We start from the raw sequence: 44,147 nt of genomic DNA, 5'->3' as shown, positions 1-44,147 counted from the left end.
ATTCACTATGCCACTACAACCTCTTTTGCTAAGCCTTATATGAGCCAATCAGAGCAAGCCATCTATTTGAGTTTTAATCCGAGTTTAGCGGGATTTGGCTGTAAAGGCAGGAAAGAGGAGTACCGCGAAACTTTTGGGGAGAGTGATGTTCCAAAATGTGGTAATACATTTGTGTTTGATGCCAAAACCTTAAAACTGGTCGATCGCGGTGACTTTACTCCGATTAGCTACGATTGTAATGTTTGGGGCGGAAAGTATGGAGATGGTTTTTATTGCCTCGGTGGTGAGGGAGGTGGGAAGGTATACCATTCCGGAAGGCCATCTGAAAAAATGGGTAACTTCCGAGCCACAGTTGATTTGTTAGCTTTCAACGGTGGTGATATGTGGTTCGTCCCGGCGCATGGTCGAAATATTACCCGCGTGTTACACCAGCCGACCGAGAACAGCCCTACAACAGAGATGATATACACATATAGGGCGCTGAGAAATGGTGAGCGTGTCAAACAATCAGCTTTCGGTTTGGGTTTTAGTCGTTATGTGATTGAGCATAAAAATAGGGATAAGTGGAGCGAGTCACTCTACCCTCTACCAAGTTACGTTGACATCGAAAAAGCAAGAACCGTTCTAGAGGAGCGTAATCATGGCTAGGGCTAAGATTGAACAGCACTCCCTCTATTTAATGGGGCAATTGGTCGGGCCAGGTGGAGAAGCTATTACTGGTAATGGGCTTTATCCATTACCCGGCTTTACGCTGGCCTTACCAGAGCTAACAGTTGGTCAAACTGCGGATGGTAGCAGTAGCAAGAATGAGTCACCAATATACTTCAGTGATTCATCAGGTCGGTTACAAGGTTGGAATACCGAAGTTAAATCAGTTAAAGAGCTCGATAGGAATAAGCTTGCTTCTACGCCACTATTGATTTCTAGCACGACAGATAAGCTAAAACCCGTCTATCTTCCACCTTACTTAATTCCCGCTGCGGTAATGTCAGAAGACACAACTTGGTCGGAACGATTGGCTAAATTAGCTAAAGAAGTGGCAAGCTCACAAGAAAAAGAGATCCGCTTGTCCTCTTTAGAAAAATGGCAAATCAAAGAGGATTTAAACAAGGATGTAGCCGAGAGGCGATTTTTAGCACCCGAATTAGCTGAGTTCTTTATCCATAAAGCTGAGACGGCAGAAGAGGAGCTGTGTCAAAAAAAAGGCGCGTATAAACGTCTGTATGAACAAATTTATAGCGGAAACTATAAACATAATTTTTATTATCTGCGCATTCCTCAAGTTTGGACCATCAATTTATTCTTCTCGGCTGACTATTTTGAGGGGGCAGAAGTTACTTTGTCTGGACAACCAGAAAACTTAACCGTCAAAGGGGATGCTGAGGATATTGGCAATAAAATCACTAGCCGAGTAAGGCCGGTAACATACTTTGATATTGCTAATCAGGCTAGTGACTCTGACGTTGCAAAGGAAGTAATCCAATATGTAGCCACATTTTGGATTACGGGCGGCCATCTGGATGAGGATGAACAAATCAAGCAATTAGTCCGCTTTGATATAGATTTAGAAGGAATAAAGCGGTACTGGGAGGCAAAAGATGTATCGTCGGACAGTCAAATGGCTCAGGTTGCAAAGTTAAATATCCCGAACAATTGTTACTCATTATCTGAGCAAGTCTTACACCTGCCTATTTATTCAATTGCAGGGCGCAGCATCATCCTTTCTGGTGACCCTATTTCTGTTGAAGAGTCACTGTTTCAACATGCGCCAGACACGTTTAAAGGTTGGTTAGACTGGAGTAAAAACCTCCCCTATACAAGCGAAAACAAACCTGCTATTGGTGTGCAACCGTCGATTAATATTCTCAATTCCATTGGTAACTATAAAGCTGTTATCGAGGCTTCAGCGTCTGGCGTGATGGACCCATTCAGTATGACGACGGTCCATAAAGCGTTCAGCGCAGGGTTGAATGAAGGTCAAGCCGGAGTGTTGTCGGATGCGTTAAAATTCGCAGTCGGTATTGATGCAAAAGCTAAGAGCTTCTTAGATTTTGCGCAAAACCTCAAGCCACCTGCACAAGGTACACTTACGCCTATTTCTGACTTAGCAAGCGCTCTTAACTGGTCAAACCATCTTGGGAGCCCATTACCTAGCATTTATACGATTCCACCGGCGTTACAGCATTTCTGGCATAAGGTTGACGATAAGATTTTAACCCCTTTAAAGCCAGCCGCTCGAGCTATTGAATATGTACTTGATAAGCCTTTTGGCTTTGCAGAGCTTGTTTCTAGTGGCCTTGAAATTCCGAAAGGTATTGAGAATTCCGAGTCGGCGTTTAACGCCTATATTGATAAATCAAAGGAATATGGTCAGAAAACACAATCGGTGATATCAACACTTTTATTAAGTGATGAAAAAGATCGTCAGGCACTGCTTGAGTCTGAAGCGGAGCATAAAAAAGCGCTCCTTGAAGCGTTCTCTGATGAAAGTGTAAGTCATAAAGTGCTGTTAAATGGTAGTCCGCTGTTAGAAAAAAAACAGGCAAAAGAGGGTGAGGCAAGCTATCTCACGCTGTTTTTTGAATTTGATAGCGCAAATGATGAACTAACCAATTCCGATAAGAAGCTCGTTTCTAAAGTGGCTGAATATCTGCGTAATACAGAATCAGAAATGTTGCTGAACATAGAAGGATATACGTGTGATATTGGCTCGATGGAATACAACACTAAACTCTCAAAAAAACGTGCTGCGGCGCTTAAATCTTCTATTTTAGAAGATCTTGGCACTGATGCTATTAAGTGGGAGCATCGAATATCTGCCCTGGGTAAAGGCGTTTATGCCGATAATGATACGAGTAACAGGCGCTTAAGTCGTCGAGCGGAGATGAAGTTCTACCTCAACTCTGCTTTTGAATATCCTGCTTGTAGAAGTTGGCTGCTAGCTCTGGAGAAAAATCGACAGAAAGCGGTTTTAGCAGAGATGAAAGTCCATGAGGAAATTTGGAAATTTTCCGGCCAAGCCTTTGATATTGCATTAGGCTTTGCTGCGCCAATGCTTGGTCCAGGAGCTGCTTTAGCATATGGGTTGTATTGGTCAGGCGAAACCTTGGTTTCTACTTTGGATGGTGCAGCCAAAATTCTTAATAAAGAAGTAGAAGAATACAAAGAGAAGCAGAAACGTTTTTCTGAATTTGATGTGGTAGGACAGGCGTTACTGTATCGCGGTTTACCTGCGTTCGATGAACTGAGTGTTGTTGGCAAGGCATATATAAAACGCGCTATAGCGCTCAATGGGCTGCTGCGATTGCTTCTACTTGAATCTCAAATAAAAGAAGAGAACAAAACAACGAATTACGTTTCGGAATATTACGCGGTTAATCACTTGACGTCAGGGCAAAGAGATCTTGATATTGAAGGCTATATAAAGACCTATCTTTTAAGTGATGATTGGGATTTGGGGGGGACTTGGCTTCCTTCTTTCCACCTTGATGAAGCTTGGCTAGAAACAAAGAATATTTACCGTAGTGCTTCGGAAAGTGTGCTGAGTTTTGCTGCAATGACGAGTTACGTAACATACCGAGCGAAGCAATCTCAGGTTGGGGTAAAAGCGCTTGAACAATCGCAGGTATATCAAAAATTCTGTCCTATACATACTGTTGCGGACCCTAGTTTAACTAAGCTTAGATCTCTGTTAAAAGCGCCCGATTTATCTAAGCTCGATGACTCTATGTTTGCTGGGCATATGGTTTCTGTAAAAGTCAATGATGAATGGCTCCCACTCGAAGACAGGGTTAATAGCGGTGAAGCCATTACGCCGACTATGCCAATTAGAGTACTTATTATTCTTGATATGAAGGATGAAACGCTGACCAAGTTCAAAGAAGAAGGTTTGCTTACTCTTGTGCCTGTGGGTGTTAGACCTGTGCGGCAAAATAGGTTCTTTGACGATTTTGGGTCTTACACTACTGAATATGTTCGTGAAATTGCACCGGAATCACTAGTTGAAACTGAGAGGGCGTATTTAACAGAGAAACAAATGTTAGAGACAGATACCACACTATACGGTGTTGTTGTAAGTCCTACTTATTACTTTGGATGCAACATCATGAGTGGCATCAAACCTATTGCTGATGACTACGGTAGCAAAGAATGGAAGTCGGTGTTTGGTCAGGTAGATGAACAGCACTCAGCGGCTTATGTGATGCGTTACCTTCTAGAAGTCGGTGTACCAAATGTCAGTAAAACAGAATCAAAGTTAACGTATAAGAGGGAGCTCGTACTTAAAACTCAAGACGGTAAGGAGATTACCTCTAGTACGGATAAGGCATCCATATTTAATTTAACTATGTCGCAAGAGCATGAATTCTTATATGAGAAAACGTTCTTAGCAAGAGCGGGCAAAAAAGCGGTCGAATATCCGGAGCTATTCTCAGATGCTAAGGCAAATTTGTACATTTATGACGCTAGCGTGAAGAGCCTCATTCCCGGAAGTAAGCACGACGATATAATGGAGGCGATCGGTTGGACCAAGAAGCAGCCATCCTATGATACTTCTGAAAACGCAACGAAGCTGTTGCTCATCGTCAGTACAAAATCTGTTGAAAATGTAGAACAAATACTTGAGCGAGGAGGGTTTGACCGTCAGCGCTTACCCGTGGACATTCGTTTGAAAGCAAACGATGCAAGAGGTCTCTATAATTTTGAACATCAAGATGTAGATTTGTATCCATTAGGAAAGGTAGAAGTGAACCTCGAGAAGAAAGAGGTGTCATTCAAACCTAAATCAATACCGCAAAGCCTGAGTGAGGTATCGGATCATCTTTCTAGCAACCTAAGTAAACTTGTAAACGACTTGGTGGTTAAGGAAGGTGTTTTATCACCAGACTTTGTCGACACTGATCTATACGCAGTCGAGATATCATTAAAATACATTAATGCAACCGGGAAAGAGATGACAGGCTTACGCCCGTTTATTACTAGAGGAAACGATGCCCCATACATCATGCTCGATATTGATGGGAAAGCTGGACTTTCTTTAAACGCTTCATCACAAAGGCTCCCTGTTCGAGCTATAGATACAACGGCGCCAACTTTGTTCAACTCGCGAGAAATCCATTACAACCAGAGTTGGTATGAGATGAGTGAGAAAGAGTTTAAAGCTATTTCTGAATATACTGCAGGAACGACTGACGATGCTGATTCCAACTTAGCAAGTTTAAATCGTAGTAAGATGTCCCATAAGGCTACCCCTTTGAGTGTTTGGATGAATGCGGAACCAATCATGAAAGATTACTCAGTAGCTAAGGAGCTTCCACTATCTGCACAACGAGAGCAAATACTCAAAAAGTGGTTGTTTGATGGAAAATAAAAAAAACCGCCTTCGGGCGGTTTTTCTTTTCTTATCAATGGAAGCTGAATTTCTCGCTTCTCGCTTAACCCGCTGCAGAAATATCGTATTTCTTCATTTTGTGGTTAAGTGTGCTCATTGGCAGCGCCAATTGCTCGGCGGCTTTCTTAGTGTGCCAATTACAGGCATTTAAGCAATCGATGATCACTGTGCGTTCGTATTGGCTGACAACGTCCTTTAGGCCGATTGCCGCGTCTTCTAAATCCGCTTGTGCTGGCTCGTGGGCAGGTTGCTCTGGGGTAGGTGTTGCTGCTTTTACTTCAACACTTGGCGTGTCTTCTGGGATTTGTTCACCAAACTCAATGTGAGTGATGGTTTCAAAATCAGACAGCAGTACTGAGCGCTCGATGATGTTTTTCAGCTCACGTACGTTACCCGGATAAGAGTATGCAAGAAGCTGTTTACGCACGTTGGCACTTAACCCCGGCGCTTGAGGTAAGCCTAGGGTCTTGGTCGTGTGCTGCACGAAATGTTCTGCGAGAGGAATAATGTCTGACTCACGTTCTCTCAAGGGAGGCAGCGTAATCGGGAATACATTCAAGCGATAGAACAAGTCAGCACGGAACCCGCCGTCTTTGATCTGCTTCATAAGATTGCAGTGGGTGGCTGCGATAACGCGAACGTCTACCTCAATCTCTTTGCTGGCACCGATAGGACGAACCTTACGCTCTTGCAGTACTCGAAGTAGCTTAGCTTGAAGTAGCATTGGCATATCACCAATCTCGTCTAGGAATAGCGTGCCACCGTTGGCTGCTTCAAACAGGCCCACTTTATCTTTGTCTGCGCCAGTGAATGAGCCTTTCTTATGCCCAAAAAGCTCCGATTCCAATAACTGCTCTGGAATAGCCGCACAGTTTTGAACGATCAAAGGCTGGTCTGCTCGGTTAGAGTTCTCGTGAATGTATTTCGCGATCACTTCTTTACCTGCACCAGTTTCACCACGCAACAGAACGTCGACAGGAAGAGATAGCACCTTATCAAGACGATTCAAGACATTGAGCATTTCTTCGCTCTCTGCAATCGGGCCTTGGTAGGTTTTCTTGGTACGCTTTTTAAGCTGAGTGTTCTCACGGAGCAGTGCTTGGTTATCGGCACTCAGGCTTTTGATCACTTGCCCATATTGCTCTAACCACACCGCTTGGCGAATATTGCTTGCGGCCATACGACAGAACTCAGTGAGTGCGGCTTCGTTGTCGATAACGCTTAAATCGAGCAACACTAACAGGCCGATGGTTTTACTATCGTTGTCGATAAGTGGCCAAGCCAATAAGTTTTCGCTCTTTAGTCCAAGTATCTGCTCGCTTTGATAAATGCTTTCACAGTCGTAACCGTTGTACTTATACAGCTCGTTGATCAACACCACTTCACCATTGCGAATCGCAAAGTTAAATGGGTCGTTCTCACTGGCAGAATCTATCTGCAATGCTTCCCAAGGGTGTGACAGAATCGTTTTATCGTTATGGTGAGCGGTACTTGGGATCAACGCTTGACCAGTCTGGTCTAAAACGTAAATGATGCCATGCTTTGCGAGTGTCATTTGTCTCGCAGCGGTCAACACGGCATCTAACGTTTGGGTCAGCTGGCTGCGATCAGCCAAAGATTGGCTGATCGCAAGTAGGGCGTTGCTAAGTTCGCTATGGTTAGCTGAACGCATAGGTTAGTGTTCCTTGCTCATCGACAGAAACTGCGATTTGCGTATGTGAATCATCCTTGTCATGCACCAATAGCTGTGTCGATAGCTGCGGCAGTAACTGACGGTTGATGACCGCGTCAATGTTACGTGCGCCTGTTTCAGCAAGGCGACAGTTACCCAGTACGAATTCAACCAAGCTTTCTTCGTAGCTCAGAGACAATTTGTGATGGCTCTGTAGACGCTGAGAGACTTTGTTCAGCTTATGGTGAATGATTTCTGTCATTGCTTCATCAGATAGCGGAACAAACGGAAGCACAGACATACGTGCCAACAGCGCCGGTTTGAAGTGTTGGTTCAAAGTAGGGCGGATAGCTTCTGCGATGATGTTTGCATCGATGTCTTTTGATTGATGAACCAAAGATTCAATCTCGTGCGTCGCAAGGTTGCTGGTCATGATGATCAGCGTATTCTTGAAGTCGATGGTGCGGCCTTCGCCGTCGTTCAGCGTACCTTTGTCGAACACTTGGTAGAACAGGTTCAACACTTCTGGGTCGGCTTTTTCCACTTCATCTAGCAATACAACAGAATATGGGCGTTGACGTACCGCTTCTGTCAGCATGCCGCCTTCACCGTAACCTACGTAACCCGGAGGTGAACCAATTAGGCGAGATACCGTGTGCTTCTCTTGGAACTCAGACATGTTGATGGTCGTCATAAAGCGCTCGCCACCAAACATTTGATCAGCGATCGCACGAGCCGTTTCAGTTTTACCCACGCCACTTGGGCCAACCAGCAGGAATACGCCTGTTGGTGCGTCTGGGTTACCTAGGCCAGCTTTCGCCGTTTGAATGCCTTCAGACAGTGCATCGATAGCGTATTCTTGGCCTTTGATGCTTTGTGTTAGGCTTTCTTTCAGTTTTAGCGTGGTCTCTGCTTCGTCTTGAAGCATCTTACCCATTGGAATACCGGTCCAGTCTGAGATTACGTGGCTAACTTCATCTGGGCCAACTTCAAAGTGAACCAATGGATTGCCATTACGGATTGCGTCTAACTGTTCTTGGCAGGCTGAGATTGCAATGCGCACCGCTTCTTCATCCATTTCTGCGTATGGAGAAACGTCTTGCTCCTGTTCTGCATCGTCTTCTGCATCATGCTCTTCTACATTAAGCTCTTCTTCATTTGCTTCGCCAAAGACCAGTTCATGCAAGCGAGAGCGTAGAGCAATCATCTCTTGGATCTGCTCTTTTTCTTTGTGCCATTGGGCCTCTTGCTCTGCCAGCTCTTCTTTCGTTGTTTCCATTGCCAGTTTTAGGTCTGGAATGTTAGCAAGGCTGTGCTTGTCGCCAGTTTGCTGCAGGGCATCACGCTCAAGTGCTTCAAGTTCGCGCTGTTGAGCTGCAAGTGCTTGCTGCAGAGTCTCAACAGAAGCAGGAATGGCATTAAGGCTGATGTTCACTCGTGCACACGCTGTATCTAGTACATCGATCGCTTTATCCGGCAGTTGACGGCCAGAGATGTAACGAGCAGAAAGCGCTGCAGCTGCGGTGATCGCGTCATCACGTACGTATACATTGTGTGACTTCTCGTAAGCTGGGCGCAGACCACGAATGATCAATGCCGCTTGCTCTGGAGAAGGCTCATCAAGTTTTACCAGCTGGAAGCGACGTGCAAGCGCTGGATCTTTCTCGAAGTACTTTTTGTATTCCGACCAGGTTGTTGCAGCAATTGTTTTCACTTCGCCACGTGCTAGGGCAGGTTTTAACAAGTTGGCTGCATCACTGCCGCCCGCTTGGTTACCACCACCAACAAGGGTGTGAGCTTCATCGATGAATAGGATGATTGGCGTTGGCGAGTTTTTCACTTCATCCAATACCGCGTTTAGGCGTTTTTCGAATTCACCTTTTACGCTTGCACCTGCCTGTAGAAGACCCATGTCTAGACCGTAAAGCTCAACACCTTTAAGGTTGTCTGGTACGTCGCCTTGTACGATTTTTAGCGCCAAGCCTTCTACGACTGCGGTTTTACCAACGCCCGGCTCACCGACAGCGATAGGGTTGTTTTTACGGCGACGAGCAAGAATGTCCACGATTTGGCGGATTTCTTGGTCACGACAGAAAACAGGATCGATTTCGCCTTTGCGTGCTTTACCAGTGAAGTCTGTCGTGAACTTGCTCAATGCCGAGCCATCTTCGCGTGCTTGTGTTTTTTCGGAAGTCGCGACTTGCGCCTCAATAGAGTGGCTTGTTAGCTCTGCAAAGTTACGCTTAAGGCTGTCAGGGTTGACCGCTTCAAGGATAGAGGCGTAACCATGTTGGCCGTAACGTAGAGGGTTGCTAACAAGAGTAAGGAGTAGGGCGCCAGAGCGGATTTGTGTTTCGGATAGATCTAAAGAAGAAACCAGCCAGCTTTCTTGTAACCATTCGATTAATAAAGCAGAAAAAACAGGTTTGCTGCCATTTCCTTTGGCGTTGGTATCGAGTGTGGATCGAACCGATTGTCTTAATAAGTTCTCAGAACAATCAAAATGACTTAATAAGACGTCAAAATCACTATTTGGCCTTTCTAAAAGACTCAGTAAATAATGCTCAATTTGAACTTCGTTTGCTTTTTCAGAGACTGCAAGTGCAGCCGCGTCTTCTAATGCGACTTTTGCAATCGGGTGTAGACGCTGAATTAATGAAGAAAGGTTTATATTTATCATAGCCATTTTATTCTTTAGAGGAAAAGAGGTAGCCGCTATTATACTAAAAGTGATAACGCTCTTTTTTTATCAAGATATTTTGACTATCGTTTGTTGGTGATTTTAATGACAATATTAGTGTGAATATTTATCTTGGATAACGCTTCTTTGTTATTTTGAATTAATTAATGGTTAATCTAACTAAATGGCCAGTGTTAATAACTTTATTCTCCCTTTGATATATGGTTATTTTCACTTTTTATCAGCGAAACAATTTATTATTATCTGTTTCCAACTTTTTGGTTTTTTATCCAATAAATTGTACTTAATAAATTGATAAATAAAGCTGGTTTTAAGCTAAGTGTTTGTATTGTAAGGTTTATAAAAGTTGGCACGGAGTTTGATTATACCAAGTAGTCGCGGTGATAAGCGATTTGGTGATTAAACAAATACAGATTTAAAAAAGGAAATAACGATGCCAACTCCAGCATATATGTCTATCAAAGGTGAAACTCAAGGTCACATCACTAAAGATACTTACTCTGCAGATTCTGTAGGTAACACATGGCAAGAAGCTCACGTTGATGAGTTCCTAGTTCAAGAACTAGACCACGTACTAACAGTACCACGTGATCCACAAAGTGGTCAGCCTACTGGTCAACGTGTTCACCGTCCACTTGTTGTAACTAAAGTTCAAGACCGTTGTTCTCCACTACTATTCAACGCACTAGTATCTGGCGAAAAACTTCCTGAGTGTGTGATCCGTTTCTACCGTACTTCAGTTCAAGGTAAGCAAGAGCACTACTACTCAATCAAACTGATTGATGCACTACTAGTAGATATCCAAACTCGCATGAACCACTGTCAAGACGCTGCAACAGCAGACCGCGTGACAGAAGAAGTTCTTAAGCTGACTTACCGTGCAATCGAAGTAACTCACGAAAACTGTGGTACAGCTGGTAACGACGACTGGCGTGCTCCACGCGAAGCATAATTGCTTTTTGCGTAAAGATTCAGGGCCAACAATTGTTGGCCCTAATTCGATTATTTGTATCAGGTAAAAGATATGGTGAATGACGTAGAATTTAAATTTGAAGTGCCAGGGTGTGGGCACGACTTTCGAGTAGAAAGCTTTCAAGTGAATGAAGAGCTTTCGAAACCTTTTCACATCAGTCTCTCATTACTTTCACTTGATCCAGATATCTCTTTTGATGCGTTAATTCGCAAAGCGGGAACGCTGACTCTTTATGGACAAGGGGTAGGGGCTGCGCGCGTTTTTAATGGTGTGGTAAACGAAGTTCGTTACCTTGGAACGGGTCGTCGCTTTTCTCGCTACCAGTTAGTTCTTGTGCCTCAAGCTTGGTTCTTATCTCAGCGTCAAGACTGTCGTATATTCCAACAAAAATCAGCGCAAGACATTATCACCGAAGTACTTGATGATGGGGGCGTGACGGATTACCGCTTTGAAGTCTCTGGGACGTATCCGCCAAAAGAGTATGTACTGCAATATCGTGAATCTGACCTTCAGTTTGTTCAGCGAATGATGGCTGAGCACGGTATGTGGTATTACTTTGACCATACCGAAGCCAATCACACCATGGTGATTGTAGATAGCAACGACGCGATTGCGCCACTGGTGAGTTCTCCACTTAACGCTTCTTACATCGGTCCGATTGTTTTCCATGCTGACGGTGGCGGTGTTGCTGATCGTGAACATATCTCAGATCTTGAGCTTGTAAACCGTGTGAGAACTGGCCAAGTTACTTACACCGATTACAACTACGAACAGCCTAAAATCCCTCAAGAGATGACCCACGCGGGCGATCTTGACCAAGATTTAAAGCAGTTTGATTACCCTGGCCGTTATGTTGACCCTGCAATGGGGCAGGTGAGAACAACAGAGTGGATGTCTGAGCACATCGTCGACAATCAACAAGTCGAAGCAAGCAGTGATGTGATGCGTCTGGCGTCCGGCTACAGCTTCAGCATTAGCGATCACCCTCGTTCTGAAATCAACCGTGATTACATCATGTTATCGGTCATGCACACTGGCCAAGATCCGCAAGTGCATGAAGACGAAACAAACGGTATGCCAACCACGTATTACAACCAGTTTTCTTGTATCTCACGTGATGTGGTGTTCAAAGCGCCTAAGCTTGCGCCTCCGGTTGTCGATGGTCCACAAACGGCGGTAGTTGTCGGCCCTGCAGGTGAAGAGATTTACACCGATAAACTTGGGCGAATCAAAGTTCAGTTCCACTGGGATCGCTACGGCGATAACGATGAACACGCAAGCTGCTGGATCCGTGTAAGCCAATCTATGGCTGCTCCAACATGGGGCGCTGTTTACTTACCACGTATTGGTCATGAAGTTGTTGTCACCTTTCTTGAGGGCGACCCAGATCGTCCATTAGTGACTGGCGCGGTTTATAACGGTCTTCACTTCCCTCCGTACTCGTTACCGGAGAACAAAACTCGTACTACGTTCCGTACCCAAACGCACAAAGGCACTGGCTACAACGAACTGAGTTTTGAAGACGAAGCGAACCAAGAAGAAGTCTACATTCACGCTCAGAAAGACATGTCGACGAAGGTACTCAACAACCGTTACCGCGATATCGGTCAAGACGAGTTCCTAAAAGTTGCGCGTCATCAAACCAACGAAGTCCATGGTGATCACAAAGAAACCATTGATGGCCACAAGACAACCCAAGTAAACAGCACCTTTACTGAAACCGTAGAGCAAGACGTCACTGTTACTTACAACGCCAACGAAACTCAGTATGTGAAGAACAATTCTGATTTAGAGATTGGTGATAACCGCACAACCAAGATCGGCAAAAACGATGACTTGGATGTGGGCGAGAACAGCAACTTAACGGTTGGTGCGTCGAAAAGCTCAGACATTGGTGCAGATGATAACCAAACGGTGGGTGGCAACTTAACCGTATCAGTAAAAGGCAATACCTCTTACAAAGCCGATGGTGCAACGCAGATCATCAGTGGTGACAAGATTGTGCTGAAAACTGGTGGGTCTTCCTTAGTGATGAACAGTGACGGTTCAATCAAGCTTTCAGGATCTTCAATCACCATTGAAGGCAGCGATAAAGTCGTCGTGAAGGGTGGTAACGTAGCGATTAACTAATGATGGAAAAACAACCTCTTATTACAGAAACCATCACGAAACAGCAAGCCGAAACACCGGCTTGCTTTTCGCGTTTTGGAACCATAGTCGCCATTAACGAATCAACAGGCAGTGTTCGCGTTGATTTTGATGGTAATCCATTTAACCAACCGCTAACGGCAAGGTTAGGACGAGGCTTTCGCCGTTCTGAACTGCAAATGGCTATCGATAATTCATTAAGTTGTCGAATCGAATTCTTGAACGACGATTTAAGCTTGCCTCTCGTGACGGACATTTTCTTCTCGATTCTCGATGATTCTGATGAGTTTGTATTGCGAGCTAAGAAGATGGTCATAGAGACGGAGCAAGAACTGATCTTCAAAAGTGGTGAAACTGAAACTCGTTACAGCGGGCGTGATGGCCGCATTACGACTAAAGCGAAGTACGTCACTTCTCAAGCAGAAAAAGCACAAAAAATTCAAGGCGGAACGATCGCGATTAACTAGTTACCTCGTGTTAACTAACTGATATTGCGTTATCGCACGCTAACAATGGATAAGTAGATGCGACAAAGAATCGGTGTCGAGCACCTAAAGACACCCATAACCAATCAAGAAGTCGAAGGCGCGTTAGCAAGAGCTGAGCGTGCTGTGAACGACCTTTCCCAATTGCCGCCAACTTGGCTGAGCTTTTGTAATGAAAAGCTGTCTATTGCTTCTGAGAGCATCGGCTTTTTAATCAAGCAGCGTGTACAACTTCATAAACGAGGTTATCCGAGTCGTGATCTGGATTACCTCAAACTGATTGAGCGCCAAATAGAAGAGCTTAAACAAGTGTATCTGTCGTTTTATCGATTAGCTCCGGGGTTAATTCATCAGCTAAGAAGCCAAGAGCCAGAAATCTACGCTTGGCTGATGCTACAGAAAGAACTTGGCTCTGAGCTCGATAATCTCTTATGTGGATTGAGCTTACTCGAAGAATTAGACGCACACACCGCCAAGGTCATTGTCACGCAATCTCCAGTTGAACACATGGATAGCGTGATGTCGGAGCTCATTGAGGGCAAAGCGAAATCCAGTCCGTTTTACTTTGAATGCTTACGTCTGCGCCAAGCTTTGAGTGTTGCGCTGATTAAACGTTGGCACAAAGCCGAAATCATACGTCCTAATATCACGCTACCGCTTTTAGCGTTGCAGGATGTGGAAGAGGGCATTGAGTGGATCAACGACCATGCAAATGGTGAGCAGTATCTGTTTGAACGTTTGATCACCAAGCGTGACAGAGGCACTTGGTTCCGACAGTACTTTGGTATTGAGCAGAGTGGTTTACCTTCGGCTCAAGTGTTGACCTTCGCGAAGCTACTAGAGCTAAAAGAGTTTGAAGCGTTCGATATCTCTTCTTCATTAGCCCCCGTTGATTTTGCTCTGAGTGGCGATTGGAAATTAGTCCCAGAAATCATTGAGCACTTGGAAACTCTGGAATATGATGACGGTGAAACTTGGATTCAAGCTTTGTATGTTGTGTACGGGAAGCTTCTACCACTAATGCCACAAGACGTTGGTGTTGAGTATGAATGGGAAGAAGTTATCGACTTACTTAATGAGTGGTTAGAAGACGAAAAGCACATGCAAAATCTGCCAAGCCGATTGGGATACGCATTGAGCTTCGAATCCACGTTAGCGGCAATGCAAGATGCCAACGTTGACGTGCTGTTCCGAGATTGGCTATGGCGACAAATCTGTATTCAATCCCGAGCCTACGTACCCTGGGATATGGCGATGCCAATTCATCAGCAAGATTGGAACTTCAATAATTTAAAGGCCGCACCTTCTGCGAGCGAACGATTCAATTTAAGGAATAGCAATGCAATTATGGGATATTGAAGCGCACCCTGAGCTATCACTTAAAGGTCGTTTTCAACGTGACGAAAACGGCGATGAAGTTTGGGTTGTTGTCGCTAAACGCATATGGCAATTCGATGGCGTGGTTTGGCATGAATTAGGTGAAAGCGAAATCTTCGATGATCCCCAATATTTGGGCGAAGAGGGTTTCTCTGCGATGAAGGTCGACCACGAATTCGCTTATACCAAAGACAACACGGATGTACTTGTTTACGGTAAAGCGCGCAGCTACGCGAAAAAGCCCGTGACATACCAAGAATGCCGCGTGTTGATTGATGGCCACATTGATAAAACCCTCGCGATACATGGTGATCGGGTTTGGGTAGAGCATGGCGGTAGTATCACACTTAGCAAGCCTGTACCTTTCATTGAAAAGGACATTGATTACACCTGCGCGATAGGTGGCGACTTGCGTAACCGAATTGGTGGTGGTGTTGCGGACTCCAACAAAGAGCTGCTTGAACAGCAAGTGCCTTCGATTTTCTATCCTAGAGAAGAGTGGAGCTCTACGTCGAAAAATATTCGAGTCGCGGGCTTTGGGCCTGTTCCTCCATTCTTCGAATCTCGCCAAAAATTGGCGGGTACGTTTGATGAAAATTGGATTGAGAACCGCAAGCCAATGTTACCGCTGGATTTTGACAGACGTTTCTTCCAAAGCGCACCGGCAGATCAACAATGCAAAGGCTTTCTTCATGGTGGTGAACGCTTGATGATGAGTGGCTTTTGTCACGATGACACGCTCTCATTCCGCATACCGAAAGAGAAATACCGTGCCATTGCCACGTTCAAAGACGGCGCCTATCAAGTTGATATGGCGATGTATACCTTATTTGTGGATGCTGAAAAGAAAACCATATCAATCAGTTATACGGCTGCATTTCCTTGTCAGGGAAAAGAGCATTTGTTGGTGTCTACGTCTATCACTAAGTTGGAAGAGGTGAGCGAGCATGCATAATTCTACAGGTCGTTACGTGCTGGGGATGGAAGTGATGACGCCCACAGGCATGAACTTGGATATCGCTACTAATGTAGCAAATGCTGACTTAGCGAGGTTCGACCAAGTCGTTGGTGAGGACGGAATTGAGCGTTTCACATTCGCGAAAATTGAATATACCAAAGAAAGCGATTTGTTCGAAAAAACCTGTGAGTTAACGGTGAACTTATTGGATTCGCTCTTGGCCCAGCTGCCTCGTTCTTTGAAGCCGATTCCATTACTTATTGCTGTGCCTACGACAATTTCATTAGTGAAGATGCAAGAATGGCTTGGTGAAAGTGACTATTCTGACTTTCTTTCTGTGGTCGAAGCAGTTCACGCAAGCGGTCCTAGCTTCGTGCTACAAGCCATGAAGTCCTTGGATAAATACGACGCCATGATGTGCATTAGCGTCGATTCTATGGTCAACAGGATGCAAGAACTTATCGACGATAGCATGGTCATGAGTACTAATAATCCATGGGGGGTTATTCCAAGTGAAGGGGGCTCGGGCCTCATTCTTTGTCGAAGAAATACCTTAGAAACACTCAAGCTTAAGCCTTTAGCACAACTTGGTTATATCGATACTGAACTGAACACGACAGACCGTAGAGGCATGTACCGCCTTGTACAGCGCGCGAGTAAAAAGCTTAATGCTTTCGGTGAGGTGTATTCTGACATGACGAACCTGCGCGCGCACAGCGAAGATTACGGTTTCGCGCTGGGTGCCAAAGCAGAGCGCTTTACTCATCCCGAACTGCCTATGCTTATCAATGAGTTATGGGGAACAATGGGCAGTTGTTCTTCACTAGCGCTCTTGGCATTTACAGTTAAAAATCATCATTTTAACCAACCTTCATCGTTACTGATGTTTGATTTTAATGGTGACAAAGGGCTACTCCAATTACTCGCATGCTAGTATGAATCAGCACGTTAATATTAATGAAAACGCTCTCATAATAATGACTTTGTTTTTAATACGAGAAAACAGCATGACTGATGTAGTGAAAGCGTAAGTCAAAGAGTCTAATAACTTAGTAATAATAACTAAAGTAATAGACTTACTGTTCGTTTTAAATACCAGCCTTGAAACAAGGATGTTTCAACCAATATTATTTCGGCCTAATAATATTTGTTCGATAAAAGAGTGCAAAGTGTCTGATAAGCAGGGAGCGGCCAAAGGATATATTGATCAATTGGTTGTCAAAGCCATTGAGAAAAAGAAACATAACGAGCAAAGGTTGGCGCAGAAAAATAAGCCAAAGCTTGAGTACGTACTTTTTTCACAATTTGATGTACTAGACACCTTGCCGTCGAAAAATGGTAGAACAACCGTTTACCATCTCGCCAAAAAAGGCCAACCTGATAAGCAAATCTGCTGTAAAGTCGTCAATGAGGACGCGCCAGATATTGCCAGCAAAATGTTGGTCAATGAGGCAAGCAGATTAGAGCTTTCTCAACATCCAAGCGTTGCGGATTTCATTAAAATCGGTAACGAATTTGAACGTCCATACTTAATGTACGAGTGGATCCAAGGTGAATCACTGGCAGAAAAGATGGAGCGTCATTCCTCTAAAGGCTTCCGTCACGATCACATTGCTTGGTTAGTTTACCAACTCGCTGGTGCGCTTGAATTTATGCACACTCGAGGTATTTGTCATCTTGATATCAAACCATCGAATGTCCTGGTTAGCGAAGGCGATTACGTCAAGCTGATTGACTTTGGTGCAGCGCGCTATATCGGTGAGGCTGAATCTCACGCCGAAGCGAGTTTAAGTTACGCGTCGCCACTTTATCTAGAGACTGGCACGACCGAACCACAAGACGATGTTTATTCACTTGCACTACTGACGGGCCATTTATTTATTGGTTCTATTTTTGGTGATGCTTGGCACAAGCAACTAAAAGATCGTAAGCGTCCAGCACTGATTCCAAATCATATTTGGAAGCTGCTCAAGCAAGTAATTAATAATCCAAGAGGGCATGGCTATACCGCTATTTCTTTTGCTCAGCAACTTGCCCGCATTGATACTCAATCTATCGATTCTCAATCGAATGCGCCTATTTTTAGTAGTCTGCGTAATGCTGATTTATTACTGACGCATTGTAAGCCTCAAGACAAAGGCGGTTACGGTCGTTTTAAAGTGCTTGAAGCAAGCTTGGTATTAAGTGTGATGGCAGTGACAGGCCACTATCTGTACGAGCAAAATCAACCAGAGTGGAAAACAATCGTAAAATCGGAACCAACGATTTCACAAGCGGGTACGCCGCTGGTTAGCACTATTAAGCCTGCACAAACGGCTTCTTTCTTGGCTCAACCTCCTTGGGCAATTGAACAGGCGCTCAATGATATGGAAAAAGACGTGATGTCAACGGCGCCATATCGGGAAGCATTCCAAGTTCAGCAAATGAAGCTGTCTAAGCTGTACAAAAAGAACCAAGGTGAATTGACGGCTTATCAAGCCTTGGCCGATGACTTGCCAAAAACGTTGGTCGATCTACGTAAAGAGCTAGTCACATTGCGCGAGAAACTTGTCGATGATGGCGCGCTATTCCCTTATGCCGATAAAACGCTGACTAAAGTGATGGCGGGTTTGAATGTGGCGTCGGTCGACTCGATGAAAATTTCTGCCATCGCAGGAAGTAAAGAAGAGCAAATTGCCAGCTTGATCCTTGATGGTGAAGTGCAGCTTGCTGACAAAGAAATGAAAGCCGCTTGGTTACTAAACCAATCTGAGGCGTATTTCTACAGCCAAGTGTTGCCAAACAAGGTCATGAAGAACATCAATGACTCTATTGAGCTGCATGCAAAGGATCATTACTACACCAAAGCCATCGAAGAGGCGAAAGCGGCGAAGGCGTACTTTGGTAATACTCCAGAACTAACCAAAAAAGTCAAAGATCTGATTGTCGCTCGTAGCGAATACATCCTATTTAGCACGGTCACTGAGCAATCCGTCTTTGATAAACAGAAACTGCACGATTCCCTTACCGATCTTGAGCGAAATGCACCTAAGAAGTTTGGTGAAATCACCGACTTGCTTGAGAGCATGGCAACGGACTCCATCGATAAAAGCCATCAACTTTCTCGTCCTGCACGCGGTGCCATAGCGGTTGAACGAGCGTTAAGAGACTACCAAGCAGAGGGGAGAGGCTAATGTCAGTGATTGATATCGAACGTTTGCTTACGCCAATTTCTGATACTGCTCCAGTAGGTGAAGACGCGCGCTACGAGTTTTGCTACGAAATGATGGAATCCGAAGTGAAGAAGTTCGGCTCATTATTTGGTGAAACGGTAGATTGGACGGTCGTTAAAACGCACGCAACAGAAGTCTTAGAGCAGCACAGTAAAGATTTAAAAGCGATCTGTTACTTGATTCGAGCACTAACGGAAGAGTTTGGCCTACAAGGTTTCGAACAAGGCTTAAAGCTGCTTAGTCATGCGTTAAGTCAGTTTGGTGGTGAGCTTTACCCTTCGCGTAAGCGTGGTAGAGATGGCGCGGTCGAATGGCTTAACCATCAGTTTAAACTGGTAAGCAGTAAGTTAGCGGAAAGCCCGCAGTCTTGGGCGTTGGTTTCAAGTTGTATTTCTACTATCGAAGAAGTGCAGCGTCAGTACGACGACGTTTATCAAGATTCAGAAGCAGACTTTTTTGAGATCCGCACTCAGCTCAATATGTTATCTCAGCAAGCTGCTGTCGATGGCCAGAGCGATGACGGTTCTGCAAGTGAAGTTCAACCTGAACAAGCGCCTTCTGTACCGGTAAGCACGACTCAAACTGAGCAAACGAATACTGCTGTTGATTCGCCAAAGCCTGAAGAGGCTCAAAGCGCACCAGTTAAGCCTCTGTCGCCAGCTCCGAAGCCAGCTCCAGTCAAGAAGGCCGTCACACAAGAAGTCGACGTTGATACGGACTTCTCATCACCGACGGCATCGAAACGTACGCTTAAGAAAGTCGCAGAAGTGATGATTCACGCTAACCCTAGTGACCCTTTGGCATACCGAATTTATCGTCATCTGACTTGGGATGACATTGATGGTCTTCCTGATCATCAAAACAACGAAACGCCATTGAGCTTGGCGGTGTCTTCGGATCAACAGGCGGACTATCGTGACAAAGCTAATCAAGAAAGCGACATCGACACGATCAAACGCTTGGAACGTACATTAACCGACGCACCATTCTGGCTGACGGGGCATCACTTCGTGTTCTCGATGCTCAATAACTTGGGCTTTGATGATGCGGCAATCGCTGTAAAGCAAGAAGTGAAACGTTTTGTTGATTCATTAGAGGGCATTGAACACCTCTCATTTAAGAATTCTATACCATTTGCAGATGAAGCAACCTTGAGCTGGTTATCGACTCAAGATGCAACTTCTTCAACTTCTCAACCTGTAGTGCAAACAGTTGTGATCTCTGAAGAAGATTCGCTGCCGATGGAGGATATCACTCTAGAAAACCTAGGGGAATATGCCGCAGAACTTGCCCGCAAACTCGAGCTGGATAGCTCGGGACGTGGACAGTTTATGCTGTATTTACAATTGATAGCAGCTTACCAGTCTGTTGGATTATACCCATTGTGTCTGCCTTATCTTGAGAAGGGTTGGGAAGTACAAAAAGCGTTTAATCTCGCGAGCTGGGAACCCCACTTATCGTCACAGTTAGAAGACCTGATTCGAAAAACACTCCATCAGTTATTCAGAAGTAAGGATCTTTTGCCTGAGAAGTATGAAGAGTGGCAAGCAATTTATGACTAATTAAAGAGTTAAATAAGGAACTAATTATGTCACGTGACGGCTCGGTGGCTCCTAAAGAGCGAATTAATATCCGTTATGTTCCAGCAACTGGTGATACGCAAGACGACGTAGAACTGCCGCTGAGCATGATGGTGGTTGGTGACTTTACTGCACGTGCAGATGAGACGCCTATCGAAGAACGTACTCCAATCAATATCGACAAAGACAACTTTAACGAAGTGCTAGAAGGCATGTCTCCAAACGTTAAAGTGAACGTTGAAAACCGTCTTTCTGACGAAGAAGGCGGCCAAATCGGTGTTGATCTAACGTTCCAAAACATGAAGGACTTCTCTCCTGAAGCGATCGCGAAAAGCGTACCTGAGCTAAACAGCTTGCTTGAGCTTCGCGAAGCGTTGGTTGCACTGAAAGGCCCTCTAGGTAACGTTCCTGCGTTCCGTAAGAAGATCGCATCGGTTCTTCAAGACGAAGAAGCGAGAAAGAAACTGTTGGATGAACTAAGCATTGGCAACGACCAAGAAGCGAAAGAAGAGTAAGGGATATCATGTCTGCAGAAGCACAAGCTCCAGAACAAGAAGCAGCCTTAGTTGAATCAGGCTCACTTCTGGATAGCATTCTTAACGAAACTCGTTTAAAGCCAAGTGATGAAGGTTTTGACGTTGCAAAACGCGGCGTAGAGGCGTTCATCAGTGAGCTACTAAGCAGCTCGAACACAGAGAAAGTAGACCAATCTTTGGTTGACCTAATGATCTCTGAAATCGATCAAAAACTGTCTAAGCAAGTTGATGCGATTCTTCACAACGAAGAGGTTCAAGCGATTGAGTCAACGTGGCGTGGTCTTAAGTACCTTGTTGATCACACTGACTTCCGTGAGAACATTCAAATTGAACTGATTTCTGCGAAGAAAGATGAAGTACTTGATGACTTCGAAGACGCTCCAGAAGTGGTGAAGTCTGGTCTTTACAAACAGATCTACACACGTGAATACGGTCAATTTGGTGGTAAACCAGTTGGTGCTGTTATCTGTGATTTCGCGATGTCAGCGTCTTCTCCAGATATTAAGTTGATGGAATACATGGCGAACGTGGGTGCAATGTCTCACGCACCTTTCATCACGTCTGCTTCGGCTAAGTTCTTTGGTCTAGATAGCTACGAAGAGCTACCAAACCTGAAAGACCTTAAGTCAGTATTCGAAGGCCCACAATATACTAAGTGGCGCGGTCTACGTGAACACGAAGATGCACGTTACCTAGGTCTATGTACGTCTCGCTTTATGCTACGTACGCCTTACTCAGTAGAAGATAACCCAATTAAGGCGTTTGACTACGATGAGCAAGTAACAGATGGCCATGATAACTACCTATGGGGTAACTCAGCGTACGCAATGGCTTCTAAGATCAGTGAGTCATTTGCTAAGTACCGTTGGTGTCCAAACATCATTGGTCCTCAAAGTGGTGGTGCAGTTCAAGACCTGCCGGTTTACAACTTTGAAGCAATGGGTCAAATTGAAACTAAGATCCCAACTGAGATCCTTGTTTCTGACCGTCGTGAGTACGAACTAGCAGAAGAGGGCTTTATTGCTCTAACCATGCGTAAAGGTTCTGACAACGCGGCATTCTTCTCTGCTAACTCTGTTCAAAAACCAAAAGTGTTTGCGAACACGCCAGAAGGCAAACAAGCAGAGATGAACTACAAGCTAGGTACTCAGCTTCCTTACATGTTCATCATCAACCGTCTGGCACACTACATTAAAGTGCTACAGCGTGAGCAAATCGGTTCTTGGAAAGAGCGTTCTGACCTAGAAATCGAACTGAACAAGTGGATCCGTCAATACGTTTCTGACCAGGAAAACCCGCCAGCGGAAGTTCGTGGTCGTCGTCCACTGCGTGCTGCTAAGGTTGAGGTATCAGACGTAGAAGGCGACCCAGGCTGGTACAAAGTATCAATGTCTGTTCGTCCTCACTTCAAGTACATGGGCGCAAGCTTCGACTTGTCTCTAGTGGGTAAACTAGACCAGTAACCCATTACTGAAACCATCAAGCAGCCAGTGAAGACTGGCTGCTTTTTTCGTAGGACCAAACATGGAAAAAGGTTATCGTCTTTTAGAGCGAATTGAGCTGGGTGAGCCAAAAAATTGCTACGAGAAAGTGGTGTCTCATAAGCATTTGATCGAATCCATACACTCTCACCTCGCTGACTTGCTGAATACCCACTCTGGTAATGCAATGATCGACAATGAATATGGCCTGCCAGATTTTAACGACGTGCTTTCCAATAACACGAACCTCGTTCGTCACATTCAACAAAACATCACATCAACCATAGAACGCTTTGAACCGCGGCTGCTGAATGTCGAGGTTCATTACCGTGAAGACCACCATAACCCATTACAACTCGGCTTTGGTATTCGCGGCGAAGTTTCCCATAACGGCGGTAAAGTCCCAATGTCGATCGATGTCTACATGGGAACCGACGGCCAATTTAACGTTTAGTAGGTGCCACTTGAGTAACAGTAAATACTTTCAAGATGAACTCACGTATTTGCGCGAGTCGGGTAGTGAGTTTGCCAAATATCATCCGAAGTTAACTCACTTTCTCTCTGAAGGAACCTTCGACCCAGACGTCGAGCGACTGCTGGAAGGTTTCGCTTTTCTGACTGGGCGTATTCGAGAGAAGATCGACGACGAACTGCCAGAACTGACGCAATCTCTGATGACTTTGCTGTGGCCGCATTACATGCGTTCAATTCCGTCTTTGTGCATCAGTGAGCTAAAACCGCATACCGGAAGTGTTACTGAGAAAACGGTGGTAAAACGTGGTGCAGAAATGGCCAGTGAGCAAGTCGAGGGCACGCAATGCCTTTTCCGCACTTGCTACGATGTGGACCTATACCCAATCACGATAACCAATATTGAACAAACCAACAGCCGCACCAGTTCAGCGATTGATGTAACCTTGTCGACGGAGCATGGTCTAGAGCTGTCTCGAATTGGTTTAGATACGTTGCGTTTGCACTTGCATGGTGAGATTCATATTACCCGCACGGTTTTCCTCTGGCTGTTCCGTTACTTGGATTACGTGGAGCTGGATGTCGGTGGCGGCTACAAACATCGCTTGGGGCCAGAATATGTTAAGCCGGTAGGGCATGAAGAAGACGAAGCACTGCTGCCTTATAGCAAAAACTCATTTGCAGGTTACCGCTTGCTGCAAGAGTTTTTCTCTTTGCCAGACAAGTTCATGTTCTTCGACATTAAAGGCTTAGAGTGGTTAAAAGGCATTCCTCAGCGCAGTACGGTGAAAGTGAAATTCTACTTTAAGCGCGCATTGCCTTCAGAAGTGGTACTTAAAGATAAACACTTAAGGCTACATTGCACGCCTGCTGTGAACTTATTTGAAAAAGATGGCGATCCAATTCGTTTGGAGCACCGTCGAAACGAATACAAAGTGCGCCCTCAAAGCAATACTCAAGAACACTATGAAGTGTACGGAATTGAGCAGGTGGAGAGTTGGAGCAAAGACGAGCGTCGCCGTAAACCATTAATCGAATTCGAATCGTTTGAGCACCAAATTAACCAGCGTGATAAGCGAGAGTTCTACAAATCAAAAGTCGGCGAGCGAGTAAGCGGAAGAGGGTTAGAGCGCTATATCTCGTTCCATACGCATAATGGTGATATTGCGGATTTAGGCACAGAAACCGTACTGATGAAACTGCAATGCAGCAACGCCGATCTGGCTGAGCGCCTTTCAGTGGGCGACATTACTTACGCGACCCACAAATCGCCGACGTATGCGACATTTAAAAACATCACCAAGCCGACACAATCGGTCAGCCCACAGGTGAACGGCGAGCTTCAGTGGCAGCTGATCGCCAATATGTCACTTAACTATTTGTCACTGGCGAACATTGATGTGTTGAAAGTGCTGCTCTCGACATACGACTTCCACTCTCGTGTCGACAGACAAGCTCACCGCGCGTCGATTCACCGACTCGATGGTATTGTTTCGTCTGAGATGAAACCGATTGACCGCGTGTTCCGTGGCGTATCTGTACGTGGTAACCAATTTAAGCTGGTGACCAATTCGAAGTTCTTCGTAAATGAAGGCGATATGTTCCTGATGGCAACCGTACTCAATGAATTCATCCGTTTGTATTCGAGTGTGAACTCCTTTACTGAATTGGAGGTGTTTGATGAAGCGACAGGTGAAGTGTACAACTGGGCAAGCCTGATTGGGCAGCAGACGATTCTATGATTACAACACTTACTGACAAGTCGTATGAGTTCAGCTTCTATCAAGCGGTATTGTTGCTTGAGAAGCACTACCAGCTAGAGCCAAATTCTAACTTTGTCGCGGTTGGTGAGAACAAGTACTTCCACCAAGAGCGCATAGAGTTTAGTGTCTCGCCGAGTCTGGCTTTTCCAAAGAGTGATATGGAATTTATCACTCACATGGAAAGAAATGGGCAACAGTATTCGCGCGTCGAGACGAACTTTTTAGGTTTACATGGCTCAAGTTCGCCATTGCCAGCGTCTTATACCGAGAAGCTTGCTGGACGTGATCCAGATGATAACCCGGTAAAAGACTTCTTTGACTTCTTCCACAATCGTTACACTAGCTTGCTGTACCGTGTTTGGAAGAAATACCGTTATCACGTGCAGTACCAAAGCGGTGCAAGTGACGCGTTCTCAGGGCGGATCCTGCATTTGGCAGGTCTGTCTGACGTCATGCAAGATTGCGATGTCGCGGAGTTAGACCGAGCAAAGATCCTCTCTTATGTTAACCAGCTGTCTACCCGTACACGCTCTCCTAAGCTGATTTCCGGTATTGTTTCCCATTACTTCTCGCTACCGAGTGTACGAATCGAAGAGTGGGTGTATCGACGAGTAGACATTGCAGAAAGCCAACGCAACAAGCTTAACCGTGCCAACTGTGTATTAGGGCAGACCTTACATTTGGGGCAAAGTATTGCGGATTTGAACGGCAAGTTTAACTTGTGCATCGACAACATTGATTTTGAGACGTTTAGGCAATTTTCCTACGATGGCGAGCTGCACAAGACGCTGGTGGGATTGATGCGTTTTATTCTACGTGACCCGATGTCTTGGGACCTTAAGCTAACGGTGAATCTCGATTCCATCCCAGAGAACCAGCTGGGTAATGGGGAAGGGAATCAGCTGGGTCAAACCTTTTGGCTTGGTAGCCCAGGTGAGAAAGATGCCAAGATACGTGTGATTGGTAGCATCTAGCTTTGGCTGCCAAGAGTACAAAAATTGAGATACAAAAAAGCCGCGATTGACTCGCGGCTTTTTAGTCTGAAAAGAATGTTCGGCGGGAACCTAAAAAAACTTATCGACTGATTGGTTGGTGGAGTACCACCGTTGTGTCGAGTTTCTGAATTCCGCTAAAAGATTCAATTTCATTACATAGGTGGTGAATAGACTGTAGGTCAGGTGCTTCGATGAGAGCAATAATGTCGAAGCTACCCCCCACAACGCTGGTCAGTCGTACCTCTGGAATCTCTTTAAGGGCGTTCGTTACTTCATTTTTCTTGCCCTTTTCACAAGAGATCAGCAGATAGCTGGCAGCTTTGCGACCCTCATTTTCAACACGGATCTGAGCAGTGTAGCCCTTGATGATCCCTGTCTTTTCCAACCTATTAATTCTTTCTGCAACAGCAGTACGAGACAAACCGATATTTCGTGATAGATTCGCAATCGACTCTCGTCCGTTAGATAACAGACTGGATAGTATTTTGCGGTCTAACTTGTCTAAGCCTTGTAAAGTCATGTTCGAAATCATGTGTTCTGCCTATTCTGGTTTTTATATTGTTATTAAATCGACTCAGGGAGTGTAAAGTTATACAGCTCAGCAAGAGTGAATGGGTTTTTCTGTGTCAAAGGAGTGATACGAAGGCTTAAGTCCCTCCCAGACACTTTTATGTCACTGACGAAGCTACCGTTATGAGTGTTTGTCAGGGTCGAATCACCTAGCAATCTGTATATCGCCCACTGACCACTCTTATTAAGAACGTGCTGCTTGCCCTCGTCTGTCACATCTTGGATCGTGATACTAATGTTGAAGTCACCGTTCTGCGGCGGCCACTCCATCTCACGAATTCGGCTCGGACCATGATAGTAGTTGATATCCGTGTCTGAAATTTTCAGAGTGGCTCGGATAGCACTGGAATCAAGGTCTAATACTTTCGCGCTGAACGGGATATAAACTCGGTTTGTGCTCTTGTTGATCAACGTATCGCGGATAACGTTGTAATTGCGCAATTGCACCAATAGGGCAGGCGAAAGAGGCATTGTCTCGCCATCCACCTGCTTTGGTGTCCACAAGTTTGTATCGTAGAACGGTGCGAAGTTCTTCTGAATAAACGTATCTAACAAACCACCTGATGCGAACAACAGCTCGAAGTCTTCAATTGAAATCTCTTCTGTCGCGTTCAGATCAAATGGGTATTTACCAAGCCCTAGCTCTTTAAACTTGGTGTAAATCTCGCTGTACCATTGGGTTTGAATGCCTTTTGCTGACTCAGCAATCATCACTGACCAGCTTTGCTGTACCACATCAAGTAACCAGCTACGCACTGGCTCTGGAGACTTCTGCGCGATCTGCTTCAGTTTGATAAGCGGATCCGCTTCTGTACTGTTCATGCGGTGTTGCGCTGCTGCAAGTGCGGCCATTTGTGGATCTGGCGCATCAGCGATGTCTTTCATGTAAGTACGAACACGGCTTAATGCTGCAATGGTTTCATCCCATGGAGTAGGGGAGTTAGGTGTCTCACTGACTTGAAGTTGGTTTAACAAGTGGAAGGCTTGCTCAACACGCTTCATCAGTAAGTAATCTGGCTGTACGGCTTCTTCTACTGCTTCTGAGGCCGCATCTGCAACTTCCGCTAGCTTAGGGTTTACATTGGCAATTAATGCATTCTTTTCACCAACCGGAGAAAACTGGGTGTTCGCGTACACTTGTTTTAATACAGTGGTCATTGGAGAAGACGGACCGGAAATCAGGTCGATTGCATTCGTTAAGTCGCCCACATTGCTGTAGTGCTGTACTTTCAGTTCACTCAGTGCATTACGCCAGTAGTTGATGTAGTCATCGGTGTATTTCTTACGTACCTGCGTCTTAAACGCATCCTGCTCTTGTTTCGTAGGGATCACGTGATTAGACAAGCCAAGAACCCAGTTGTCACTAATAACTTGCTGTGACATCAGGTCCACACGAGGGCGATAGAAAGTACTAAAGCCAGTGGACGTGTAGACTTTGTCAATCACTAAGCGGTTGTCGTCTAGCGGCTCGTTAAACACGTTGTTGAACTCAAAGCCAACGGCGCGTTGAAGATCTAGCGTGCCAAGGTCGATAGCATCGGCTTGATTCAAAATACCCGCATAAACAAGGTCGACGTTAGAGTTCGCCAGTAATGAACGGCGAGTGGCACGAACAATGTCCATATTGATATCAACAGGCGCAAACTGAGTACGGAAATAAGCGTCTAAATAGCGCATTGCCTGGTTTACTACATCCGGCTTATCGCTCAAATCATTAAGGGTTTGCAAGGTCTGGCGACGTAGGAACTGAATGTCACGCTTTGAGCGATCGTTCAGCATCAAGTAGCCTTTTAGCAATGGCAGTGTCGCGGCAACGTCATGTTGGTTGTGCGTCAACTCTAGACGGTAGCCTCTCTCAACAACGGGCATAAGCTGTTGTGCCACTTCTTTAAGCAGTGCTTCGTAAGCCAGGCGTGTGCTTTGGTCCAGGCGGCTAATGTTCAGCGGAAGTACTTCTTCATCTAGAGCTCGAGAGCCTTCTAACCATGCACTGTACGAAGGTTGAATAGCGCGAGTGGCGTTTACGAGAAGCTGATTGAAGCTTGCTTCTTGTTCAACCTGACCGTTGTCATCAATACCAAGCAATTGGTTAATCACACGCAAGTTACTGTCTAGTGTGGTAACAAAGAAGTAGGTACCGCCAGCTAACAAGATAACAGACGCTAACATGGCCAAATGACTTTGACGTTGGATTAAGCGTAAATACGTTTTGTTTTCACCCGCAAAGTCGCTCTCAGGCAAAATCTGAGAGTCAATCAGGAAGCGAGAGAAGTAAGGCGTTTCTGTCAGCTGTGTGTGCTCTGAAGCAATGATCGGCAAATTAAAGTAATTGCTGCAGCTTTTTGCTAACAGGTTGTACTTACGACCACCTTGTAAGCTAGAGCAGAAGAAGATCTCACGAATGTCGAGCGAGTAAGCACCGCTGTTCGCATCGCAAAGACGCTCAAGGACGTAACTGATTTCTGCTTGGCAAAGCTCGAACTGTTTCGGGAAGGACAGAATAGCTTGTTTTTCATCGATGTCCGTCGAATTTGCAGAAGCGTCCAGAGCATTGCTTTCCAGTACTTTCACCAGATTACGATAACCATCTCGGTAGTACTCAGTGATGACGCCTTTCGCTTCTTTAAGAGGAATAGAAAGGAATTCCACACGAGTTTTCAGAGAACTGAAATGTACGTACTCCTTGAAACCGTCCAACTTATCAAGCTTAGACATCATCAAATAAACCGGTAGTGCCGATGATGTTTTTTCGCTAATAGAGCTTAGGCGCTGCAATAGTGCGGTAATGGTGTAATCTTTTTGCTCTGGTTCTGAGACGATCATGAACTCAAAGTCAGTAAAAAATAAACAGCCAGAAAACGGTTTTCTTGGACGGTGACGAATAACTTCATCAACAAACGTGTTCCACAATGAAGCATCGCTACTGGATACTTCTTGGAATACGAGGCGTTGGTCTGGTTTTACATAAACCGCACCGTCAGATTCATACCATTCAAAGAAATCGTTTTTTGCAGTGCGAGAACGATCCATTGGTTTAATTGCGCTTGAATTAAACAAAAATTGACGTCGGCCAGACCCTTTATTACCAATCATTAGATAGATTGGTTTCTTCCCTGAATGAGAAAGAAGAGGGCGGATAACCATAGAAAGGGCTTCTTCCTCGGTTTCCAAACGTTGAGCTTTCGAGTTGTTCTTTTTCTTAAACCATAGTGACAACTGGAATATAAGATAAAACGCAGAAATGACGCCAAGGCCAATCCATAGATATAGCTTATCTGCATCTTCAAGTAAGAATAAATACACTGCTGCAAATATCGCGGCTAATAGCAAAGCCACTATGGTAGAAACCACGATCGGGTTTCTTAGTATTTTTTGTTTGAACATAAGCCTATAATTTCTGTACTTGTATTGTTATTTATTGTCGTTTGTTGCAGCTTGCAACTGGTTAATCTTATATAGGTAGGTGTTCAGTAAAAGGAGGGAGCGTTCAATTTCCTTTTGCTGCGCATTCTTTTCTGCGTACTCAATCCGCCCAAGAAGTGGGAACAGCGAATTGCTGTATTCATACGCTTTCTTCGAGTCCTTGTCGGTGTTCTGTTTCGCTACGTTGGCAAATACCGTCCTAGCATAGGCAAAGCGTTTGTATATGACATCGAATTCATTTTCGAAACGAGAACGTTGGTCTAAAAAATTCTCTCGAAGTTGCTGAGCAGATGATGAATCCGGGTAGATCTCCGTCAATTCACTAGTAAGCTCATCAATGGTATTCACTTCGCTGACTTTCACGGGGTCGATTGCCCAATCGGTCATTAATGTATCAAGGCGTTCGACCGTCGCAGAACGTAAAGCGATGCGGTGTTCTTTGTTCTCAACGCTCAATGAATCGACGATTGTTGCTAGCTGTGTTAGTGACGAGTGTTCAATGTCATCTTTCAGAGTCTGGTATTTGTGCTGCTTGTAAACAAAGTGGGAAGCAAATGCGACGACAAGCAATCCAATAACAGAAAATACAACCGCGCGGCTGGACTTAGGCGCTTCTTTTACTTGCGGCTGAGGCGTCGGCTTGGTTTCTGTTTTAGGTGGCGGCGCAATATTGACTTGGATGCCAGCCGGATTCGTTGGTGTTTCTGGCTTCGCTTGTTTGACTTCTAATGCTTTGGCTTCCTTTGCTTTTGTTTCTTTAATCTCTTCAATCCATTGGTTCAATATACGACGAATGCGACCGAATGATGGCGCTTTAATCCCATAATGTAGGCGCAGTTCTTCTTCGATGCGTAAACACAGTTGATGCGCCGCTTCAATAAGCGGGAGCTCTTCTGGTAAGGCTCGATGCTTTTTAATTCGCTTCTCAGTGTATTCGACCATCCACTCGATGGCACTGATACGTGCATTGGCCTTCGCGTGCTCTGGGTAGGCGGTGTACCAATACACAACACATAAGTCGAGCAGTGAGTTCAAGCCTTCAACCAAGCCTTTCAAGCCATCGTTGTGCGTAGCCGCCACGGTAAAGTAGCAACTACAACGAAAATCTTTCCCCTGAGTACTAAGAATTTTCTTAGAAAGTGTTTGAATCGTTTTCCATGATACTCGACCAGTCACTTTATTCAGGTTATTTATTTGGCGCTTAATTTCGTCAAAATCATCTAAGCCATTAGGGTTTGAGCCGCTTGGATTACTTTCATCGATCGGCCTTCTAGCGAAGTCGCTGAAAAACATATTTTCCAATTCCAACTGATTATATGAAAGGTAGTCAGCCGACTTTTTAATTATAAAGACGGGACTATCATCTTTTTTTTGATGGATTTTATAGGCAAAAGAAAGAAATAGAATAATAAATAATATCTAAATCAATATAATTTGACTTAGTGTGACATTCGTTCACAAAATTGAAGGTTTATGCTGATTTTTTTGGCATTACACAAAGTGATGTGTATTCCAATAATTGAGACAAAGTTGCTTGTTAATACATTTTTAATATTTATGTCAGTTATGATTTCATCTAATAGTTTGAAGTGAGTTCAGATTATTAAAATTAAGATTACCTTGATTAGTTCCCACTTGAATAGTTTTTGTTAATGAAAGTTTGCAGTTTGTTTTCATGATGCGAATGTATGCGTTTCTAATTAAGTTGAGTCTAATTTAGGAGGTGTGATTAATTTTCTGTTTTTTTGATGGAATAGAGTCAACCGTTTAAATGAATATAACGCTAGTTAAATTGCTTTTATTTGTAGGTGAATTGCCTTATTTGATGGCGCTATTTTTTACCATATTGAAAAAGAAAAGAGACTTGATATCTTTCGCCCCTGAATATTATTACAAGGTTTTCCAAGAGGGACGAAATGCTAAAACCAAGTCAAGTTGGGCTAATCTCAGCCATGTGCCTATTTTCTACTTTTGCGGTTGCTAAAGGGGAACGATACGGCGGCTCAGTCAATATGCTAACGATTGAAAGTATTGACTATGACGAAGGTTCTAGTGGTGACGTAGATACCTTGCGATACGGACTTGTACACACTCGCCCTATTGATGAGAACAACAATCGCTGGCGCTGGTGGCTTGGCTTGAACTACCTTGCAGAAGATGTTGATGCACCTTCAAATGGCGTTTATCAAGAAGTGACTAACTACGAGTTCCGTGTCGTTCCTCAATACGCATTGAGCTCTTGGAGCATCTTTACTCCTTACATCGGTGCTGGTTTGTCATTAGGTTACTCTCAATACTCCAACCGCTGGAAGGTAGACCCAGACGGCTTTCGTTACGAAGCGATTGAAGATATCGACCAGTTTGAACTTGGTGCGGTAGTCACGCTTGGTACTGCAATCAAACTTGGCAGTAATCCAGATGCACATATCCAAATCATCCCACAAGCTTCCTACATTCTTCCTGTAGTAAATGATGGAATTGGTGGGTTAGAGCTGTCTGTTTCTCTATTATTTTAAGGTTTAGCAATGCAAACACATCAGCTAGTCCTATTCATTTCAAAGTGCCCGGAGGAATATACGGGCGCGAAGCATGTTGAAATGCCAGAAGGTGGTGGTTCAGTCGGTCGAGCACCGAGCTGTACACTACCTTTAACTGATCATAACCGTTTCATCTCTGGCACACATTGTCTGATCAGCGTATACGGAGACACTTACTACATCAGCGATGTGTCGACCAACGGCACAATGGTGAATGGCAACAAAATACTTAAGAACCAACCTGTGTCCATTGTTGATGGCGATGTGATTTCTCTGGGTCAATACGAAATTGGTGTCTCGCTAGAGCATGTCACAGCAGCGCAAGATATTGCTTCTGACATTGCGCCAGAACGTGTATCGAATGATCCACTCGTCAATCTCGGTGAGGCGGTTGTAGAAGAGGAAGAAAAAGTCGGTGCATTAGAAGACTTGTTCATGGAGACCAAGCAAGATGATGTCAATACTGACGATCCTATTGCTCATCTAAAGTTTTCGATGCAGCGTGAAGACGACCATCTTATCCGCGATGTCGAAAAGCCAGAGCCTGCAAAGGCTAAGCCAGTCGAAAACACGCGACAAGTCGTTGATGACAGCTTCAGCATCCATTCTGAATTCGATATTCCAAACTTAATCCCGGAAGATTGGTTGGGAGGCACTGCCACGAGTAAAGCATCTGTCGAACCCGTGGCAGAACAAACTAAGCAAGCGGCGTTCATTCCAGAAGATTTTGCGCAAACGGAAGCCGTTCCACCTCAAACTAGTAGGGTGGAACCAGAGGTTACCCAGCCTCAACAGCCTCAATATCAAGCACCACTTGATCACGTGACATCAAATGTTGCTCAAAGAGCAGAGCCTGTTGGTCAGAAATGGGAAGAGGTAACGCAAGCTTTTATTCCATCAGCACAACCTACTCAGCCAGAAACGAAAGCGACAGAGAACCAAGTCGGCTTTGTAAGCAATGATTCACTAGGAGCCGAGAGCGCTACGCATTCTTCCGATATCGGTAAGGCATTTTATGAAGGTTTGGGTATTAGCAACCCAGATCTGATCAGCAACGAAGCTCTGTTGTTTAAACAGATGGGTACATGTCTTCGTTTATGTATCGATAACCTGCAAAAAGACCTGCATGAAGTTGAGTCACTCAAAGGTGAACAGGGTTTAAGTGAAGCGGATTCAAACTTAGCGGAGCTGATGCTGACGCTAAATAGCCAGAACTTGCTGTCTCCGAATGAATTGGTGGAGCAAATGTTGGATGAGCTCAACGATCATCAAATTATTTTTAGCAAGGCTCTCAATGAGTTGCTGATTGAACAATCAGAGACGAATGACCCTGTCACGTTTGCAAACGACGTTGCAAGTAAATCCATGTTCACCACCAAATCAAAGCTATGGGGTGAGTATCTTGAGTTTTACGCCAATAACCGTCGCCAAATGAATGAGACATCATTGAAAGGCTTGATCAAGAAAAACTACACCAAAGCGATTAAGGGAAGTCATGCGTAGTATAGCTATATTACTCGGATGCGCTTTGCTATCCGGTTGTTCCATGTGGGGGCAATTTAAAGAATCAACAGGCATTACGCCAGAAACGTCCTCAATCGAATTAGTGATTGAGGCGTCTTCGGTTTTGAATGTTCGTGAAGGTGGGCAATCCTCTCCGGTTATTTTGCGAGTTCATGAGCTGACATCACCCGTGTTGTTTCGCAGCTTAGACTTCTTCGCTTTGTTTGAGAACGATAAAGCATCACTGGGTGATGAATACCTCAAACGTTATGAATACCAAATGCAGCCTGGTGAAAAGATCCACGAATTCTTGGAGCTTGATCCAGCAACCCGTGCGGTTGGATTCTCAGTCGCGTTTCGCGATATCGACGGCTCTTCTTGGCGTAAAGTCGAAGTGATTGAAGAGAAGAGCGAGTACTACATAAAACTCAAGTTAGAAGGCAGTGAGTTAATTTCTGACAACACTCGCGGCATTGAACAAGTTTACTTTTAAGGAATAAAAGCATGTCTTTATACAATCCAGTTGTTTGGCAAGATGGAATGTTCATGAAGCCGCAGCACTTTCAGCAACTCGATCGTTCGCAAAGTAAACTGTCGAGCATGTTGAGCGCAAATGCATCACCTTTGCATTGGGGCATCAAGCGTTTAGAGATTAACTCGCAACTGCTGGCGTTGGGCAAAATTGGTATCACTCGTGCTGAAGGTATTCTTCAAGACAGAACGCCATTCGAGTTGCCGCTGCTGGCTGAACTTCCAGAAGTGAAAGACGTTGATCCTTCGATTGCTGACAAGGTGGTTTACCTTTGTTGTCCGCTACCTTCTGAGCGCTCTGAGCTATTCGGCACTAAGAAAGACGGCGCACGTTACACGATGGAATCTCAAGAGGCGGTTGACGCTTGTTATGATTCGGAAGACATGGCGAACATCGTAGTGGGTAAGCTCAACTTCTGTTTGATGTATGATCATGAAGATAAGAGTGCTTACACATCGATTCCAATTCTAAAGATCTCAGAAGTAAAGCCAGACGGCAGTGTTATCTTGGATGAAAGCTTTATTCCGACTTGCATCGATATTCACGCTTCAACCGTTCTGAACAAGTTCGCCACCGAATTCGCATCTATGCTGAAACACCGTGCAGAATCTATCGTTCAGCGCTTAGGCGTGGTTGACCAGCAAGGCGTATCTTCAGTTTCTGATTTCATGCTGCTACAAGCCCTAAACCGATACGAGCCGCTATTCTGGCACTTTGCAAGCGCTGAAGGGGTTCATCCTGAGTCGTTTTATCGCATTCTTCTTCAGGCGGAAGGTGAGCTTTCGACTTTGTGTTCAGCGTCTCGTCGTCCAGTCGAGTTCACCAAATACAACCATGGCGACCTAACCAGCTGTCTATCGCGTACATTGGATAGTGCGAAGATGACACTAAGTGTGATGTCTGAGCAACGTGCAATCCCACTGACGTTGAGAGACCAAAACTATGGTATTAGAACGGCAGCGATTCCAGACAGCAAGATCATCGATACCACAACCTTTATTCTTGCGGTTAAAGCTGATGTTACTTTGGATGTTCTACATACTCAGTTTGTTAGCCAAACGAAGATCGGTTCTATCGATAACATTCGTGACTTGATTAACCTTCAACTGCCGGGCATCGAGATTAAACCAATGCCAGTCGTACCTCGTGCATTGCCTTACCACGCAGGTTACACCTACTTCGAACTGGATAAGACAGGCGAAGAGTGGGCGGCACTGAAAAACACGGCTGCGATTGCGGTTCACGTAGCGGGTGACTTTGCTAACTTGTCGTTGCAACTATGGGCTGTTCGTCTATGAGTTATGCAGAAACTGACGTCACCGTAGTCTTATTCCAACCAGAGCCTGGCAAACCGATGGAGGTGATGCCAGCGCCTGACTTATCTCGTAACATCGCGGTACAAGACTTAAACATTGAAAACATGGGCATCAACCCGTTGGTCGACCAGTTTTCATGGTTGATCGCCAGCTTGTCTTGTATGTCTTCGATTCCTTGGCTTGATGACCCAATGCCGTTTCGTGAACAAGTGGCTCGCGAGATAAGAAAAGGTGAACGTAAGCTCAATGAAATGGAATTGGATCGCGCATCCATTTTGGTCATCCGATACTGTTTGTGTGCTGCGATTGATGAATCGGTTTGTCGACAAGAGTGGGGCGCTAATAGCCATTGGAGCCAGAACAGTTTACTGTCAGAGTTCCACAATGAAACATCTGGCGGTGATAAGTTCTTCGTCATTCTCGAGCGTTTAAAAGCAGACCCGCGCAAATACCGTCACGTCATCGAGTTTCTCTATTTGCTGCTTCAACTTGGCTTTCAGGGAAAGTACGGCCGTGAAGAGCGCGGTAACGAAAAGCTCGCAGAAATCGGCAATACCATTTATCGCTTAGTGCGTGACGAACGTTTGGCGGAGCAAGAGAAAGTCTCTCTGGTTAACCTTAAGGCCAAATACCTTAAAAAACCGTTAAAAAGGGTGATTTCACCCAAGCTGATTTTAGGCGTCAGTGCGATTACCTTCGCAATCATGTATGCCGCGACTTACATCGTAATAGATTTAAAGTTTCAGCAATTGCTTGAAGTGTATCGATAAACAGAAGATCTCGAAATGAGATCTTCTGCCAGTTTTAAGCTTTATCGTGAATGTCACTAGCGGTTTAGTGAAATTCACTAGTCATTTAGAGAGATTGCAATATGCGATCTCTTTTATTATTCAATCAACAAAATTCAAATGGATTGGTTATGGGCGTAACAGTTGGTGCAAATGGACTTTCGGTAGTTCATAAAGGCTCAGGTGGTGAAGCGAATGCAACGCTCCCAGATGTTTGTTTAACGAAGGTCGGTAAGCCGATCGTTCCTATCCCTTATGGCAACAATGCTAAATCAGCAGATCTTGCTGGTGGCACAACGACTATCTCTATGGATGGTGGCAACAGTGTTGCAATCAAAGGCAGTACATTCTCAAAAAGTACTGGTGATGCAGGCGGCGACAAAAAAGGCGTTGCATCTGGCACCATAGAAGCCGAAGCAAAATTCATCTCAGCCTCACCAACGGTTAAGTTTGAAGGCAAGGGTGTATGTCGATTGTCCGATCAAATGACCATGAACAAAGCCAACACCATGTGTCTCGGTGGCGCACAAAATCCATCGGTCTCTGTTACGGAAGATCAGGAAGGGACGTATACGGTTGACTTGTACCTCTCTTACTCAGATGGTGAACCCGTTCAAGGCGCAACTTACACTCTCACAGATCAATCTGGCGCCGTATTTGAAGGAACATTAGACAACAATGGTAAAGCTTCGGTCGGTGGCGTTGCTCCGGGTGAGTTTGCCATAGAGTACGGTGAGGACAGTCGCGACTTTATGCCGAATGTTCCAACTAAGACCAATCCGAACTTTAATCCTAGTGCTAACGCTCAACTGATCATTGAAGAAACAAAGAAAGGCGAGGTTGGCTTCTGGGAAAATGCTTGGACTCGAATGTCTGGTGCCGCCAGTTGGATTTGGGGCGTGATTCTTGGTGATTTCAACGATGATGCTTCCGTTGAGCAGATCATCGCCAATACGGCGCTGACGATGATTCCTGTTGTAGACCAAGCCGCTGACGTGCGCGATTTATCTGCGAACGTTATGACTTTGTTGAGTGAAGAAGAGCGTGATAAGCCCGAAAACTGGTTAGCGCTTTCACTTACCCTTGTCGGCTGCGTTCCTACATTTGGTAGTGCAGTCAAAGGTACGTGTAAAGTTGCGCTAAAAGGCGGCAAAGGAACATCAAAAGATACTTTGCTGGCCGTTTTAAGAGGCATGGGTAAAGGCGATCCAGAAAAATTCTTGCGTACATTAGATTGGATGGATTACGCCAAGCAAACCAGCCAAATTGTTAGTGATGTTCTAAAACCTTGTATTGAAGTGGCAACTGAGCTGGCTTCATACGCAAACAGAATGGGCGCAGATGAGCTCGGCGCGTATTTCTTGAAGTTAGCGGATGAGGTAAAAATCATCGATAAGATGGTGCCGGACAAACTAAAAGAAGCGATGGGCGAGTTTGATAAGCTTTTTGCTCGAATCTTAGGTAAGGGCGAGAAAACGTACCCAGCAAAAGTAAAACATAATACCGGTGAGTCTGCTCAGTCAGGAAAGAACTCTGCGAAGGCGAATGAGAAAAAGGAAATGAAACCTGGTCGTTGTGAAATATGTAATAAAGAGATTGGAAAACTGAAAACACAATGTATTGGTCATAAATTTATAAAGGCATAGATTATGGGAAAATGGAATACGCTGACTAAATCAAATCTGGAAAGACACGCAGGTCGATCTCCCAAGGGATTTTCAGAATTTAGTAGTAACTGGGCTCCAATATGCGAAATGTTTGGTAATAAAGTTCACAAACACCCTTGGATTACAAACTCAACGAATAAAGATTTACCTGTGAGGATATTGACCCCTCATCACATAATATCAATTTCGTCACTAGACTTTATCAACAAAACGTATAGGAAGATACTTCGTGAATCATGCTATAACGTTAACCATCCCAAGAATCTTTTATTAATACCCAGTAAAGATACACTTGCGTGTGAACTTAGGGTCCCACATCACACAACTAACCACGCTTCTTGGTCTACGGTTGATAACCTAATCCCTTCCAAGAATATCGACAAAATCATTACTGAAAATTCGAGCAAAGAAATATCTAAAGGTTATCATTTCATGGTTTGTGGAAAAGTAAGGAAGGAAATAAAGAAAATTGTTAAAAAATGTAAGAATTACAAATGTCAAGAAATTGTAGATAGAATGGATGATTTGTCAAAAATAATTAATTTTGATATCACTATTGGAAAATTAAAAGTATCGCCAAATGGAGATAACTTCCTTCCAAAGGGGGATGGTTGTGCTTCTGTAAACTGTAATAGAAATCATAATTTTTATAAAGATCCCCTTCAAACAAGAATGTCAGGAATGATTTCTGGTAGATTAAAAACTTCATACGAAATATATAAGTAAATTAGGATAACTTATGATTGAGCAACGTCGGAAATTTTTTGAAGTAACTGAAAACTATGCCACTAGTGAATTTCATTTTTTAGAAACAGATATTAGGACATTCGAAGTAGCATATGATGTTATTACATCCTATGCTAATGATTTGCTTATTCTTTCTACTGAAAAAATATTAGAAGAAAATTTGAAAAAAGTATATCGCTATGCCGATGGCTTTTTATTAGATGCTACCATTGCTAATAAAATATCGTCAATGGATTGTTACAATATATCATTAATTAAGACTATATTAACTGATGGAGATGTTGAAATTAAATCTTATTATTATCTCAAGATATTATCTGTAAAACAATGTATTAACTTGAGTGAGTCTGAATACTATAAGTCTGGTGATATTATATCCTATAATAAGATATCTATACTATCTAGTGAAATTAGTGTAAAAGATAGAATATTTTTTATTGATGATGAATACTCTATCTTAATGGATGAACAGCTGATGTCTACCTTTGAAGAAAGTGACATAGTATCCCAGGAAGTTAATATTACATAGTCATTTCTTCTATGCTCAACTTTGAGGTTAATTCAATGATCGCGTCGACTTCTATTGATTCTGCCAATGAAGGGCAATCTGAGTTAGTAAAAGAACCTATTACTGCATATGAATAGTTTCCTTCTTCCTGGCAATAAAAAAATTCGTTTACATCAAGAGTTATCTGATCGTTAAGACCGAATTCAATTGTGAATATAGCATTGATATATATATAGTTATCTGCTTCCTTTACATTGCAATCGACAATGTTGAATAGATCTGCGATATAACCATGAATCATGTCCGATGAGTAGTACTCAGAAACATCATTGCTAGTCGAGGTTAACTTTAAATAAGGTGATACAGTGTGATCATTGACTACCAAATCTAGGAATTTACCATCAAAAGAGTAGCTACTAACAGAGCTTTTTGGTAATTTTGCTGAAAAGGTAAATTTTAAACACTTAACTCCGATCATATGAGCTTCCTTAAACAATATACGATTAATAAGTAGTATTATAGTTACATGTAAGTCGTAGATAAACAGAAAATTCGCCTAAAAATATTATTTATGAAAAAACAATATAAGATACTATCTAAGAAAAGTTTAATTGACTTCCCATTCCAGCAAACCCCCAAACCAATAGTACCCGTAGAGCCTGACTTACTGCTTGAAATGACCTTTTCTCCGAAGCTATTTATCATCAGTGATATTGCATCAGAAGTAGAGAAATTGGTTGTACACGGAGTAGAGTGGTTAGACGCTCGCGTGGATTGTTCTCCAAGCCAACCATCTGATGATGAAATTAAAGTTTACGAAGATTATCGTATGCCTTACATCCATCAAACTTATAAATTGACGGATAAAGAAAAACAATACGGTATGTTGAACTGGTTAGATATCGAATCAACAGAGTTTGATTTCTCTAAATTAGAACATATTCCCTTAGAAGAACGATTAATTTTTAAACTAGAAGAAGATTTTGGCTTAGTTTTCATTCACCAAAGTGTGATTGACCTTCTTAAAAAAGACGTCAAAGACGTTTGGGTAAGGGATGTACAATAAGCGCCGAAAGGCGCTTTTTTCATTCCACACAAGATTTAATCTGTAGATCAAGTAAATGCAACGCTCCCAGATGTTTGTTTAACGAAGGTCGGTAAGCCGATGATTCCTATCCCTTATGGCAACAATGCTAAATCAGCAGACCTTGCTGCTGGCACTTATAAAGAATGTAAAGGTAAAATTATGAAACCTAGAAAACTTGAGGTTGGAAAATGAGTGAATATTTTTTTGCAAGAGAGTATGTCAATTCCCCAATTTACTGTTTTCCAGATGAATACATCGATTCAGTGCCCTTAACGAGTTTTACTTACCCTAAAGCACCTGTTCCCTTGATAGTCGAATTTCTTCCACAAGATGATTATGACATCCCAGATATACTTGAGATGCCAAATTTCTCGATTAAGAAAAATGAATTTTCGAAATTAAATTTGAATAACATTTTTGGGATTAATTGGGTCGATATTAAACTTCATGATAAAGGCGAACATGATTTTCTTATGCTACAAGTTGTCAACGAGATTAAGTTGATTGATAGATCTGAAAGTAAGATCAAGAGGTACCGAAAGGATTATAGTGGTGATGAGATGATTAGTGGTATTCTTAATCTTATATTAGATGAAAAACTAATTCAGACTATACCAGTACACAGAAGGCAGATAGTGATAGATCCTGGTTGGTTGAAGTGTGTTTTTTCCATAAAAGTTTAGTTGAAAAAATAAAAAACTCTAAGCTATTCGGCGTGGAATTTATACCGGCAGACGGCTATTCAGACTTTATATAGATGAAATTAAATTTAAATGACTTTTATGTAAAATAAAAATCCTAAAGTAATATGTATATTAAGTTTTAGACTTTGTTACTTTTAAGAAGTTACTTTAACCTAATTTATGGCTTATTAACATGTATATCAAAGAGGTTTTGGTAAAAGATGTACGGTTAAGCGCCTTTCGGCGCTTTTTACTCTCTATACCTGCAGTGGCATAGAAGTCCAATTACTGGTTATGTAAAGTATCGATATGGAACAAGCGATAAATTAGAATTAAAATACCCAAAAAGTAAACCGTTATACTAGCAAAAAATCTTACCCGAAGCGTAGAGACAACTTCAAATTTTTATGGGGAGATAAGGTATTTAACTAATAATGAAAAATATTAGATTTCAGGCTATTTTAAGTATTCTCATAATAAGCTTTCCTGCTTTAGCAGTACACCCACAGATAGACAAAAAACTAAGCGATACAACGGTAACTTTGTGTGAGAATAATGAGGATATTTACTTTAATGCAAAGTTAGATAACCAAAAATATGTTTCCTTGTGTGGGGCTGAGCATAGAAGTCCAAGTACAGGTTATGTAAAGTATCGATATGGGACAAGCGATAAAGTGGAATTAGAATACCCAAAAAGTGCAGAAACCCCAAAAGGTAAGTTTTTAAGTTATCATGTAAGACTTGGTAAGTTACAAGGTAGGAATATTTTTTCTACTCAGGGGATTACAGATATAGTATCGGCTATTTAGCTGATAACTGTAGCTTGCATGTTTATAAAGGTAGTAAGCTTGTATTTAGCTCATCTTGCGAAGAGACTTCCGAGCTGAACACGTTTGGTGGTGGTCAATCATCAGGCTCGGTGATATTAGAAGAAGAATTGATCAAAAGGTTTCCTGAACAATTTCAAGACCCAAATGAACCTGAGTTTCACTGAATTTACAATAGATGTGTTAGCTTATAACTATCCTCTGATTCTTGCGTGTGACTCTTGAATGTATGATGAGAGGGGGCTCCTTGTTCATTAGGAATGTAAACATCATAAACTTTTTATCGTCTTTGTCTCTTTCACTTTCTGTGAGTGCAAGTTGTAATCAAAATGCTGTCGTATTCGCATGTGATTTAGAAAATAAAGGTAGCAGTTTGAAAGCTTGCTTTAATCAATCCGAGAATTCGATGTACTTTGTTGTTGACGAAAATGGGTTGAAAACAGTTTATGCTCCACGACAAGGGAAGAGTTTAGATAACTATAAATGGTTAGATATTTCTCTTGAAGAAAATGAATTCATTCCTTTGAAATTTGAAGTAAATGAAAACAAGAATGCGTACTTTTCATTGACTAGAGGTGGTGGACGGTTGAGTGTCATTGAGAACTCCGTTGACATGATTAAAGACGAAGATGCTGTTGAATACTTTTGTGAAATGGGGACTGAAACAGCTCTGGATCCTAACGTTAGATTAAAAATAAAGCACGTAAAGCCCAATGAGTTTGAGTCTTGGGATTAAGCTCACGGGTATATTATATTAGTGAAATAAGCGCCTTTCGGCGCTTTTTACTCTTTACAACCACATCCAACACCCACTATCTAGCACGTCAATTAATCGTCTCGACAAAAATAACTCAGCGTAATTGGCGTTGGTTTAAAATGAACCAAAAAAACGTAAATGGTATACTGTATTCATATAGATACACTGTGATTTAACGTTTGAGCCTCTTCCCTAAGTTCCATATTTAGTGTTCAAACGTTGAGAAATACCCTATGCGTTTGTCGTTAAACCTCGTGATTGCATCCACGTTTGGAGCAGTAGCTCCTGCCTCTGCTAACTATGACCTTGATTCTCTGCTTGAAATGCCACTGTGCTCTTTGGCTGAAACCAAGGTTGTCTCCGCTACACGAACCTCGCAATCCCTTGCTGATACACCCGCCTCTGTTTATGTCATTACCGCGAAAGAGATTAAACGCTCTGGTGCGCGCTCGGTTGCTGATGCGCTATCTTTGGCACCCGGTCTTCATGTCGCAAAATACTCCAACTACGATTGGGGAGTGACGGTGCGTGGCAATAACGAAACCTTGAACAATAAAATGTTGGTCATGGTCGATGGCCGTAGCGTGTTTAACCCAATGTCTTCAGGTGTCGATTGGGATTTGATCCCGGTCAGCATGGAGAATATCTCTCAGATCGAAATCGTACTTGGCCCGGTCGGCACGGTATGGGGTGGCAATGCCGTAACAGGTATTATTAATGTCATCACAAAAGAAGCGGATGGTGCAGCAAAAGGGAAGGTGTCTGCTAGCTTTGGAAACTACGATTACAGTGAATATCAGCTCCATCATGCTGGCTCTGTTGGTGAATACGCAAACTACAGTCTTTACGGTGAGTTTGTTGATCATATGCCGTGGACAAGTGATGAAGCGCGTGTCCAGCCATTCCAGCATTTCAATGTGTATACCGAGCGCTTCGGTGGTCGTTTGGATTATCAGAAGCATGAACATACATTGAGCTTACAAGCGGGTGGTATTCGTTCGCGTGAAGATTACAACTGGGGTAATTTCCAACCGCACTTTATCATGCCAGGTGCAGAGCCAATGCGTACTCACGAAGCGGAAATGACGATGCAAGAGTACTTCGTTGGTGGCCATCATGTGTTTGACCGCAGCAATGGCGACAGTTGGGAAAACGAGCTGTGGTTGACTTACAGCTCTAACGACAGTACCCACGCGAATGCACAGTTTCTTAGAACCGATTTAGATTCTCACTATACTTTTTCGGACTTATGGGGAACAGAGCTCACCGTCGGTGGCAATATCCGATTGATTGATGAAAAGTTTGGCACGTTCTCCACATATGAATTGGTGACGATGCCTTACCTGCGCGTAGCAGAAGATCCAGACTTCCTAAACCAGTCTTACGGTTTGTACATGAACTGGAACATTCCTGTGATGGACAAAACCAAACTAACGCTGGGCAATCGCTGGCAGTACAACA

Annotated in this window: 33 protein-coding genes and 2 pseudogenes (1 of these 35 cut by a window edge); 29 read left to right on the top strand and 6 right to left on the bottom strand. The window is 43.7% G+C overall.

Features of this window, described 5'->3' with window-relative positions; translation table 11 throughout:
• Both KIO97_RS20025 and KIO97_RS20020 read left to right on the top strand, forming a co-directional pair.
• Positions 1-648, top strand: a pseudogene (locus tag KIO97_RS20025) (hypothetical protein); the annotation flags it as partial.
• Positions 641-5,368: an OmpA family protein gene (locus tag KIO97_RS20020; protein WP_285383788.1), complete on the top strand. Its 4,728-nt coding sequence runs from the start codon at positions 641-643 to the stop codon at positions 5,366-5,368. The pseudogene KIO97_RS20025 and the gene KIO97_RS20020, both read left to right, overlap by 8 nt.
• A gap of 64 nt (positions 5,369-5,432) precedes the next feature.
• On the opposite strand, the gene KIO97_RS20015 is transcribed toward KIO97_RS20020, so the two are convergent.
• Together KIO97_RS20015 and tssH are read right to left on the bottom strand one after the other, a co-directional pair.
• Positions 5,433-7,061: a sigma-54-dependent Fis family transcriptional regulator gene (locus KIO97_RS20015; RefSeq protein WP_285383787.1), complete on the bottom strand. Its 1,629-nt coding sequence runs from the start codon at positions 7,059-7,061 to the stop codon at positions 5,433-5,435.
• Positions 7,048-9,741 carry a type VI secretion system ATPase TssH gene (gene tssH, locus KIO97_RS20010; protein ID WP_285383792.1) on the bottom strand — a complete coding sequence of 898 codons (2,694 nt, stop codon included), beginning with the start codon at positions 9,739-9,741 and terminating at the stop codon, positions 7,048-7,050. Before tssH ends, KIO97_RS20015 begins: the two co-directional genes overlap by 14 nt.
• Before the next feature lie 454 nt (positions 9,742-10,195).
• Between tssH and KIO97_RS20005 the strand changes: the two genes are divergently transcribed.
• From KIO97_RS20005 to tssG, 13 genes are all read left to right on the top strand, one after another.
• The gene (locus KIO97_RS20005; protein ID WP_005426983.1) at positions 10,196-10,714 is read left to right on the top strand and encodes an Hcp family type VI secretion system effector; all 519 of its coding nucleotides are present in this window, start codon (positions 10,196-10,198) and stop codon (positions 10,712-10,714) included.
• A 72-nt stretch (positions 10,715-10,786) separates the two neighbouring features.
• Complete coding sequence (gene tssI / locus KIO97_RS20000; protein ID WP_005426734.1) at positions 10,787-12,865, top strand: type VI secretion system tip protein VgrG; 2,079 nt, start codon at positions 10,787-10,789, stop codon at positions 12,863-12,865.
• The gene (locus tag KIO97_RS19995; protein ID WP_285383786.1) at positions 12,865-13,350 is read left to right on the top strand and encodes a hypothetical protein; all 486 of its coding nucleotides are present in this window, start codon (positions 12,865-12,867) and stop codon (positions 13,348-13,350) included. Before tssI ends, KIO97_RS19995 begins: the two co-directional genes overlap by 1 nt.
• Positions 13,351-13,407: 57 nt before the next feature.
• The gene (locus tag KIO97_RS19990) at positions 13,408-14,727 is read left to right on the top strand and encodes a hypothetical protein (RefSeq protein ID WP_285383785.1); all 1,320 of its coding nucleotides are present in this window, start codon (positions 13,408-13,410) and stop codon (positions 14,725-14,727) included.
• Positions 14,708-15,700 (top strand): DUF2169 domain-containing protein, encoded by a 993-nt coding sequence (locus tag KIO97_RS19985; RefSeq protein WP_005426927.1) that lies wholly within the window; start codon positions 14,708-14,710, stop codon positions 15,698-15,700. Before KIO97_RS19990 ends, KIO97_RS19985 begins: the two co-directional genes overlap by 20 nt.
• Positions 15,693-16,637 (top strand): hypothetical protein, encoded by a 945-nt coding sequence (locus tag KIO97_RS19980; protein ID WP_285383784.1) that lies wholly within the window; start codon positions 15,693-15,695, stop codon positions 16,635-16,637. The genes KIO97_RS19985 and KIO97_RS19980 overlap by 8 nt, the downstream gene beginning before the upstream one ends.
• 235 nt (positions 16,638-16,872) lie before the next feature.
• Positions 16,873-18,876: a protein kinase gene (locus tag KIO97_RS19975; RefSeq protein WP_285383783.1), complete on the top strand. Its 2,004-nt coding sequence runs from the start codon at positions 16,873-16,875 to the stop codon at positions 18,874-18,876.
• The gene (gene tssA / locus KIO97_RS19970) at positions 18,876-20,477 is read left to right on the top strand and encodes a type VI secretion system protein TssA (RefSeq protein WP_285383782.1); all 1,602 of its coding nucleotides are present in this window, start codon (positions 18,876-18,878) and stop codon (positions 20,475-20,477) included. The genes KIO97_RS19975 and tssA overlap by 1 nt, the downstream gene beginning before the upstream one ends.
• Before the next feature lie 26 nt (positions 20,478-20,503).
• Complete coding sequence (gene tssB, locus KIO97_RS19965; RefSeq protein WP_045377053.1) at positions 20,504-21,010, top strand: type VI secretion system contractile sheath small subunit; 507 nt, start codon at positions 20,504-20,506, stop codon at positions 21,008-21,010.
• Positions 21,011-21,018: 8 nt separating this feature from the next.
• Positions 21,019-22,494 (top strand): type VI secretion system contractile sheath large subunit, encoded by a 1,476-nt coding sequence (tssC, locus tag KIO97_RS19960; RefSeq protein WP_045372234.1) that lies wholly within the window; start codon positions 21,019-21,021, stop codon positions 22,492-22,494.
• A gap of 61 nt (positions 22,495-22,555) precedes the next feature.
• Positions 22,556-22,966 carry a type VI secretion system baseplate subunit TssE gene (tssE, locus tag KIO97_RS19955; protein ID WP_005532467.1) on the top strand — a complete coding sequence of 137 codons (411 nt, stop codon included), beginning with the start codon at positions 22,556-22,558 and terminating at the stop codon, positions 22,964-22,966.
• 10 nt (positions 22,967-22,976) lie between these two features.
• On the top strand, positions 22,977-24,725 hold the full coding sequence (tssF, locus tag KIO97_RS19950; protein ID WP_005426835.1) for a type VI secretion system baseplate subunit TssF: 1,749 nt from the start codon (positions 22,977-22,979) through the stop codon (positions 24,723-24,725).
• Positions 24,722-25,720 (top strand): type VI secretion system baseplate subunit TssG, encoded by a 999-nt coding sequence (tssG, locus tag KIO97_RS19945; protein WP_038892734.1) that lies wholly within the window; start codon positions 24,722-24,724, stop codon positions 25,718-25,720. Before tssF ends, tssG begins: the two co-directional genes overlap by 4 nt.
• Positions 25,721-25,820: 100 nt before the next feature.
• Here tssG and KIO97_RS19940 read toward each other — a convergent pair whose 3' ends face one another.
• From KIO97_RS19940 to KIO97_RS19930, 3 genes are read right to left on the bottom strand one after another with little or no spacing between them, the layout of a single operon-like run.
• Positions 25,821-26,273: an Lrp/AsnC family transcriptional regulator gene (locus KIO97_RS19940; RefSeq protein WP_005427005.1), complete on the bottom strand. Its 453-nt coding sequence runs from the start codon at positions 26,271-26,273 to the stop codon at positions 25,821-25,823.
• A gap of 32 nt (positions 26,274-26,305) precedes the next feature.
• The gene (gene tssM, locus KIO97_RS19935; RefSeq protein ID WP_285383781.1) at positions 26,306-29,695 is read right to left on the bottom strand and encodes a type VI secretion system membrane subunit TssM; all 3,390 of its coding nucleotides are present in this window, start codon (positions 29,693-29,695) and stop codon (positions 26,306-26,308) included.
• 27 nt (positions 29,696-29,722) lie between these two features.
• On the bottom strand, positions 29,723-31,027 hold the full coding sequence (locus tag KIO97_RS19930) for a type VI secretion system ImpA family N-terminal domain-containing protein (RefSeq protein WP_045372228.1): 1,305 nt from the start codon (positions 31,025-31,027) through the stop codon (positions 29,723-29,725).
• Positions 31,028-31,650: 623 nt separating this feature from the next.
• Here KIO97_RS19930 and KIO97_RS19925 point away from each other — a divergent pair.
• From KIO97_RS19925 to KIO97_RS19890, 8 genes are all read left to right on the top strand, one after another.
• Entirely contained in the window at positions 31,651-32,250 is a 600-nt protein-coding gene (locus KIO97_RS19925; RefSeq protein WP_005426726.1) for a hypothetical protein, read from the top strand.
• Between the two features lie 9 nt (positions 32,251-32,259).
• On the top strand, positions 32,260-33,774 hold the full coding sequence (locus tag KIO97_RS19920) for a type VI secretion system-associated FHA domain protein (RefSeq protein ID WP_285383780.1): 1,515 nt from the start codon (positions 32,260-32,262) through the stop codon (positions 33,772-33,774).
• Positions 33,767-34,267: a type VI secretion system lipoprotein TssJ gene (gene tssJ / locus KIO97_RS19915; RefSeq protein ID WP_285383779.1), complete on the top strand. Its 501-nt coding sequence runs from the start codon at positions 33,767-33,769 to the stop codon at positions 34,265-34,267. The genes KIO97_RS19920 and tssJ overlap by 8 nt, the downstream gene beginning before the upstream one ends.
• 11 nt (positions 34,268-34,278) lie before the next feature.
• Positions 34,279-35,604: a type VI secretion system baseplate subunit TssK gene (gene tssK / locus KIO97_RS19910; RefSeq protein ID WP_005426887.1), complete on the top strand. Its 1,326-nt coding sequence runs from the start codon at positions 34,279-34,281 to the stop codon at positions 35,602-35,604.
• Positions 35,601-36,392, top strand: coding sequence for a type IVB secretion system protein IcmH/DotU (icmH, locus tag KIO97_RS19905; RefSeq protein ID WP_005495177.1), 792 nt, complete (start codon positions 35,601-35,603; stop codon positions 36,390-36,392). The genes tssK and icmH overlap by 4 nt, the downstream gene beginning before the upstream one ends.
• A gap of 149 nt (positions 36,393-36,541) precedes the next feature.
• The gene (locus KIO97_RS19900) at positions 36,542-38,056 is read left to right on the top strand and encodes a PAAR-like domain-containing protein (RefSeq protein WP_285383778.1); all 1,515 of its coding nucleotides are present in this window, start codon (positions 36,542-36,544) and stop codon (positions 38,054-38,056) included.
• A gap of 3 nt (positions 38,057-38,059) precedes the next feature.
• A complete protein-coding gene (locus KIO97_RS19895; protein WP_285383777.1) occupies positions 38,060-38,803 on the top strand; it encodes an AHH domain-containing protein in 744 nt (247 codons plus the stop codon).
• Positions 38,804-38,816: 13 nt separating this feature from the next.
• The gene (locus KIO97_RS19890; RefSeq protein ID WP_285383776.1) at positions 38,817-39,353 is read left to right on the top strand and encodes a hypothetical protein; all 537 of its coding nucleotides are present in this window, start codon (positions 38,817-38,819) and stop codon (positions 39,351-39,353) included.
• Here the strand turns inward: KIO97_RS19890 and KIO97_RS19885 are convergent.
• On the bottom strand, positions 39,346-39,810 hold the full coding sequence (locus KIO97_RS19885; protein ID WP_285383775.1) for a hypothetical protein: 465 nt from the start codon (positions 39,808-39,810) through the stop codon (positions 39,346-39,348). The two genes, KIO97_RS19890 and KIO97_RS19885, sit on opposite strands and share 8 nt — an antisense overlap.
• A gap of 93 nt (positions 39,811-39,903) precedes the next feature.
• Here KIO97_RS19885 and KIO97_RS19880 point away from each other — a divergent pair, with 93 nt between their 5' ends.
• From KIO97_RS19880 to KIO97_RS19860, 6 genes and pseudogenes are all read left to right on the top strand, one after another.
• The gene (locus KIO97_RS19880) at positions 39,904-40,398 is read left to right on the top strand and encodes a hypothetical protein (RefSeq protein ID WP_285383774.1); all 495 of its coding nucleotides are present in this window, start codon (positions 39,904-39,906) and stop codon (positions 40,396-40,398) included.
• A gap of 48 nt (positions 40,399-40,446) precedes the next feature.
• Positions 40,447-40,554: pseudogene (locus KIO97_RS27055) on the top strand (PAAR-like domain-containing protein); the annotation flags it as partial.
• Positions 40,555-40,607: 53 nt separating this feature from the next.
• Positions 40,608-41,102: a hypothetical protein gene (locus KIO97_RS19875; protein WP_285383773.1), complete on the top strand. Its 495-nt coding sequence runs from the start codon at positions 40,608-40,610 to the stop codon at positions 41,100-41,102.
• A gap of 434 nt (positions 41,103-41,536) precedes the next feature.
• Positions 41,537-41,911 carry a hypothetical protein gene (locus tag KIO97_RS19870; RefSeq protein WP_285383772.1) on the top strand — a complete coding sequence of 125 codons (375 nt, stop codon included), beginning with the start codon at positions 41,537-41,539 and terminating at the stop codon, positions 41,909-41,911.
• Positions 41,912-42,335: 424 nt separating this feature from the next.
• The gene (locus tag KIO97_RS19865; protein ID WP_285383771.1) at positions 42,336-42,665 is read left to right on the top strand and encodes a hypothetical protein; all 330 of its coding nucleotides are present in this window, start codon (positions 42,336-42,338) and stop codon (positions 42,663-42,665) included.
• Between the two features lie 254 nt (positions 42,666-42,919).
• A protein-coding gene (locus KIO97_RS19860; RefSeq protein ID WP_285383770.1) for a TonB-dependent siderophore receptor crosses the window boundary here: on the top strand, positions 42,920-44,147 show its 5' portion. The gene runs 929 nt beyond the window's last position; 1,228 of the gene's 2,157 nt are visible here — the first part of the coding sequence; it begins with the start codon at positions 42,920-42,922; its stop codon lies beyond the right edge, outside the window.

Origin of the sequence: Vibrio sp. B181a (assembly GCF_030248375.1) — a bacterium.
Classification (GTDB): domain Bacteria; phylum Pseudomonadota; class Gammaproteobacteria; order Enterobacterales; family Vibrionaceae; genus Vibrio; species Vibrio campbellii.
Note: the sequence above shows the minus strand (reverse complement) of the source record. Positions and strands in the feature narration are given on the sequence as shown.

Bases quoted from the DNA above. Each gene is read 5' to 3' on its own strand.
- KIO97_RS20020 (WP_285383788.1), top strand. From the start codon at position 641: ATGGCTAGGGCTAAGATTGAACAGCACTCCCTCTATTTAATGGGGCAA.
- KIO97_RS20015 (WP_285383787.1), bottom strand. From the start codon at position 7,061: ATGCGTTCAGCTAACCATAGCGAACTTAGCAACGCCCTACTTGCGATC.
- tssH (WP_285383792.1), bottom strand. From the start codon at position 9,741: ATGATAAATATAAACCTTTCTTCATTAATTCAGCGTCTACACCCGATT.
- KIO97_RS20005 (WP_005426983.1), top strand. From the start codon at position 10,196: ATGCCAACTCCAGCATATATGTCTATCAAAGGTGAAACTCAAGGTCAC.
- tssI (WP_005426734.1), top strand. From the start codon at position 10,787: ATGGTGAATGACGTAGAATTTAAATTTGAAGTGCCAGGGTGTGGGCAC.
- KIO97_RS19995 (WP_285383786.1), top strand. From the start codon at position 12,865: ATGATGGAAAAACAACCTCTTATTACAGAAACCATCACGAAACAGCAA.
- KIO97_RS19990 (WP_285383785.1), top strand. From the start codon at position 13,408: ATGCGACAAAGAATCGGTGTCGAGCACCTAAAGACACCCATAACCAAT.
- KIO97_RS19985 (WP_005426927.1), top strand. From the start codon at position 14,708: ATGCAATTATGGGATATTGAAGCGCACCCTGAGCTATCACTTAAAGGT.
- KIO97_RS19980 (WP_285383784.1), top strand. From the start codon at position 15,693: ATGCATAATTCTACAGGTCGTTACGTGCTGGGGATGGAAGTGATGACG.
- tssA (WP_285383782.1), top strand. From the start codon at position 18,876: ATGTCAGTGATTGATATCGAACGTTTGCTTACGCCAATTTCTGATACT.
- tssB (WP_045377053.1), top strand. From the start codon at position 20,504: ATGTCACGTGACGGCTCGGTGGCTCCTAAAGAGCGAATTAATATCCGT.
- tssC (WP_045372234.1), top strand. From the start codon at position 21,019: ATGTCTGCAGAAGCACAAGCTCCAGAACAAGAAGCAGCCTTAGTTGAA.
- tssE (WP_005532467.1), top strand. From the start codon at position 22,556: ATGGAAAAAGGTTATCGTCTTTTAGAGCGAATTGAGCTGGGTGAGCCA.
- tssG (WP_038892734.1), top strand. From the start codon at position 24,722: ATGATTACAACACTTACTGACAAGTCGTATGAGTTCAGCTTCTATCAA.
- KIO97_RS19940 (WP_005427005.1), bottom strand. From the start codon at position 26,273: ATGATTTCGAACATGACTTTACAAGGCTTAGACAAGTTAGACCGCAAA.
- tssM (WP_285383781.1), bottom strand. From the start codon at position 29,695: ATGTTCAAACAAAAAATACTAAGAAACCCGATCGTGGTTTCTACCATA.
- KIO97_RS19930 (WP_045372228.1), bottom strand. From the start codon at position 31,027: ATGTTTTTCAGCGACTTCGCTAGAAGGCCGATCGATGAAAGTAATCCA.
- KIO97_RS19925 (WP_005426726.1), top strand. From the start codon at position 31,651: ATGCTAAAACCAAGTCAAGTTGGGCTAATCTCAGCCATGTGCCTATTT.
- KIO97_RS19920 (WP_285383780.1), top strand. From the start codon at position 32,260: ATGCAAACACATCAGCTAGTCCTATTCATTTCAAAGTGCCCGGAGGAA.
- tssJ (WP_285383779.1), top strand. From the start codon at position 33,767: ATGCGTAGTATAGCTATATTACTCGGATGCGCTTTGCTATCCGGTTGT.
- tssK (WP_005426887.1), top strand. From the start codon at position 34,279: ATGTCTTTATACAATCCAGTTGTTTGGCAAGATGGAATGTTCATGAAG.
- icmH (WP_005495177.1), top strand. From the start codon at position 35,601: ATGAGTTATGCAGAAACTGACGTCACCGTAGTCTTATTCCAACCAGAG.
- KIO97_RS19900 (WP_285383778.1), top strand. From the start codon at position 36,542: ATGGGCGTAACAGTTGGTGCAAATGGACTTTCGGTAGTTCATAAAGGC.
- KIO97_RS19895 (WP_285383777.1), top strand. From the start codon at position 38,060: ATGGGAAAATGGAATACGCTGACTAAATCAAATCTGGAAAGACACGCA.
- KIO97_RS19890 (WP_285383776.1), top strand. From the start codon at position 38,817: ATGATTGAGCAACGTCGGAAATTTTTTGAAGTAACTGAAAACTATGCC.
- KIO97_RS19885 (WP_285383775.1), bottom strand. From the start codon at position 39,810: ATGATCGGAGTTAAGTGTTTAAAATTTACCTTTTCAGCAAAATTACCA.
- KIO97_RS19880 (WP_285383774.1), top strand. From the start codon at position 39,904: ATGAAAAAACAATATAAGATACTATCTAAGAAAAGTTTAATTGACTTC.
- KIO97_RS19875 (WP_285383773.1), top strand. From the start codon at position 40,608: ATGAGTGAATATTTTTTTGCAAGAGAGTATGTCAATTCCCCAATTTAC.
- KIO97_RS19870 (WP_285383772.1), top strand. From the start codon at position 41,537: ATGAAAAATATTAGATTTCAGGCTATTTTAAGTATTCTCATAATAAGC.
- KIO97_RS19865 (WP_285383771.1), top strand. From the start codon at position 42,336: ATGTACTTTGTTGTTGACGAAAATGGGTTGAAAACAGTTTATGCTCCA.